Annotated in this window: 50 protein-coding genes (1 of these 50 running past the window's edge); 17 read left to right on the plus strand and 33 right to left on the minus strand. The window is 63.0% G+C overall.

Features of this window, described 5'->3' with window-relative positions:
- The 3 genes from LB557_RS28980 to LB557_RS28990 form a co-directional block, all read left to right on the plus strand.
- A partial coding sequence (locus tag LB557_RS28980) for a DUF5801 repeats-in-toxin domain-containing protein (RefSeq protein WP_224713140.1) occupies nt 1-2152 on the plus strand: 2152 nt, incomplete at its 5' end.
- A gap of 113 nt (nt 2153-2265) precedes the next feature.
- Nucleotides 2266-3981, plus strand: a complete 1716-nt coding sequence (locus LB557_RS28985) for a type I secretion system permease/ATPase (RefSeq protein WP_224644090.1) — start codon at nt 2266-2268, stop codon at nt 3979-3981.
- 3 nt (nt 3982-3984) lie between these two features.
- The gene (locus tag LB557_RS28990) at nt 3985-5511 is read left to right on the plus strand and encodes an HlyD family type I secretion periplasmic adaptor subunit (RefSeq protein ID WP_224587235.1); all 1527 of its coding nucleotides are present in this window, start codon (nt 3985-3987) and stop codon (nt 5509-5511) included.
- A 94-nt stretch (nt 5512-5605) separates the two neighbouring features.
- On the opposite strand, the gene LB557_RS28995 is transcribed toward LB557_RS28990, so the two are convergent.
- From LB557_RS28995 to LB557_RS29030, 8 genes are all read right to left on the minus strand, one after another.
- A complete protein-coding gene (locus LB557_RS28995) occupies nt 5606-5908 on the minus strand; it encodes a DUF982 domain-containing protein (RefSeq protein ID WP_015317826.1) in 303 nt (100 codons plus the stop codon).
- Nucleotides 5909-6025: 117 nt separating this feature from the next.
- Entirely contained in the window at nt 6026-7012 is a 987-nt protein-coding gene (locus LB557_RS29000; RefSeq protein WP_140664035.1) for an ABC transporter ATP-binding protein, read from the minus strand.
- A gap of 8 nt (nt 7013-7020) precedes the next feature.
- Nucleotides 7021-7980, minus strand: a complete 960-nt coding sequence (locus tag LB557_RS29005; protein WP_224644089.1) for an ABC transporter ATP-binding protein — start codon at nt 7978-7980, stop codon at nt 7021-7023.
- The gene (locus tag LB557_RS29010) at nt 7977-8948 is read right to left on the minus strand and encodes an ABC transporter permease (protein ID WP_140664041.1); all 972 of its coding nucleotides are present in this window, start codon (nt 8946-8948) and stop codon (nt 7977-7979) included. Before LB557_RS29010 ends, LB557_RS29005 begins: the two co-directional genes overlap by 4 nt.
- A complete protein-coding gene (locus LB557_RS29015; protein WP_015317822.1) occupies nt 8948-9964 on the minus strand; it encodes an ABC transporter permease in 1017 nt (338 codons plus the stop codon). Before LB557_RS29015 ends, LB557_RS29010 begins: the two co-directional genes overlap by 1 nt.
- Before the next feature lie 56 nt (nt 9965-10020).
- On the minus strand, nt 10021-11682 hold the full coding sequence (locus tag LB557_RS29020) for an ABC transporter substrate-binding protein (protein WP_140616442.1): 1662 nt from the start codon (nt 11680-11682) through the stop codon (nt 10021-10023).
- An 18-nt stretch (nt 11683-11700) separates the two neighbouring features.
- The gene (locus LB557_RS29025) at nt 11701-12606 is read right to left on the minus strand and encodes a proline iminopeptidase-family hydrolase (RefSeq protein WP_224644088.1); all 906 of its coding nucleotides are present in this window, start codon (nt 12604-12606) and stop codon (nt 11701-11703) included.
- Nucleotides 12607-12645: 39 nt separating this feature from the next.
- The gene (locus tag LB557_RS29030) at nt 12646-14160 is read right to left on the minus strand and encodes a leucyl aminopeptidase (RefSeq protein ID WP_224644087.1); all 1515 of its coding nucleotides are present in this window, start codon (nt 14158-14160) and stop codon (nt 12646-12648) included.
- Nucleotides 14161-14416: 256 nt separating this feature from the next.
- On the opposite strand from LB557_RS29030, the gene LB557_RS29035 reads away from it, so the two are divergent.
- Both LB557_RS29035 and LB557_RS29040 read left to right on the plus strand, forming a co-directional pair.
- Nucleotides 14417-15319: a LysR substrate-binding domain-containing protein gene (locus tag LB557_RS29035; protein WP_224597519.1), complete on the plus strand. Its 903-nt coding sequence runs from the start codon at nt 14417-14419 to the stop codon at nt 15317-15319.
- Between the two features lie 252 nt (nt 15320-15571).
- On the plus strand, nt 15572-17029 hold the full coding sequence (locus LB557_RS29040) for an NCS1 family nucleobase:cation symporter-1 (RefSeq protein WP_140616438.1): 1458 nt from the start codon (nt 15572-15574) through the stop codon (nt 17027-17029).
- A gap of 34 nt (nt 17030-17063) precedes the next feature.
- On the opposite strand, the gene LB557_RS29045 is transcribed toward LB557_RS29040, so the two are convergent.
- From LB557_RS29045 to tpiA, 5 genes are all read right to left on the minus strand, one after another.
- The gene (locus LB557_RS29045; RefSeq protein ID WP_140616436.1) at nt 17064-17603 is read right to left on the minus strand and encodes a DUF1697 domain-containing protein; all 540 of its coding nucleotides are present in this window, start codon (nt 17601-17603) and stop codon (nt 17064-17066) included.
- Between the two features lie 8 nt (nt 17604-17611).
- Nucleotides 17612-19249 (minus strand): CTP synthase, encoded by a 1638-nt coding sequence (locus LB557_RS29050; protein WP_083883046.1) that lies wholly within the window; start codon nt 19247-19249, stop codon nt 17612-17614.
- A 298-nt stretch (nt 19250-19547) separates the two neighbouring features.
- On the minus strand, nt 19548-20678 hold the full coding sequence (locus LB557_RS29055; RefSeq protein WP_140717995.1) for a L,D-transpeptidase: 1131 nt from the start codon (nt 20676-20678) through the stop codon (nt 19548-19550).
- A 209-nt stretch (nt 20679-20887) separates the two neighbouring features.
- Nucleotides 20888-21364, minus strand: coding sequence for a preprotein translocase subunit SecG (gene secG, locus LB557_RS29060; protein ID WP_224527652.1), 477 nt, complete (start codon nt 21362-21364; stop codon nt 20888-20890).
- Between the two features lie 167 nt (nt 21365-21531).
- A complete protein-coding gene (gene tpiA, locus LB557_RS29065) occupies nt 21532-22302 on the minus strand; it encodes a triose-phosphate isomerase (RefSeq protein ID WP_015317811.1) in 771 nt (256 codons plus the stop codon).
- A 143-nt stretch (nt 22303-22445) separates the two neighbouring features.
- Here tpiA and LB557_RS29070 point away from each other — a divergent pair, with 143 nt between their 5' ends.
- From LB557_RS29070 to glp, 5 genes are all read left to right on the plus strand, one after another.
- Entirely contained in the window at nt 22446-24338 is a 1893-nt protein-coding gene (locus LB557_RS29070; RefSeq protein WP_015317810.1) for a SurA N-terminal domain-containing protein, read from the plus strand.
- Nucleotides 24335-25345, plus strand: coding sequence for an anthranilate phosphoribosyltransferase (trpD, locus tag LB557_RS29075; protein ID WP_224644051.1), 1011 nt, complete (start codon nt 24335-24337; stop codon nt 25343-25345). Before LB557_RS29070 ends, trpD begins: the two co-directional genes overlap by 4 nt.
- A 3-nt stretch (nt 25346-25348) precedes the next feature.
- Nucleotides 25349-26194, plus strand: a complete 846-nt coding sequence (trpC, locus tag LB557_RS29080) for an indole-3-glycerol phosphate synthase TrpC (protein ID WP_224587253.1) — start codon at nt 25349-25351, stop codon at nt 26192-26194.
- Between the two features lie 66 nt (nt 26195-26260).
- Nucleotides 26261-26743 carry a cyclic pyranopterin monophosphate synthase MoaC gene (gene moaC, locus LB557_RS29085; protein ID WP_140824573.1) on the plus strand — a complete coding sequence of 161 codons (483 nt, stop codon included), beginning with the start codon at nt 26261-26263 and terminating at the stop codon, nt 26741-26743.
- A complete protein-coding gene (gene glp / locus LB557_RS29090) occupies nt 26743-27948 on the plus strand; it encodes a gephyrin-like molybdotransferase Glp (protein WP_224644050.1) in 1206 nt (401 codons plus the stop codon). The genes moaC and glp overlap by 1 nt, the downstream gene beginning before the upstream one ends.
- A 32-nt stretch (nt 27949-27980) precedes the next feature.
- On the opposite strand, the gene LB557_RS29095 is transcribed toward glp, so the two are convergent.
- Nucleotides 27981-28811, minus strand: a complete 831-nt coding sequence (locus LB557_RS29095; protein ID WP_224644049.1) for an alpha/beta hydrolase — start codon at nt 28809-28811, stop codon at nt 27981-27983.
- 309 nt (nt 28812-29120) lie between these two features.
- Between LB557_RS29095 and LB557_RS29100 the strand changes: the two genes are divergently transcribed.
- Nucleotides 29121-30746: an AMP-binding protein gene (locus tag LB557_RS29100; protein ID WP_015317804.1), complete on the plus strand. Its 1626-nt coding sequence runs from the start codon at nt 29121-29123 to the stop codon at nt 30744-30746.
- Complete coding sequence (gene kynA, locus LB557_RS29105; protein WP_140718007.1) at nt 30743-31579, plus strand: tryptophan 2,3-dioxygenase; 837 nt, start codon at nt 30743-30745, stop codon at nt 31577-31579. Before LB557_RS29100 ends, kynA begins: the two co-directional genes overlap by 4 nt.
- Before the next feature lie 63 nt (nt 31580-31642).
- Here kynA and kynU read toward each other — a convergent pair whose 3' ends face one another.
- Genes kynU through LB557_RS29125 form a run of 4 tightly spaced genes read right to left on the minus strand, consistent with a single transcriptional unit; the run spans nt 31643 to nt 35692 of the window.
- Entirely contained in the window at nt 31643-32890 is a 1248-nt protein-coding gene (kynU, locus tag LB557_RS29110) for a kynureninase (protein WP_224644053.1), read from the minus strand.
- Nucleotides 32891-32938: 48 nt separating this feature from the next.
- The gene (locus LB557_RS29115; RefSeq protein WP_224644048.1) at nt 32939-33862 is read right to left on the minus strand and encodes an ABC transporter permease; all 924 of its coding nucleotides are present in this window, start codon (nt 33860-33862) and stop codon (nt 32939-32941) included.
- Between the two features lie 5 nt (nt 33863-33867).
- Nucleotides 33868-34647, minus strand: a complete 780-nt coding sequence (locus LB557_RS29120) for an ABC transporter ATP-binding protein (RefSeq protein WP_140726986.1) — start codon at nt 34645-34647, stop codon at nt 33868-33870.
- 58 nt (nt 34648-34705) lie between these two features.
- Nucleotides 34706-35692, minus strand: a complete 987-nt coding sequence (locus tag LB557_RS29125) for an ABC transporter substrate-binding protein (RefSeq protein ID WP_015317799.1) — start codon at nt 35690-35692, stop codon at nt 34706-34708.
- 150 nt (nt 35693-35842) lie between these two features.
- On the opposite strand from LB557_RS29125, the gene LB557_RS29130 reads away from it, so the two are divergent.
- Together LB557_RS29130 and lexA are read left to right on the plus strand one after the other, a co-directional pair.
- Nucleotides 35843-36616: a GntR family transcriptional regulator gene (locus LB557_RS29130; RefSeq protein WP_015317798.1), complete on the plus strand. Its 774-nt coding sequence runs from the start codon at nt 35843-35845 to the stop codon at nt 36614-36616.
- Between the two features lie 410 nt (nt 36617-37026).
- The gene (lexA, locus tag LB557_RS29135; RefSeq protein ID WP_015317797.1) at nt 37027-37770 is read left to right on the plus strand and encodes a transcriptional repressor LexA; all 744 of its coding nucleotides are present in this window, start codon (nt 37027-37029) and stop codon (nt 37768-37770) included.
- On the opposite strand, the gene LB557_RS29140 is transcribed toward lexA, so the two are convergent.
- On the minus strand, nt 37764-40217 hold the full coding sequence (locus LB557_RS29140; RefSeq protein ID WP_224713141.1) for a ComEC/Rec2 family competence protein: 2454 nt from the start codon (nt 40215-40217) through the stop codon (nt 37764-37766). The two genes, lexA and LB557_RS29140, sit on opposite strands and share 7 nt — an antisense overlap.
- A gap of 103 nt (nt 40218-40320) precedes the next feature.
- Here LB557_RS29140 and gltX point away from each other — a divergent pair, with 103 nt between their 5' ends.
- On the plus strand, nt 40321-41745 hold the full coding sequence (gene gltX / locus LB557_RS29145; RefSeq protein ID WP_140718017.1) for a glutamate--tRNA ligase: 1425 nt from the start codon (nt 40321-40323) through the stop codon (nt 41743-41745).
- A gap of 183 nt (nt 41746-41928) precedes the next feature.
- Entirely contained in the window at nt 41929-43251 is a 1323-nt protein-coding gene (gene gltA, locus LB557_RS29150; protein WP_015317794.1) for a citrate synthase, read from the plus strand.
- 94 nt (nt 43252-43345) lie between these two features.
- Here gltA and lpxB read toward each other — a convergent pair whose 3' ends face one another.
- The 13 genes from lpxB to LB557_RS29215 all read right to left on the minus strand — a co-directional run bounded on the left by lpxB (nt 43346) and on the right by LB557_RS29215 (nt 56454).
- Nucleotides 43346-44524, minus strand: coding sequence for a lipid-A-disaccharide synthase (lpxB, locus tag LB557_RS29155; RefSeq protein ID WP_224644158.1), 1179 nt, complete (start codon nt 44522-44524; stop codon nt 43346-43348).
- Nucleotides 44517-45431, minus strand: coding sequence for an LpxI family protein (locus tag LB557_RS29160; RefSeq protein ID WP_224644159.1), 915 nt, complete (start codon nt 45429-45431; stop codon nt 44517-44519). The genes lpxB and LB557_RS29160 overlap by 8 nt, the downstream gene beginning before the upstream one ends.
- The gene (gene lpxA, locus LB557_RS29165) at nt 45403-46236 is read right to left on the minus strand and encodes an acyl-ACP--UDP-N-acetylglucosamine O-acyltransferase (protein WP_224644160.1); all 834 of its coding nucleotides are present in this window, start codon (nt 46234-46236) and stop codon (nt 45403-45405) included. The genes LB557_RS29160 and lpxA overlap by 29 nt, the downstream gene beginning before the upstream one ends.
- A gap of 13 nt (nt 46237-46249) precedes the next feature.
- On the minus strand, nt 46250-46717 hold the full coding sequence (gene fabZ / locus LB557_RS29170) for a 3-hydroxyacyl-ACP dehydratase FabZ (protein ID WP_015317790.1): 468 nt from the start codon (nt 46715-46717) through the stop codon (nt 46250-46252).
- Nucleotides 46710-47765 carry a UDP-3-O-(3-hydroxymyristoyl)glucosamine N-acyltransferase gene (gene lpxD / locus LB557_RS29175; protein ID WP_015317789.1) on the minus strand — a complete coding sequence of 352 codons (1056 nt, stop codon included), beginning with the start codon at nt 47763-47765 and terminating at the stop codon, nt 46710-46712. Before lpxD ends, fabZ begins: the two co-directional genes overlap by 8 nt.
- 73 nt (nt 47766-47838) lie before the next feature.
- On the minus strand, nt 47839-50214 hold the full coding sequence (gene bamA, locus LB557_RS29180) for an outer membrane protein assembly factor BamA (protein ID WP_140824581.1): 2376 nt from the start codon (nt 50212-50214) through the stop codon (nt 47839-47841).
- A 217-nt stretch (nt 50215-50431) separates the two neighbouring features.
- Nucleotides 50432-51574 carry an RIP metalloprotease RseP gene (gene rseP, locus LB557_RS29185; RefSeq protein WP_015317787.1) on the minus strand — a complete coding sequence of 381 codons (1143 nt, stop codon included), beginning with the start codon at nt 51572-51574 and terminating at the stop codon, nt 50432-50434.
- A gap of 94 nt (nt 51575-51668) precedes the next feature.
- Nucleotides 51669-52484, minus strand: coding sequence for a phosphatidate cytidylyltransferase (locus tag LB557_RS29190; protein ID WP_224644161.1), 816 nt, complete (start codon nt 52482-52484; stop codon nt 51669-51671).
- Nucleotides 52481-53215: an isoprenyl transferase gene (locus LB557_RS29195; RefSeq protein WP_140664120.1), complete on the minus strand. Its 735-nt coding sequence runs from the start codon at nt 53213-53215 to the stop codon at nt 52481-52483. Before LB557_RS29195 ends, LB557_RS29190 begins: the two co-directional genes overlap by 4 nt.
- A 32-nt stretch (nt 53216-53247) precedes the next feature.
- Nucleotides 53248-53802, minus strand: a complete 555-nt coding sequence (gene frr, locus LB557_RS29200) for a ribosome recycling factor (protein ID WP_015317784.1) — start codon at nt 53800-53802, stop codon at nt 53248-53250.
- Nucleotides 53803-53908: 106 nt separating this feature from the next.
- Nucleotides 53909-54631, minus strand: a complete 723-nt coding sequence (gene pyrH, locus LB557_RS29205; protein WP_140718033.1) for a UMP kinase — start codon at nt 54629-54631, stop codon at nt 53909-53911.
- A gap of 150 nt (nt 54632-54781) precedes the next feature.
- A complete protein-coding gene (locus tag LB557_RS29210; protein WP_224643786.1) occupies nt 54782-55891 on the minus strand; it encodes an aldo/keto reductase in 1110 nt (369 codons plus the stop codon).
- A gap of 35 nt (nt 55892-55926) precedes the next feature.
- Nucleotides 55927-56454 (minus strand): nuclear transport factor 2 family protein, encoded by a 528-nt coding sequence (locus tag LB557_RS29215; RefSeq protein ID WP_140726957.1) that lies wholly within the window; start codon nt 56452-56454, stop codon nt 55927-55929.
- A 117-nt stretch (nt 56455-56571) separates the two neighbouring features.
- Here LB557_RS29215 and LB557_RS29220 point away from each other — a divergent pair, with 117 nt between their 5' ends.
- Entirely contained in the window at nt 56572-57516 is a 945-nt protein-coding gene (locus tag LB557_RS29220) for a LysR family transcriptional regulator (protein ID WP_224643787.1), read from the plus strand.
- Nucleotides 57517-57520: 4 nt separating this feature from the next.
- Here LB557_RS29220 and tsf read toward each other — a convergent pair whose 3' ends face one another.
- Nucleotides 57521-57671, minus strand: the 3' end of a protein-coding gene (tsf, locus tag LB557_RS29225) for a translation elongation factor Ts (RefSeq protein ID WP_140664126.1). Its footprint extends 770 nt past the window's final position; only the last 151 of its 921 coding nucleotides appear in the window; the start codon falls outside the window, past its right edge; the stop codon is at nt 57521-57523.

Here is a 57671-nt window from a genome sequence, read left to right on the forward strand (position 1 = left end):
CGCCGACGGCGCCGGAGCGGTCACCTATGCGCTCGCCGTCACGGCCGGCTCGACCGGGTTGATCGACACTGCGACCAACCAGGAGGTCGTGCTGTCGGTCACTGCCGGCGGCGTCGTCGAGGGCCGCACCTCCGGCACCAGCGACCTCGTCTTCACGGTATCCGTCGACGCCAGCGGCAACGTCACCCTCGACCAGATACGTGCCTTGGTCCACTCGAACCCCAACGACCCCAATGACAATGCCACGCTTTCCGCCGACAACCTGGTCAAGCTCACCGCAACCGTTACCGACAAGGACGGCGACCACCAGTCGGCAACGCTCAACATCGGCCAGAACCTCAACTTCCACGATGACGGGCCGAGCATATCGACGACCGGCACCGAGCCGACGCTAACCGTCGACGAGTCGAGCCTCGGCAGCAACGCCGCCGATTTCGCGGCTGTCTTTACCCCGCATGCCGGTGCGGATGGCGGTGCCATGAGCTACACGCTCGACATCAATCAGGTCACCAACGTCAGCGGCCTGACAGACACCTTGAGCGGCCTGTCGATTCTGCTCTTCGTCGAAAGCGGCGAGGTGGTTGGCCGGGCCGGATCGGCCGCGGGCGCCGTGGTATTCACGGTGAGCGTGGCCGCCGACGGCAACGTGACCCTCGACCAGGAACGTGCGGTCATGCATTCGCCCGACTCCGGACCGGACCAGGCAACAACTTTGGCGGCTGATAATCTTGTCACTTTGACCGCCACCATCACCGATGGTGACGGCGATCAGGCCTCGGACCATGTCAATATCGGCACCAGCCTCATCTTCAAGGACGACGCGCCAACGATCACCGTGCCGTTCGACGGCGACCCGGGTACCGCGGGTATCCAGAACGAAAACCTGGCCAACACGCTGAATGCATCCGCCTCCGGAGCCTTCGGCTACGACATCGGCGCCGATGCGCACCCGGCTGCGTTCTACACCGGCGGCGGTTCCGACTTTGTCGATCAGAACGGCGCGCTTGCCGGCGTCCAGATCGGGCTGAGCGGCACGATCGTCGGCGGTGGCGGCGGCAATGTCCTCACCCCGGATGTGACGCTCGCATCGGAGACCGACACCAACGCAACATTCAACTTCAACTTCACCTACGACAAGGATTCGGCTGCCGGGCTCCAGACCGGCACGGCGGGCGGCACCCTCGTCTTCGACAAGGTCAACGACACTTACGCTATCACCCTGACCGACCCACTCGAAGGCTTCACTTTCGACGTGATTCACACCAGCCAACTCCTGTCCAAGGAGCCCTTGAGCAATGCAGGCCACCCTCCGATCGTGGTGGAGAAGTTGCAGGCGGATGACCCGGGCACGGCGGCCGACGAAGACTTTTACGTGCAGTTCACCGGCAACCTGATCGACAGAAGCCATCCGTTCAGCCTGACGAATAATGGAGAGGGGTCTTCCGGCGACTCCACGTTCAACTCGCTGCCGACGGCCGGTACCCACGATATGGTCAGCAACAGCAATGAAACCTGGGTTTCTGCCACCCAGAGCACTAACGGTGTCGCCGGCGACACGATCCAGAAAGGCGAACTGCTGACCCTGCGGTTCTTCGACAGCAGTGTCGGCATCCAGACCGAGGCTACCGATCCGACCGCGACGGCCGGCGCGATGGCCATCAAGTTCGACGGCATCGGCAACAGCGAAGACCTGATGCTAATCCTCGACCTGACCGACGGCACAAACGAGATCACACGGGCCGTGTATGTCTCGAACTCCGACATCTTCAAGAAGGGTCAGGTGCCGGCCCCTTACAATGGCGAGTTCACACTCGACAACAATGACGGCCTCGTGATCATCGAGCAGAACGACTACAACGCGGCCGGCGAACATTACTCGCTGCAAGGCGTTCAGATCATGCAGTCCGGCAACGGCATCACCGGCCAGGCAATCGACTTGAACGGAGCGACCGGCGCTAGCGGTGGGAGCAACACGACCGCCAGTCTGGTCAACTTCGACCCCGTCGACAACGACGTGCTGAAGATCACGGATATCGGCTTCACCTCGACCGTGACGCAGACGCCGGACGCTCACCTCGACTTCGCTTTCCAGGTGGCGGACGCGGACGCCGATCACACAGCGATGCAGCACATCCTTGTCGACATCGCCTGACACCAGACCCGACGGGGGCGGCATCAGCTGTCCCCGTTTCACACCGGCCGGGTGCCGGCAAGCATCGAAGTGGGGTATCCGTGATGCAGCCAAGACCGCAATTCCAGGAGGTAATGCATCTGGCACGCCACCAGGTCCCCGCCCTCCTCCTCTTCAGCCTGGTCTCCAATCTTCTCCTGCTCGCCAGCACCGTTTACATGCTGCAAATCTACGACCGGGTACTGTCGAGCGGTTCCATCGACACATTGTTCTGGCTCACATTGGCCGTTGTCGGCGCCATCGCCGTCTACGGCATGCTGGAACACGCCCGCCGTATGATGCTGGGGCATATCAGCCAATGGCTGGACGACCAGCTCAGCGTTCCGGTGATCGAACGCGCCATGGACGCGCGGCTCGCCGGCAGCAGCCTCGAAGCCGGCCTGAAGGACGTAGCGGACCTGCGCAGTTTCATCGCCGGCGACGGCATCCTGACCTTTCTCGACGCCCCATGGACACCGGTCTTCCTGGCGTTCATGTGGTTGCTGCATCCCGCGCTGGGCGTGGTCGGTCTTGCCGGCGCCGTGCTTTTGTTCTGTGCAGCGCTCGCCAATGATTTCCTCACCCGCCGCAAGAGCCAGGAGGCCGCGGCCGGACTGCGCCGCAGCCAGACCGCCGTAGGGCAGTTTATCGACGGCGCCGAGACATTGCGCTCGCTCGGCATGTCCGAGCCGGCGCTGCGGCGCTGGGAGGAAAACCAGCAGTCGCTGATGGATATCCAGACCCGGCTCCTGCGGCGCACCACCGTCATCGGCAGCTTGTCGCGTTCGCTTCGCCTAGCGCTCCAAGTGGCGGTGCTCGGGCTCGGCGCCTATCTCGTCCTGCGTCGCGAGCTGACGCCAGGCTCGATGATTGCGGCCTCGATCCTGCTCAGCCGCGCGTTGGCGCCGATCGAGCGCTCTATCGGCGCCTGGCGCGGCCTGGTCAGCGCGCGAACCGCGCGCCGCAATCTCACGAAGCTTTTCGCCGACACCAGATCGATGCAAACGGTTGGCGTCACATTGCCCCGCCCACAAGGCAGGCTGAAGCTCGAGAACCTGCATTACTGCGCGCCGGGAACGTCCCAGGCGCTTGTCAATGCCATAAGCTTCGGCGTTGAGCCGGGCCAGACCTGCGGTGTGATCGGCCAGTCCGGTTCCGGCAAGACCACGCTCTGTCGTCTTATCGTCGGCGCGCTGCGGCCTTCGCTCGGCCATGTCAGGCTGGATGGCGCGGAGGTGTGCAACTGGCCTTCGGACGAACTTGGCATGCATCTCGGCTATCTGCCACAGCAGGTCGAGCTGTTCCCCGGAACGATCGGCGAGAACATCGCGCGCCTGCGTGACGTCGACAGCGACGCGGTCATCGCCGCGGCGCAGCTTGCCGGCATCCATGATATGATCCTGCGGCTGCCGAACGGCTACCGGACCGAAGTGGGACCGCATGGCGCTCGCATTTCGCGCGGCCAGCGCCAGCGTATCGCGCTGGCCCGGGCACTGTTCGGCGATCCGCAGCTGATCGTTCTCGACGAACCGAACACCGGCCTGGACGGTGAAGGCGAAGTGGCGCTGTTCAACGTGCTCCAGCAACTGAAGGAGCGGGGCCGCACCGTCATTCTCGTCAGCCACCAGACCAATCTCCTGCGCACCGCCGATCATGTCGTCTTCCTCCATGACGGATCGGTTTCGATGTTCGGCACGCGCGACGAGGTGCTCGGCGCGCTCGGCGGACCGCCCAGGCGCATTCCGGTTCCGGCGGCCTTGCGGGAAAAGCTTGTTGCCAACGCGGCAGCGAAACTGAACGCAGCGGAGTGAGCCATGAGCGATCGATTTGGCGACTTCTCGACGACGCTGAACCGGCTGACGGACAGCTTGCACGAACTCACCGACAGGCTGACCGCCTCCGCCAACGACCTCAGCACAGCGGTATCGGTTTGGTTGGATGGGACCGACACGCCGTCTCGCATAATGTTGCTGGCGGTGGCTGGCGCGCTCTTCCTGCTCTTGATTGCGGGATTGCTCCGGCGACGCTCGCGCGCCTACCGTGCCAGCAGGCGCAATCTGAAGCTGCGGACGCGGCCGGCGCGAATGCTGGGCTACGCTTCGGCCATCCTTTTCGTAGGCGGCACCGCTGCTTGGTCAAGCGTCGCCCTGCTGGCGAGCGCTGTCGTTGCCAACGGCGTCGTCAGCCCCGAAGGTTATCGTAAGACCATCCAGCATCTGGAGGGCGGCATCATCGGCGCGATCCACGTTAAGGAGGGCGATAAAGTCAGCGTCGGCCAAGTGCTTATCAGCCTGAAGACGACCGATGCGCAAGGGCGATATGACGAGCTGGAGGGGCGCTATGTTCGCCTGCTGGCGACCGAGGCGCGACTTGTTTCGGAACTTGCCGGTCGGGACCGGATCACCTTCCCCAAGGAGCTGACCTCGATCGACAGCGAGAGCGCGCGAAAGGTGGTCGCCGAAGAACAGGCGCTGCTCGACAGCCGCCTCGCAACCCGCGAAGGCCGCACACAGATCCTCAACAAGCGCATCGCGCAGATCGAAGAGCAAAGCACGGGAGCGAGGGATGTCATGGCGGCCGAGGCCGAGCAACTCGGCCTGATCGACCAGGAGATCGCCTCCGCGCAGGAGATGTACAGGAAGGGCCTCGAACGCCTGCCGCGGATATTGGCGCTTCAGCGCTCCCAGGCCGACATTCGAGCCAACCAGGCATCGAACCGGGCGCAGATAGCGAAGAACGATCAGCAGATCGGCGAGACCCAGTTCCAACTCCTCAACCTGCGTCAGCAGGATAGCGAGAGCGCCAACGAGGATCTTGCCAAAGCGCGCACGGATCTCGCCGAATTGCGCAGCCAATTGCCTTCGCGCCAGGACGTGCTGGCGAGGACGGACATCGTCGCGCCAATCGCCGGAACGGTGATGAACCTGCGCGTAACAACGGAATCGGGCGTGATCTCCAGCGGTCAGGCGCTTCTCGACATCGTCCCGAACGAGGCCAATCTGATCATCGATTCCCGCATCAAGCCCACGGATATCGACGTGGTGCATCCGGACATGCCGGCCCGTGTGGTGCTTTCGGCCTATCCAACCAGACACCTGCCGCAAATCCATGGCCTGCTGACCTCGATTTCGGCTGACCGGCTGACGGACGAGAGAACCGGAGAGCCTTATTTCCTTGCCAAGGTCAAGATCGACGCGGCCGATCTCAGGGATCTGCATGACATCCATCTATCGCCCGGCATGCCGGCGGAAGTCATGATCCTGACCGGCGAGCACACGCTGCTGGACTATATGTTGGCGCCGGTTCGCGATTCGCTCAATCGTGGGTTCAGGGAGAATTGAGAAGCGATACCCACCGACCTGCCCCGAGGGTCAAGCATAACCTCCATCGCGCCCGTAAGGGGCGCGATCCACCAGAGGCAGAGGGGCGTGGCGGCTATCGCCGCAGCGCGTGTATGCTCGCCATGCTGTCGCTGCCCATCGGCAGTGCCATGTCATCGTCGAGAAGCCGCGTGATCCGGGCAAATCCGGTGAACGCCTTTCTGGCTTCCTCCGCCGACATCTGTCCCGACAGGGCAGCCGAGCAGCAATTCAGCGCGCACTGATAAACTGGCCCACGTCGTCCCGTCGGCCATTTACGCAAGAAAACCATCGCCTCGGCAACACTATCCACTTCTTCTACAGGATGCCCCTGCCCGCGCGATATCCGCACGGGCGCAAAGAAATGCAGGTAGTCCATTGTTTCCTCCCGGTCGATCGAGATGCGCTCGATCGAACATTATGAAACGCCCCGCCTGGCGATTTGTTCCATATGGAAACAGAATTTTTAAAAAATTCTGGATCGGAATGAGGTCGGCTATACCGTCGGGAAGTGGCAAGCCGCTTTGCGGCCGGATTGGTGCTCCCTCAGCTCCGGCCGTTCCGAACGGCAGCGCTCGACCGCGATTGGGCATCGGGGATGGAAACGGCAGCCGGATGGCGGATTGAGCGGGCTCGGTACGTCGCCTGTCAGGATGATACGCTTGCGCGTCCCAGTGGGCGTCGTCTGCACGACGGGAACGGCCGAGATCAGGGCCTGGCTGTAAGGGTGGGCCGGGGCTGAAAACACCTGTTCCGCCGGCCCTTCCTCGACGATCGAGCCGAGATACATGACCGCGATGCGGGTCGAGACCTGACGCACCACGGACAGGTCGTGGGCGATGAAGACATAGGTGAGGTCCAACTTCTCCTGGAGATCGGCAAGCAGGTTGACGATCTGCGCCTGTACGGACACGTCGAGCGCGGAGACCGGTTCATCGAGAACGACAAGATCGGGATTGAGGGCGATGGCGCGTGCAATGCCGACACGCTGGCGCTGCCCGCCCGAGAATTCATGGGGAAAGCGCATGACATGGTCCGGCAACAGTCCCACGAGGTCGAACAGTTCCGCGACGCGGCTGGCGATCTCGCGCGATGAAAGCCTGCCATGGATGCGCAGCGGTTCGGCCACCAGGTCCCCGACGCGCCGGCGCGGATTGAGCGAGGCCGACGGGTCCTGGAAGACCATTTGCAGGCGCCGCCGCAGCGGCCTCAGTTCAGACAGCGACTTCGATGTGATGTCGTCGCCTTCGAACAGGAGCTTGCCGTCCGAAATGTCGTAGAGCCTGACCAGGCATCGGGCCAGCGTGGACTTGCCGCATCCGGACTCGCCGACCAATCCAACGGTTTCGCCGCGCCGCACTGTCAGGGAGACATTGTCGACCGCGTGGACGGTTCGCCTGCCCTCCGCGGAAAAACGGCTGCCGATCGAGAAGCGTTTGCCGAGCCCGCGCGTTTCGAGGATTGGACGGTCTTTGTCGATCATCGGTCCGCTCATGTCTGCGCCACCCGGAAACAGGCCGCCGCGTGCGTGGCGGCGCCAAGCTCGGGCTTCTTGGTTAGGCAGGGCTCGTACCCGACAGGGCAACGCGGACCGAAGGCGCAGCCTTGCGGCAATCGCAGCAGCGATGGCGGTGACCCGGGAATGGCCGGCAGGCGGCGGGGTTTGACACCGGTCAGCGGCGGGATCGAACCAAGCAATGCACGGGTATAGGGGTGTCGCGGGTCGGCGAACAGCTCGGTGCGGCTGCCGCGTTCCACGATGCGGCCCGCATACATCACCATGACCCGGTCGGCGAGTTCGGAGACCACGCCCATGTCATGCGTGATGAAGACCACCGCCGATTTGTGCGTGGCGCGCAGCTTGCGCACCAGATCGAGAATGCCGGCCTGCACCGTGACGTCGAGCGCCGTGGTCGGCTCATCCGCCACCAGCAGCGCCGGGTTGCAGGACAGCGCCATCGCGATCACCGCCCGTTGGCGCATGCCGCCGGAGAGCTGGTGCGGATAGCGCGACATTGCTTCGTGCGGGTTGGGGAAATTCACCTCCGCCAGCAGTTCCTCCACCCGCTCCATGGCCTTGGATTTGGTGATGTTGCGATGCGCGCGGATCTGTTCGGCGATCTGCCAGCCGATGGTGTAGACCGGCGTCAGCGCCGTCATCGGATCCTGGAAGATCATTGCGATCTCGTTGCCCCGCAAGCGCCTCAGTTCGCGCGGCGGCAGTCCGACCAACTCGCGACCCTTGTAGCGGATCGAGCCTTCGATGATGGCGTTGGGATCGGTGATAAGCCCCATCACCGCAAGCAGCGACACTGTCTTGCCGGAGCCGGACTCGCCAACGACACCGAGAATTTCGCTTTCCGCGAGGTCGAAGGAAACGCCATCGATGGCCCTCACCAGGCCATCATCGGTCCGGAAGGATACACGGAGATCACGCACCGACAATATCATGATGTCCTCAGGCGCGGATCGAGAAGGATGTAGACGAAATCGACGACCGCGTTGGCGACCACCACGAACATGGAAGCGTACATCACCGTCGCCATGATCATTGGCAAATCGAGGTTCTGCAGCGCGTCATAGGTGAGCTTGCCGATGCCGTGCAGCCCGAACACCACTTCGGTCAGGAGGGCCGAGCCGCCCACCAGTGCGCCGAAGTCGAGACCGAACAAGGTGACGAAGGCGATGAGCGACGTGCGCAAGGCATGGCGCAGCAGGATGCGGGTCTCCGAAAGGCCCTTGGCGCGGGCCGTGCGGATATAGTCTTCCTGCAGGGATTCGATGATCGCCGCGCGCAAGACGCGGCCGTAGATGCCGATGTAGAGGATGGCGAGGGTGATCCAGGGTATGACCAGCGTCAGGAACCAGCCTTTCGGGTCGTCGGAAAAATTCTTGTAGCCAAGCGGCGGCACCCAGGAAAATGCCCAGCTGTCGTGATAGCGGCTCTGGGTGATCAGGTTCATCACCTCGCCCAGCCAGTAGACCGGCATGGAAATGCCGAGCAAGCCCAACGCCATCAGCAGCCTGTCCAGCCAACTGTCGCGTGTGGCGGCGGCGATGATGCCTATGCCGATGGAGACAACCACCCACAGGATCGCCGCCCCGAACACCAGCGAGAGCGTGACCGGGATCGAATCCAGCACCGCCGGCACCACCTTCCAGCCGCGATTGACGAAAGAAGTCAGATCGCCCGTGACGAAGATCTTCTCCATCATCGTCACGTACTGCACGTAGAGCGGCCGGTCGAAGCCGAAGCTGTGGCGTACCGCCTCGAGCACTTCGGGCGATGCATTGCGGCCGGCGATGCGGGCCGCGGGGTCGGCGCCGGGCGTGGCGAAGAAAATCAGGAAGACGATGACCGAGATGCCGAACATCACGAACAGCATCTGACCGAAACGGCGCAGGATGGCGTAGATCATCAGTCGCGCCCCAGCCGAACCTTCGAGCGCGGGTCGAGCGCGTCGCGCAGGCCGTCGCCGAAGACATTGAGGGTCATGACGGAAATCGCGATCGCCAGGCCTGGCACCAGCGCCACGAGTGGCCTGGTGTAAAGCAGCGCCTGCCCGTCCTGGATGATGGTTCCCCAGCTCGCCGCGGGCGGCTGGACGCCAATCGAGAGGAAGGAGAGCGCCGATTCAGTAAGCATGTTCAGCGCCATCATCAGCGGTATGAACACGATAAGGGTGGTGGTGATGTTGGGCAGGATGTCGCGCCACAATATCCGCCATCCCGGTACGCCCAGATTGATCGCGGCCAGCACGAACTCGCTGTGCCGCAGCGACAGAACCTGCCCCCGGATCGGACGCGCCACATAGGGTATATAGACGATACCGATGATGATGACCGGCAACCACAGGCTGCCGGACTCGATCTCGATCGGTCCGATCGAGATGCCTTGCGAAATTGTGACGATGGAAAGCGAAATCGCCAGGAGATAGATCGGAAATGCCCAGAGCACATCCAGCAAGCGCGACAGAACCGTGTCGGTAACGCCGCCGAAATACCCCGCGATCAATCCCGCCGCCGTGCCGAGGACCAGCGTGAAGATGGTCGCGGCCCCGGAGATCAGCAGCGAACTCAGCCCGCCATAGAGCATCCGGGCCATGACATCGCGCCCCTGGCTGTCGGCACCGAGGAAATAGTTGCCGACCCGCCAGGTCGGGCCGAGCGGCGTGTAGCCAAGCCCGAGCCCCTCTGTCGATTGTTCCATCACCGGAACGTCGGCACCGTCGATCTGAATGACGGCGTCGAGCGTCGAGGCGAAGGGGTCTGTTCCTGCCCATTTCGCGTAGAGAGGCGCACTGAGGCAGGCAAGGACGATGACGAGGAACACGGCCAGGGACGCCATGGCGGCCCTGTTTCTTGCCAGCTTCGCAAACGCGACGGCCCAGGGCCCTCGCGTTTTGCGCGGCACGGCAGCGACTTGGTACGACACGGACGTGCCCCTCCGCGGTTCGTTACTGCACCCAGGCCATTACTGTACCCAGGCCATTACTGTACCCACGACTGGGTGATCATCCAGTTGAACTGCCGGTTGAACTTGAAATTGCCCACGCGCTTGCTGACGAAGTCAAGCCGCTTCGGCGTAAAGAGGCCGACGGCCGGTGCCTTGTCCGTGACTTGCCTGTCGATTTCGGCCCACATTTTGTCGGCGGCTTTCTGGTCGGTCACACCGAGGTCCAATGCCTTCTGCATTTTGGCGTCGATATCCTTGTCGCAGAAGCCGGCGATGTTGATCGAAGCGTCCGAACCTTCACGGAAAGATGCGCAGCTGAACAGGATGTTCAGGAAGTCCGAAGCCGCGGGATAGTCCTTGTACCATTGGGTAACGGACATCTGCACTTTATTGTTGGTGTTCTGGATGTAGGTGAACTGGATGTTCGACGAGATCGGCTTGACGTCGGCGACATAGCCGATGGTGGTCAGCACGCTCTGCAGATAGACGCCGATGGAGCGGGAAATGGCCGTGTCCTCGACGATGATGGTCACCTTCTGGCCCTTGGTGCCCGATTCCTCGACGAGCTGCTTTGCCTTGTCGAGGTCAGGCGCCGACCACTTGGCGCCGGGGTTCTTGGTGAAGGGGCAGTAGTCTTCGTGGCCGGGGAAATCCGGAGGCAGGACCTGACACACCGGCGAGGCCAGCACCTTGCCGCCGAACAGCTTGACCAGCGTGTTGCGGTCGACCGCGTAGGCAACGGCCTGGCGCGCCTTTTCATTGTCGAACGGCGCCAGCCGGTTATTGAGCGGCGCATACCACCAGGCCGAGAGCGGCGAGATATGCAACTGGTCCATGGCCTTGGTACCGAGTTCGCCGAGACGATCGCTGGGCAGCGCGTCGAACATCCAGTCGGCTTCCCCGTTCTGGATCGCGGTGACGGCAGCTTCCTCGGAGAGGCCGAAATCATACTGGACGACATCAGGATAGCCGTCCGGCTGGGCGTCCTCGCTCCATTGCTTGAAATTGGGGTTGCGGGTCACCGTCATGCCCTTGTTGGGATCGAAGGCGGAGATCATGTAGGCGCCGGTGCTGGGGATGGGCTTGGAGCCCATGTCTTCCGCGGGCGTGTCCGCCGGCAGGACGACGGCATGCGGCAACGCAAGCTTGTAGAGGATCTCGGCGTCCGGCTTGGTGAGGTTCAACGTAATGGTGCCTGCCGCTTCGTCGCCGACAACGCCGCCTTCCAGCGTGCAGCTCTTGGTTTCGGCAAGGCATTTGTCGGCGCCGACGATGCCGGCATAGAAGGTGCCGGAGGTCGGTCCGGAGACCTTGAAGATGCGCTGGAAGGAAGCAACGACGTCCTTCACGCCGAGATCCTTGCCGTCGGAGAACTTGATGCCCTTGCGCAGTTTGAAGGTGAAGGTCTTGCCGTCATTGGTCACCTCGGGTAGCGCCTCGGCCAGATCGGGGACGATGGTGAAGCCGTCCATGCCCTCGGCCTTGCGGAAGGCGACCAGCCCGTCATAGATCGGCTGATACATCTGCCAGCCCTGGTCGGTGTAATTGATGTGCGGATCGAGCGTTCCGGCGGCCGAGCGGGCCAGCAGGCGAATAGTGCCGCCGCGATGTTCCTTGAGGTATTCGGCCTGTGCCGGAGCCAGCCACGAGCCGGCCAGCAATGCCGCGGCTGAGGCCGCCAAGAGCAGTTTCTTCATGTCGCAGTTCCCCTTTTTTCAGTTGTCGTTGTCGTCCAGGAAGTCTCCCACCACCCGCATGCATAGATCCTGCTCTTCGACATGCGGCATATGGCTGGAATGCTCGAATACCTGCCAGCGCGATCCCTCGATGCCGTCCTTGAACGGCTGCACGGTCGCGGGCGTGGCTTCGTCGTAACGGCCGGAAATGATCAGCGTCGGAACATCGACGGCGGGCAGCCGATCGATGATGCTCCAGTTCTTCAGCGTACCGATGACATGGAACTCGTTCGGCCCGTTCATGACGTTGTAAACGGTCGGATTGCGCACGACCTGGGCGAAGGTCTCGGTCACTTCGGCCGGGAACGGAACGATCCGGCAGACATGCCGCTCGTAGAACACCATCGTCGCTTGCTGGTAGTCCGGATGATCCGTCGTGCCAGCCTGTTCGTGCCGGGTCAGCGTCTCCTGTACGTCCATGGGCAGGTCGGCGCGCAGCCGGTTGGCCTCTTCTACCCAGAGCTTCATGGAAGCCGGTGAATTGGCGATGGTCAGCGACTTCAGGCCCTTCGGCCGCGTCACCCCATACTCGGCGCCCAACATGCCGCCCCAGCTCTGCCCGAGCACATGGAAGCCGCCGCGGATGCCGAGATGGTCGACAAGGTTTTCAAGCTCGTCGATGAACAGCCTGGGTGTCCAGAAATCGGCGCCTTTGTCCGGCAGCAAGGTGGAATTGCCGCAGCCCAGCTGGTCGTAGTGGATGACGGCGCGGCCTCTTCGGGCAAGAAGCTTGTAGGCATCGACGTAATTGTGGGCGGCGCCCGGCCCGCCATGCAGAATGACGATCGGAGCCTTGTCGGCATCGAGGCTACCGCTGACGCGATACCAGGTTTCGTAGTCGCCGAAATCGGCCCGCCCTTCCCTGGTGACGATCTCCGATGACATCCCGATCTCCTGAATGTTTGAAGGCATGCCGCTGGTCACCTAGTTTGCAACCCGGCTGGAGCGAACCCATTCTTCCAGCATCTGCACACCGAATGCGGTAGCGCCTTCCCGGCCCAGGGGCTGATCCTTCTCGGTCAGTTCCTTGCCGGCGATGTCGAGATGCACCCAGGGGCGGTCTTCCGTGAAGTGGCGCAGGAACGCCGCGGCGTAGGGAGCGTCACCGTCTTCCATGTCCTTGGCGTGATGTCGCAGGTCCGCGAACGGCGATTGCAGGCCCTCGTCATAAGCCCGGTCGAGCGGCAGCTGCCAGAACCGCTCGCCGACCATTTCTCCGGCCGCGATCATCCGCGAGGCGATGGCATCGTCGGTGCTGAAGAGACCGGCGAATACCGATCCAAGACCGCGCATCACCGAATAGGTCAAAGTGGCAAGGTCGACGATCACCGACGGATTGAAGCGCGAGGCGGTATAGTAGAGGCAGTCGGCCAGGATCAGCCGGCCTTCCGCATCCGTGTCGAACACTTCCACGGTTTGCCCGGAAGCTGTCGTGATGATGTCGCGCGGCTTGAGCGCGGTGCCTGACGGCATGTTCTCGGCAATGCCGAGCACGCCGACGGCGTGCACCGGACTGCCTTGCCGGGCCAGCGCGATCAGCAGGCCGACCACCGCGGCCGCACCGCCCATATCGGCCTTCATATCGAACATCTGCTCGCCGCGCTTTAGGCAGAGACCGCCGGAATCAAAACAGACACCCTTGCCGACGAACGCCAGCGGCTGCGCGGGGGCGCCCTTGCCGCGATAGCGCAGGACGGCGACTCGTGGCGGCCGTACCGAACCCGCCCCCACGGCCAGGATCGCGTTCATGCCGAATTCCCTGAGCTTCGCCGTATCGAGTATCTCGACGTCGATGCCGGCTTCGCGCAGAGGCTCCAGGTGATCGTGGAAATTGTCGGGATGGAGATGGTTCGGCGGCAGGTTGACCAGTGTGCGCGCATATTCGACGCCATCCGCGATGGCATTGATCCGCGCCAGCGCCGAATACAGCTCCGGACCGCCGGCCCCGACCAGCTGCACCCGCAGGGTCCGATCGGCCCCCGCCCCTTGGCGCCGGTTGCGCATGTCGAAACGATAGCGCCGCAGCCGCATGCCAAGCGCGACCCTTGCCAGGATTTCCGCTCCCGGCAGGCTTATGCCGGCAACGGGATCTAGGACCAGGGTGGCCGCGCATTCCCCTCTGCCTTCCAGATGCGCGGCAAGCAGGCCGCCAGCACGCGCCAAGGAGAGTGCGGTGACGGCCTCGGCCTTGCCCAGGGCTAGGACAATCACGCGCCGCGCCGATACCGCCTGAGGGGCGATGACATCGATACAGGCGCCGGATTCAGCCAAGGCAGCCGCATCGGCACAGGCCCGGGAGAGGATCCCGCCCATTTCGGTGTCCAGGGCCCTTGCCCGCGGGCCAAAGCCGGTTTGAGCGGCCTGCAAAATCACGACGACGGAGGTTTCAGCGGAAATCTCGTCCGCCGTTTCAAAGACCGGCACTGGCGATTGAGGCATGGGTAGGCGTTCTCCTCTTTGCGGGGCTTTGGCCGAGGCGCGGCTTGCAGTGCGCAAGGCTTCTCCCGCCACCGGTGGAAACCGGTCAAACCGGCCGTCACCTCTGGTTGGATCGTGCCGAAGTCCCCAAATTGTCGTTCTTGAGACGACTTAATTGCTCTTGCCTCTTGGGTATCCCCGAACGGGTCAGGCGATCAAACGCCAATTTTGTCCATATCGATTGACAAAAACTCAACTGGCAATTCATGATCGGCCGATGGCCCTACCCTCACTCAATGGCATGCGCGCTTTCGAGGCCGCCGCCCGTCTCGGCAGCGTCAAGGACGCAGCCGAAGAGCTGCATCTGACACCCTCGGCTATCAGCCGTCACATCCGCGCACTCGAACGGAATCTCGGCCAGGAGCTGTTCGAGCGCGGCTTTCGGCAGATAACGCCGACCATTCGGGGCTCTTATTACGCACGCAGCCTCTCCGAAGCATTCGAAGCCATCTGGCGGGCCACCGACGATGTCAGTCTCGCCGGGCCCCCAAGCCACGGCAGGACCCAGCGTGTCCGGGTTTTGTGCGTCCCTGCTGTCCTGAACCTTTGGCTGGCGGACCGGCTGCCGAATTTTCGCCGGCGGCATCCGTCCGTGGATCTGGAGATCTCGACATCGGGCAAGCGGGCCAATTTCGATTTGGCCATCGTCGACGAGTTCGTCTACAAGGCCGGCCCGGCTCTGACGCTGCTGATCCCGCTGGTCCTGACGCCGGTCTGTGCTCCTTCGCTGCTTGAAGGGCCGATGCCGCTGCGATCGCCCGCCGACTTGGTCAACCACCACCTGATCCACGAATGCGAGACCATGCGATGGAAGCGCTGGCTGGAGCAGGAAGGCGTGTTGGACACGACGCCGAAATCCAGCACGACGCTAGATGATTGTACGCTGATCATGCGCGAGGCGATCAATGGCGCTGGAATAGCGCTCGCCGACACGATGATGGCCCAGGATCTGCTGCAGCAGGGCAAACTGGTCGCCCCGTTCAGCGCCCGCCATACCTACCCGGCCGGCATCTACCTGCATCAGCGCCGCAGCATCGGCAACAAGCCGGGTACGGGCCTGTTTCAGGATTGGCTGCTTTCCGAAGTCGAGGACCACAAGCGGGTGATGGCCATCGCCTAGGCAGCCTTGCTTGCCGATAGGCGTCGGGAACGCGGGTTTGTCCAGCTTGGAAGCCGTGGATCGAGAATTCGAATCGACAGGCAGGCCTGTTTCAAAAGCGGCTCACCATCACGGGCTCTCGATAATCGCGGTTCGCATTGAATATCTTTAAGGCCAAAGCCGGCAAATCGATTGCTTGCCGGTTCCCCTGCGTCAGGCGTAACCTCTGCGGTCAACGCGTGAGGGCGCGTGCTGCAAGAAGGGGACATTGCAATGACGATACAAGGCGCATCGCCTGACTTGTATAATGAAGACCTCGCTCCTGCCAAGGTTCGAAACTGGGGACCGTTCTCGATCTTCAACGTCTGGACGTCGGACGTCCATAGCCTGTGGGGCTACTACCTCGCCGCCAGCCTGTTTCTGTTCTGTGGCGGCTTCGTCAATTTCATCATCGCCATCGGCATCGGTTCGCTGATCATATACGCACTGATGAACATGGTCGGTTATGCCGGTGTGAAGACCGGTGTGCCCTACCCCGTGCTCGCCCGCGCCTCCTTCGGCATCTGGGGCGCCAACATTCCGGCACTGGTGCGCGCCATCGTCGCCTGCTTCTGGTACGGCGCGCAGACAGCGGCCGCCTCAGGCGCCATCGTCGCATTGCTGATCCGCTCGCAATGGTTCGCCGATTTCAACGCCAATACCCATTTCCTTGGCCATTCCGGCCTGGAGGTGATCTGCTTCGTGATCATATGGGCACTGCAACTGCTGATCATCCAGCGCGGCATGGAAACGGTGCGCCGCTTCCAGGACTGGGCCGGCCCGGCGGTCTGGGTGATGATGCTGATCCTGGCCATCTATCTCTGCGTCAAATCAGGAACCTTCGCTTTCACCAGCGATATCCCAATGGATGTACTGCTGGAAAAGACCAAGGATGCGGGCGTCCCTGGTACTCCAGGGTCTTGGACCGCACTGTTTGCCGTGGCGGCGATCTGGGTGACGTACTTCTCGGCGCTCTATCTAAACTTCTGCGATTTCGCCCGTTATGCCCCCGACCAGGCATCGCTGCGCAAGGGCAATATCTGGGGCCTGCCGATCAACCTGATCCTGTTCTCGCTGGTCGCCGGCGTCACCACCATCGCCGCCTACGACGTCTACCATGAGGTGCTGCTGCACCCCGACCAGATCTCGGCCAAGTTCGACAGCTGGTTCCTGGCCGCGCTCGCGGCGCTCACCTTCGCGGTGGCGACGCTCGGCATCAATGTCGTGGCCAACTTCGTCTCGCCGGCCTTCGACTTTTCCAATGTCTTTCCCCGCCAGATCGACTTCAAGAAAGGCGGCTACATCGCGGCCGTCATCGCGCTGGTGCTCTATCCCTTCGCACCGTGGGAAGGCAGTGCGGCTTCCTTCGTCAACGTCATCGGCGCAACGATGGGGCCGATCTTCGGCGTGATGATGGTCGATTACTATCTGATCCGCAAAGGTGAAGTCGACGTCGAGGCGCTGTATCGCGAGGACGGCGAGTTCCGCTTCCAGGGTGGCTGGCACGTCAATGCGTTCATCGCCGCCGGCATTGGCGCCATCTTCTCGTCGATCCTGCCCAACTTCACCAACTGGCTGCCGTCCTGGTGGGGCGTCTATGGCTGGTTCTTCGGCGTGGCGATTGCCGGCGTCATCTACTACGTGCTGCGCACCGCGGCCGTGAGCGCCGGCGCCAAGGTGGCGAAAGCTTGATGAACCAGAGCGGGGCGGCCCGAGCCGCCCCGCTCTACCGCGCGACCATTTCGGCCAGCTTGCGCACGGTGTTCCAATTGCGCGAGGTGCCGACGCCCATGCGCTTGTGGTTGGCGGCGGCAAGCAGGCGCGAGCTAGGCCTCTCCCTTGAAAAGACGACCCAGATGTCTCCGCCGGCCAGAAGCACTTTCTCGTCCGCGGCGGCACAGGCCTGAAGCCCGGATATGGCGTCTTCGGCTACAGGTTTGCGCATTACGCGCACCGCCACCTGGTCGCCGGCTTCCACCGACTCGGTCGGGAATGGATTACCGCTTGCGAGTTTGCGCCAGTCTTCGGCGGCACGCACGATGATATCGACATGGCGGCCAAAGGCCTGTTCGAAGGCGGATTCCAGGCGTGTCTCAAGCGTGGTGATCGAGGTCTTTTCACTCTCGAAGACCAGGTTGCCGGTCGCCACCAAGGTGCGGACATTCTTTAGGCCGAGACTTTCCGCCATGGCCTTGAGGTCGGACATGACGACCCGCCGCCCCTCTCCCAGGACGATGCTGTAGAGAAGCGCGACATAGGTCCGCATGGGAGCGATCAGACCAGGCGGCTCTGCTCCACCGCCGCCTCGATGAAGCTGGCAAACAGCGGATGCGGATCGAGCGGCCGGCTCTTCAGTTCGGGGTGATATTGCACGCCGATGAACCAGGGATGGTCGGGGTATTCGACCGTCTCCGGCAGCACACCGTCGGGCGACATGCCTGCAAACACCAGCCCGCAATCCTCCAGGCGCTGCTTGTAGTCGATATTGACCTCGTAGCGGTGCCGGTGACGTTCGGAAATCTGGGTGTCGCCGTAGATGTCGGCGATCTTCGAACCCTTGGCGAGCTCGGCCTGATAGGCGCCGAGCCGCATGGTGCCGCCGAGATCGCCAGTCGCCCTGCGCTTTTCCAGCATGTTGCCTTTCAGCCATTCGGTCATCAAACCGACGACCGGCTCCTTGGTCGGGCCGAATTCGGTCGACGAGGCATGTTCGACACCGGCCAGCGATCGCGCCGCCTCGATGCACGCCATCTGCATGCCGAAGCAGATGCCGAAATACGGCACCTTGCGCTCGCGTGCGAATTTGGCCGCCAGGATCTTGCCTTCTGAGCCGCGTTCGCCGAAGCCGCCGGGCACCAATATGCCGTGCACCTTCTCCAGCCAAGGCGTCGGGTCTTCCTTTTCGAAGATTTCCGATTCGATCCAGTCGAGCTTGACCTTGACGTGATTGGCCAGCCCGCCATGCGAAAGCGCCTCGATCAGCGATTTGTAGGCATCCTTGAGGCCGGTATACTTGCCGACGATGGCGATGGTGACCTCGCCCTCCGGATTGTGGATGCGGTTGGAGACGGCCTGCCACGGCTCCATGCGCGGCTTGGGTGCCGGCTCGATGCCGAAGGCAGCGAGCACTTCCGAATCCAGACCTTCCTTGTGATAGGCCATCGGCACGTCGTAGATATGTGGCACGTCGAGCGCCTGGATGACGGCGCTTTCCCTGACATTGCAGAACAGCGACAGCTTGCGGCGCTCTTCCTTGGGGATGGCGCGGTCGGCGCGCACCAGAAGAATGTCGGGCGCGATGCCTATGCCGCGCAGTTCCTTGACCGAATGCTGGGTCGGCTTGGTCTTCAGTTCGCCCGCCGTCGGGATATAGGGCATCAGCGTCAGGTGGACATAGACGGCGTTGTTGCGCGGCAGATCGTTGCCGAGCTGGCGGATCGCCTCGAGGAACGGCATCGCCTCGATGTCGCCGACCGTGCCGCCGATCTCGCACAGCACGAAATCATAATCGTCATTGCCGTCGAGGACGAAGTTCTTGATCTCGTCGGTCACGTGCGGGATCACCTGCACGGTGGCGCCGAGATAATCGCCGCGCCGCTCGCGCTCGATGATGTTTTTGTAGATACGCCCGGTCGTGATGTTATCCTGCTGATTGGCGGACCGGCCGGTGAAGCGCTCGTAATGGCCAAGATCGAGGTCAGTTTCGGCGCCGTCATCAGTGACGAACACCTCGCCGTGCTGGTACGGCGACATCGTGCCGGGATCGACGTTCAGATAAGGGTCGAGTTTTTTGATGCGTGCGCGATAACCTCGCGCCTGCAGGAGAGCCCCAAGGGCCGCTGCGGCAATGCCTTTTCCAAGTGAGGAAACCACGCCGCCTGTGATGAATACATATCGCGCCATGGGAGTCATCGCTTAACGCGGCCGGATTGATTCCGCCAGAGAAAAAACCGCCGCGAAGGCTTTTTCCCAAAAAGGCGCTCGGACCATGATCCCGAAAAGTGGGATCCGGCTTTCGGACAGGCATCACGGCCAAAGGGTTTTGACCGGGGGTCTTACAGCAATTCCAGGAAAGGTGCGTAGCGGTTTTTCGTCCGGAATTGGCGTAAAAACAACGACTTAGAGCGGGTCGACCCTTCAAACGCTGAATCGCTCTAAGCAAAACAAAAGGGCCGGCTGAGCCGGCCCTTTCGGCATGATGACGGAAACGTCAGATGATGACGACTTTGGTGCCGATCCGGACGCGGCTGTATAGATCCATGACGTGCTCGTTCATCATGCGGAAGCAGCCATTGGACGCGCTGGTGCCGATCGACTGCGGCGCGATGGTCCCGTGGATACGCAGATGCGTGTCCTTCCTGCCATCATAGAGATAGATGGCGCGGGCGCCGAGCGGGTTCTGGCCGCCGCCTGCCATGCCGTCCTTGTACTGGCCGTAGTGCTTGGGCTCGCGCTTCTGCATGTCGAGCGTCGGGATCCAGCGCGGCCACTCCTGCTTGTCACCAACCGCGACCGTGCCCTTGAACTGCAGGCCTTCGCGGCCGACCGCGATGGCATAACGGCGTGCGGTGGTCGATGATTCGACGAGGTAGAGTCGGCGAGCGCTGGTGTCGATGACGATTGTGCCGGCGTCATAGCCGGTGAATTCCACGTCCTGAGGCACGAATTCCGGCTTCACCTTGAACGGCTTCTTGGCGTTCTTCTGGGCAAGCGCCGAGTCGAGCGCGCGTGTCTCGGGCAGATAGCTGATCGATGAGCCAGACGAGGTTCCACCGAACAGACCGGCGAACAGGCCGCCGCTTGACTGCTTCTGGCCGCCGACGACCTCGCTGCGCAGTTCGCCATTGTTGCCCGTCAAAGCGACATTCATCGCCTCGGCTGGGATCGGCTCGGCCGCCGGGATCGGGGTTACAGGTTCGATCGGTTCGATGATCTTGACGGTCTTCTTGGCCGGCTTGGCATCGGCCACTTCGGTTGCCGCCGCTTTCTGGCCCTTGCTGGCCAGGAACGCCTGCCGATCTGCGTCAGCCCTGGCCTTGGCCGCCTCGCGCATCGCCATTTTCCTGGCCTCGAGCGCCTTGGCCTTGGCATCCTCCTTGTCGGCAACGATCTTGGCCTCGATCTTCTTGATCTGGGCGAGATCCTCCGGCGTAGGGTTTTTCTTCTTCTTGAGAAGCTTCAACTGCGTCGCATCGCTTTTGGCCGCGACGGGGATGGCGTCGGTCTTTTCAAGCGACACCGACTGTTGTGCGGCCATGTTTGCCGGCATGGCGGCGGAGGCCGGGGAACTCATGCCGATTGCGGCGCAAAGTCCCAGGAAAATGAAGCTGCGAAGCTGCATGGCGAAGATCCGATCGTTCAATGCTTGTTGCCCACGGCGTCGCCCGGCGTCCCCCAAGGACGCCGAAAATGCCGCGTGCAATCTATAGTCGAATAAGCGCGTATGCCTCAAGCGCGAGACCGCGCCGCGGTCTGTCGAATCTTCGTGATTGCGCAGCATTTGCCGCGACTGTGTTCAAACGAACACAGATCGCGGTTTAGAACATAAGGTTATTGGTTCGGAACCTGAGGCGACGCCGGCGCGGTGTTGGTGGTTCCATTGGCCGCTGGCGGCGTGGTGCTGCCGGCGGGCGCGGTGGCCGGGGCCGTTGCCAGCGGTTTTGTCACGGCGTCGTTGCCGGACGGAGGCGTCGGCGTGGTATTGCCGGCGGGTGCCGGCGTGGCCGTACCCGGCAATTGGTTGAGCACACCCTTGCCGGCGCCATCCGAGGTCGCGGGAACCCGATCGAGAATGTCGATCGGCTTTTCGCCGTAGCGGGCAATGATCGACAAGGTCAGCGACGTCACAAAGAACGCTGCCGCCAGGATCGCCGTCGCCCGGGTCAATGCGTTGGCCGCGCCGCGCGCGGTCATGAAGCCCGATCCGCCACCAATGCCGAGACCGCCGCCTTCGGAGCGCTGCAGCAGCACCACGCCGACAAGGGCGAGCACGACCATGAGATGAATGACGATCAGTACGGTTTGCATAATTTATCCTGGCAAGGCCCTGCCCGGCCGCGGACACGGCCGGTGAATTGGAGGCGGCTCAATACAATGCTTTCACGGCATTTCCAAGCCCGTGGCCGGAATATGGGAAGCAACGCCCTCTTTGCAACGAATTTGAACGGGACGAGACCCGTCCATCCTCGTGAATCTCAGCCAGCAATGCTGCGATAGGCTTCGGCGATGCCCAGGAAATCAGCCGCTTTCAGGCTGGCACCGCCGACCAGCGCGCCGTCGACATTCCTGACGCCCAGCAGTTCAACGGCATTGGAAGGCTTGACCGAGCCACCGTACAGGATGCGCATCCTGGCGGCGGCGGCCCCAAGTTTTTCCGCCAGCTTTTCGCGGATATGCGCATGCGCCTCGGCCACATCGGCCGCGGTTGGCGTCAGGCCGGTGCCGATCGCCCAAACCGGCTCATAGGCAATGACGGTGTTCGATGGCGTGGCGCTTGGCGGCACCGAGCCGGCGACCTGGCGCGACAGCACCTCCAGCGTCGCTCCAGCCTCACGCTCCTGCCGCGTCTCGCCGATGCACACGATGGCCACGAGCCCGGCCCGCCAGGCGGCGGTGGCCTTGGCCTGGACCGTCGCATCGTCCTCGCCGCTTTGCTCGCGGCATTCGGAATGGCCGACAATGACATGGCTGGCGCCTGCGTCCTTCAGCATCTCCGCGGAGATACAGCCGGTATAGGCACCGCTTTCCTTGGGATGGCAGTCCTCGCCACCGGCATGGACCGGCGTGCGCGACAAAATCTCCGCGGCATGGGAAAGCAGCGTCGCGGGAACGCAGACCAGCGCTTCGGTCTCGGCGTCGAGCCCGCTCATGAAACCGTTGCCGATCATCCTGAGCTCGTTCAGCGAGGCGCTGGTGCCGTTCATTTTCCAGTTGCCGGCGACAAGCGGGCGAATTCCTGGTGTCATGGTGTGCTTCTCCGGGCGATATCAAGCTCTGGCCCTCACTACCAAAATCAGGCCACAAAGCAATCGACAGTGGGCAGGAAGGGCGCTATTGCGCTTGGTTCAGACTCGGCGCATGCGAAAATGCGCATAAATCGGAAGTAACCATGCTTGGTATATTGAGAAGCGCGGCGGGTACCTGGGTCGCGAAGACATTGCTTTCGCTGCTGGTGGTCAGTTTCGCCGCCTGGGGCATCTCCGGACGGCTGATGGGCGGCTTCGCGGGCCACGATTCGGTAATAACGGCCGGCGGCACCAAGGTATCGATCAACGAATACCGCCTCGCCTATGACCGCCAGCTCGCCGTCATGTCGCAGCAGTTTGGTCAGCGCCTCACGCATGAACAGGCAAAGGCGCTCGGCATCGACAACCAGGTGCTGGCGCAACTCGTTTCCGGTGCCGTCCTCGACGAGCAGGCACGCAAGCTCGGCCTCGGCCTTTCCAAGGATCGGCTGGCCGAACTCACCCGCGAAGACCCGGCTTTCAAGGGCCCTGGCGGTCAGTTCGACCGAAGGACATTCGACTACATGCTGCACCAGGTCGGCATGCGGCCCGAGGATTATCTGAAGAACCGTGCCCAGGTAGCGGTGCGCCAGCAGATCGTCGAGGCGGTCTCGGACGGCCTCAAGGCGCCGGACACGTTCTTCAAGGCGGTCGCGCTCTACCGCGGTGAAGACCGCACCGTCGACTATTTGACTTTGCCGAAGGCGCTGGTCGAGCCGATCGCGGCGCCGAGCGACAGCGTGCTTCAGGCCTATTTCGAGGCCAACAAGAAGAGCTACGCCGCACCTGAATACCGCAAATTCTCGTATGTTCGCCTCGAACCGGCGGACATAATGGATACGACCGCGGTCACCGACCAGCAGGTCAGTGACGACTACAACAAGAACAAGTCACGCTACACCACGCCCGAAATGCGCACCATCGAGCAGCTTGTGTTCAAGACACCGGATGCCGCCAAGGCGGCGCTCGATTCGCTCAAGGCCGGCGCTACCTTCGACAAGCTGGTGACCGCCGAGGGCAAGACCCCGGCCGACACGCTGCTTGGCACGCTCGCCAAGGACAAGATCGCCGACAAGGCGGTTGCCGATGCCGCCTTCGCGCTCAACGCCAACGAAGTCAGCCAGGTCGTGCAGGGCGCCTTCGGTCCGGTGCTGCTGCGCGTGACCGAGATCAAGCCCGAGGTGGTGAAGCCGCTCGCCGAAGTGTCGGACCAGATCCGCAAGGACCTGGCGCTGGGCGAGGCAAGCCGCATCCTTCTGGATGTGCACGACAATTATGAAGACACCCGCGCATCGGGCAGTTCGCTGGCCGATGCCGCCGCCAAATTGAAGCTTAAGGACATCACCATCGACGCCATCGATCGCAACGGCCTGAGGCCCGATGGCTCCATCGTCAAGGACCTGCCGGAATCGCCGGCGCTGATCAAGGCCGTCTTCGATGCGGAACCGAACACCGAAAACGAGGCGCTGACCACGGCGGACAACGGCTTCGTCTTCTATGAGGTCGGTTCGATCACACCGGCCCGCGACCGCACTCTTGATGAGGTGCGCCAAAAGGTTGTCGCCGACTGGACGGCGGCCGAGACCGCCAAGCGGCTCGCCGCCAAGGCGGACGAACTCGAGAAGCGCCTCAAGGCCGGCACCACGCTCGACGTCATCGCCGGCGAACTCAAGCTGGAGAAGCAGACCAAGCGCGGCTTGAAGCGCGAAGCCGACGATGCCGATTTCGGCAAGGAAGGCGCCGCCGTCATGTTCGGCGTCGGCGAAGGCGGCACCGGATTGATCCCCTCGCCCACCGGCGACGGCCAGATCCTGTTCAAGGTCGCCGAAGTGTTCGAACCGGCCGGCGCCGACGCCAGCTCGGTGCCGGACGACGCGCAGAAATCATTCACCTCCGGCATGTCCGACGACCTGCTCGACCAGTTGGTGGCGCAGTTGCAGACGCAGTACGACGTCCGCGTCGACCAGGCCGCCGTTGCCCAAGCCTCGACAAGATGAGCGCGCTGAAAACCCATATCGCCAAGGTCGCGACCGGCACCGCACTGTCCTTCGAGGAGGCCTGCGAGGCCTTCGACATCATCATGTCGGGCGATGCGACCCCAGGGCAGATCGGCGGCTTCCTGATGGCGTTGCGCGTACGCGGCGAGGCGGTGAGCGAGATTTCGGGCGCTGTCGCCACGATGCGCGCCAAGATGCTGCGCGTCGATGCTCCTGACGGCGCCATCGACATCGTCGGCACCGGTGGCGATAATTCGCATTCGGTCAACATCTCGACGGCTTCCGCCTTTGTCATTGCCGGCAGCGGCGTACCGGTCGCCAAGCACGGCAATCGCGGCCTGTCCTCACTGACCGGCGCGGCCGACGTGCTGATTGCCCTTGGCGTCAGGATCGACATCGCGCCGGAGCTAATCGGCAAGTGCATCCATGAAGCCGGCGTCGGCTTCATGTTCGCGCCGGCGCACCATCCGGCTATGAAGCATGTCGGTCCGGTTCGTGGCGAGCTTGGTACGCGCACCATCTTCAACCTGCTCGGCCCGCTTTCGAACCCGGCTGGCGTCAGGCGGCAGATGGTCGGCGTGTTCATGCCGGAATGGATCATGCCGGTGGCCGAAACGCTGAAGGCGCTCGGCACCGAGCATGCCTGGGTCGCCCACGGCGATGGTTATGACGAGATCACCACCACAGGCGAGACACAGGTAGCTGAACTGGTTGGCGGCGAAATCCGCAGCTTCACGCTGACCCCGGAAGAGGTTGGACTGAAGCGTCATACCAAGGATGAGTTGCGTGGCGGTGATGCCGCCTACAATGCCAAGGCCTTGCGCGGTATGCTAGGCGGGGCCGCCGGCGCCTATCGCGACACGGTTTTGATGAATGCCGGCGCCGGACTGGTGATTGCGGGCAAGGCGACGACGCTCGGTGATGGCATCGCCATTGCCGCACAGGCCATCGACAGCGGCCGGGCGCTGCAGGTGCTCGACCGCCTGGTCGAGATTTCGAACGGGTGAACCGTGTCTGACATTCTGCGCAAGATCGAAGCCTACAAGCGCGACGAGATCGCCGCCGCCAAGGCAAGCGTGCCGCTGGCAGAGATCAAGGCGCGCGCGAAGGACGCCGACGCGCCGCGCGGGTTCCTCGCCGCGCTCGAAGCGAAGCGCGGATCGGGTGGCTTCGCACTGATCGCCGAGATCAAGAAGGCAAGTCCGTCCAAAGGGTTGATCCGTGCCGATTTCGATCCGCCGAGCCTGGCCAGGGCCTATGAAAAAGGCGGCGCGGCCTGTCTTTCCGTGCTGACCGATGCGCCCTCCTTTCAGGGCGCACCGGAGTTTCTGGCCGAGGCGCGAGCGGCCGTGACGCTGCCCGCCCTGCGCAAGGATTTCCTGTTCGATCCTTACCAGGTCTACGAGGCGCGGGCCTGGGGCGCGGACGCCATTTTGATCATCATGGCCAGCGTCGATGATGCCATGGCCAGCCAACTCGAATCGACTGCGTTCGAGCTCGGCATGGACGCCCTGATCGAGGTGCACGATGAAGCCGAGACCGAGCGAGCGCTGAAACTGTCATCGCAATTGATCGGCATCAACAACCGCAATCTGCGGACATTCGAGACCAGCCTCGATACGTCGGAGCGGCTGCGGGCGATGGTGCCGGGGGGTCATTTGCTGGTCAGCGAAAGCGGCATTTTCTCGCATGACGATTGCCTTAGACTGCAAAGGATGGACATCGGGGCCTTCCTGGTGGGCGAGAGCTTGATGCGCCAACGGGACGTGACCGCTGCAACGCGCTCGCTGCTCACGGGCAAGGCGTCCGATGCGGGTCGAAAATCGGAATCGATTTTCGGAGAGCACGATGCATAGAGTCAAAGTGACAGAGCGCACTCTGTGCGTCCGAATGGACGCACGTCGCTCTATGGCGATTTGACGATGACAGGCGCTCTCACCCATCTTGGCGCACAGGGCGAGGCCAACATGGTCGATGTCGGCGACAAGAACGAGACGACGCGCACCGCGATCGCAGAGGGTTTCGTCTCGATGCAGCCAGAGACGTTGAAGACCATCCTCGCCGGCAATGCCAAGAAAGGCGATGTGCTGGGCACGGCGCGCATCGCCGGCATCATGGCAGCGAAGAAGACCCATGAGTTGATCCCGCTCTGCCACCCCCTGCTGCTGACCAAGGTTTCCGTCGACATAGAGCCTGACCATGCTCTGCCCGGCCTGAAGGTCACGGCCCTTGCGCGCGTCACCGGCAAGACCGGCGTCGAAATGGAAGCATTGACGGCAGCCTCGGTGGCCTGCCTGACCATTTACGACATGGCCAAGGCGGTTGACCGCGCCATGGTCATCTCCGGCATACGGCTGGTCGAAAAGACCGGCGGCAAGTCCGGCGACTACAAGGCAGGGCTCTGATGGCACTGGTTCCGGTCGCCGACGCGCTCGAGCGCCTGCTCGACGGCGCCGTCCCGCTGGCCGGCGAAAGCGTCCCGCTCATCGAGGCGATCGATCGTGTGCTGGCGGAACCGGTCATGGCGCTGCGCACCCAGCCGCCCTTCAACGCTTCGGCCATGGACGGCTATGCGGTGCGAGCCGCCGATGTCGCGTCGGTGCCGTCGAAACTCTCGGTGATCGGCATGGCGCCGGCCGGACGCGGCTTTGACGGCGCGGTCGGCCAGGCACAGGCAGTGCGTATCTTCACCGGCGCACCGCTGCCTGACGGCGCCGACACCATCGTCATCCAGGAAAACGTCCAGGATCTCGGCGGCGGCAACATCGAAGTGATCTCGCCCACCGCCGCGTGGCGTAACATTCGCCGCGTCGGCCTCGATTTTTCCAAGGGCGACGTGCTGTTGGAGACCGGGCGCGTGCTCGACCCGGCGGCACTGTCGCTGACGGCATCGGCCAATCATCCCCGAGTAGGCGTGGTGAAACGGCCGCTGGTCGCCATCATCGCCACCGGTGACGAGTTGTTGCCGCCCGGCAGCGAACTCGGGCCCGACCAGATTATCTCGTCCAACGCCTACGGCGTCGCCGCGGCGGCACAATCGGTCGGTGCCTGTGCGCTCGATCTCGGGATCGCCGCCGACCGCAAGGACGACATCGCCGGCCTGGTCAGGAAAGCGGTCGCGGCGGGTGCCGATGTCATCGTCACGCTGGGCGGCGCATCGGTCGGCGACCACGACCTGATCCATGACGTGCTGACCGGCGAAGGCATGACGCTCGGCTTCTGGAAGATCGCCATGCGTCCCGGCAAGCCGCTGATGTTCGGGCGCCTCGGCGATATCAGATGCATCGGCCTGCCCGGTAATCCGGTAGCAAGCCTGGTCTGCTCGCAATTATTCCTGAAGCCGCTTCTGGCAAGGCTGGGCGGTCGCGACCATCGTCAGGACATCCGCCCGGCACGGCTGGGCGCCGCAATGGCGGCCAATGACCTGCGCCAGGATTATGTGAGGGCGGTGGTCAGGGAGGATGACGGCGAACTGGTGGCGACGCCGTTCGGCATCCAGGATTCCTCGATGCTGAGGATGCTGGCCGATGCCAACGGACTGGTCGTTCGCGCGCCTTTTGCCCCTGCATCCGCTGCGGGCGACGCTTGCAGCGTTCTGATGTTACGCTGAAGTATTTCGTAATAACTTACTGATCACAGGGCTTATTCCGAGATCAAGGTCCGCGTCAATGCATGCGCCGGATCGGCCAAGCCATCCACTACATCGTAGTGATGCCGGTCGGGCTCGACCATGGCACTGGTGGTGGCGCCAAGCCCGGTCCAGATGTTGGCCAGCAACGCATTCTGTCGCAGGAACTCCGAACGCTCGCCGCCGCCGGCCCAGCAGGTGATGCGGACACCATCGGTTGGCCGCAGCAGTGCCGGGCTTTCCGTCAGCGCCTCATGCTCATCAATTTTCAGCACGGCGTTCATGCCGGTGCGCATCAGCGGGCGCAAATCATGCAAGCCGGAAATCGAAACGACGTGGCGTATGCGCCGCACGACATCGGTGGCGAGCGGGGTGCTTGTGGTCACCATGCGGCTGGCGAGATGTCCACCGGCCGAATGTCCGGTCAACATCAGCGGTCCCCCGACCATTGCCGCCGCTTTGCCGATCGCCGCCCCGATTTCGCTGACAATGCCGGCAATGCGGATGTCCGGGCACAGCGTGTAGGAAGGCATAGCCACCGCAAAGCCGTTGCCGACCGCGCCCTTGGCGAGATGCGACCATCCGCTTTTATCGGACTCCAGCCAGTAGCCGCCATGGATGAACACGACGAGCCCCCTGGGCGTGGCCTCCGGCAGGAAAAGATCGAACCGGTTGCGCGGCCGATCGCCATACGCGATGTCGAACCGTGCCCGGCCCTCCCCCGACAGTGCGTCACGGAACGCTTGCGCCGGTCCCGACCAGGCGGCCGGCCAACGGTCGCTGCCGGCAATATTCGCGCCGTTGGCATAGGCATTGTCCCAATCGGCAATGCGATGGTCGAGCATCGGCACCCTCCCCGAAACAGCGTCGTCTCAGTGCTAGCAATGGCCGCCACCATGCCGTGCGTCAAGGCTTTGGGGTGAAACATTTTAGGCTTGAAACAAATTTCGACTGGTGCGATCCTGTCTTCGGAACAGCCGACAAAATGGGAGATCCGCTGTGCCGTCCGAACCCGCCGATAGTCACCTTTCCGGTGACATGTCGACAAGGGTGTAGCCGGCCGCACGAGCCTACCGCGAGACAGGAATTCAGATCCACCGCCGCCGGCCACGTGCCTCGCGCGCTGGCCGGCGGCAGACAGGGACAGCGACGACATGCTTGGGCCTTCAGCGCATACCGACACGTTCACCCGCGATAATCTGCCGCCGCCCGAGCAATGGCCCGACTTCCTGCTCGACGGCTTCGACTATCCAGAACACCTCAATGCCGGTGTCGAATTGACCGACAGGCTCGTCGAGAAGGGCCTTGGTGACCACACCGCGCTGATCGGCAATGGCCGCCGCCGCACCTACAAGGAACTGTCCGACTGGACGAACCGGCTCGCCCATGCGCTGGTCGAGAACTACGGCGTCGAGCCGGGCAACCGGGTGCTGATCCGCTCCGCCAACAACCCGGCAATGGTCGCCTGCTGGCTGGCCGCCACCAAGGTCGGTGCTGTCGTCGTCAACACCATGCCGATGTTGCGCGCCGGTGAACTCACCAAGATCGTCGACAAGGCCGAGATCACGACCGCGCTCTGCGACACCAGGCTGATGGACGAGATGACCGCCTGCGCCAAGGACAGCGCGTTCCTGAAGCAGGTGATCGGCTTCGACGGCACCGCCAACCATGACGCCGAGCTCGACCGCGCCGCCCTCGACAAGCCGGTTACCTTCACCGCCGTCAGCACTGGCCGCGACGATGTCGCCCTGCTCGGCTTCACTTCGGGCACGACCGGCGTGCCGAAAGCGACGATGCATTTCCACCGCGACCTGCTGATCATCGCCGATGCCTACGCCCGTGAAGTCCTGCAGGTGACGCCCGACGACATCTTCGTCGGCTCGCCGCCGCTCGCCTTCACTTTCGGCCTTGGCGGGCTTGCCATCTTCCCCCTGCGCTTCGGCGCGGCGGCAACGCTTCTGGAACAGGCGACGCCACCCAACATGGTCCACATCATCGAGACCTACAAAGCGACCATTTCCTTCACCGCGCCGACCGCCTACCGGGCCATGCTGAAGGCCATGGACGAAGGCGCCGATCTGTCATCATTGCGCGTTGCCGTCTCGGCCGGCGAGACCTTGCCGGCCCCGGTCTTCGAAGAGTGGACGCGAAAGACCGGCAAGCCTATCCTTGACGGCATCGGCGCCACCGAAATGCTGCACATCTTCATCTCCAACCGCTTTGACGACAGGAAGCCCGCTTCGACGGGCAAGCCGGTGGGCGGTTACGAGGCGCGCATCGTTGACGAGGAGATGCGCGAGGTGCCGCGTGGCGAGACCGGACGGCTGGCGGTGCGCGGGCCGACCGGCTGCCGCTACATGGCCGATGACAGGCAGAAGGACTATGTGCGCGACGGCTGGAACCTCACCGGCGATACCTTTACGCAGGATGAGGACGGCTTCTTCCACTTCGCCGCGCGTTCCGACGACATGATCGTCAGCGCCGGCTACAACATCGCCGGACCCGAGGTCGAGGCGGCGCTGCTGTCGCATCCCGATGTCGCCGAATGCGCGGTCATCGGTGCCGAGGATGGCGAGCGCGGCCAGATCGTCGAGGCGCATGTCGTGCTGGTGCAAGGTGTCCCGCCAGACGCAATGACCGTCAAGCGCCTGCAGGACCACGTCAAGGCAGCCATCGCGCCCTACAAATATCCCCGATCGGTCAAATTCATCGCCGCTCTGCCGAAGACCCAGACCGGCAAGATCCAGCGGTTTCGGCTGCGCACGGAGAAGATCAATTGAGCGAGCCTTACGATCCGGCCTCTGAAGGCGCAGAGATGTCGTTCAAGGAGCGGATGTCCTACAGCGACTATCTGCACCTGGAGAAAGTGCTGGAGGCCCAGACACCGCTGTCCTCGGCGCATGACGAAATGCTGTTCATCATCCAGCACCAGACATCGGAATTGTGGATGAAACTCGCTTTGCACGAGATTGGCGCGGCGATCCGCTCGATCCGTGCCGACCGCCTCGAACCGAGCTTTAAGATGCTGTCGCGTGTCGCCCGCATTTTCGAGCAGTTGAACAATGCCTGGGACGTGCTGCGCACGATGACGCCCAGCGAATACACCGAGTTCCGCGACGCGCTCGGCCAGTCCTCGGGTTTCCAGTCCTGGCAGTATCGCGCCATCGAGTTCATGGCCGGTAACCGCAACCTCGCCATGCTCGGGCCGCACAAGCACCGGCCGGACCTCAGCCAGAAGCTGGAGGCGATCCTGGCCGAGCCGTCGCTCTACGATGAAGCGCTGCTGCTTCTGGCCCGCAATGGCTTCGACATCGGGGCGGACGCAAAGCGCACGGATTGGCGCGAGACGCGGACCGGGAACGAAGAAGTCCTGGTCGCCTGGCAGACGGTGTACCGCGATCCGCAGCGCTACTGGATGTTTTATGAACTGGCCGAGAAGCTGGTCGACTTCGAGGACTATTTCCGCCGCTGGCGCTTCAACCACGTCACCACCGTCGAGCGCATCATCGGCCTGAAGCGCGGCACCGGCGGCACGTCGGGCGCCTCCTATCTCAAGAAGATGCTCGAAGTCGTCCTGTTTCCGGAACTGTGGACGGTTCGCACCCGGCTCTGAACTCTCGTCTGACGCAATTCCTGTGGGAAACCGTGTCACACTTTTCCCGACTTCGCGCCGGCTTCAGGTCACTGCCGTCTTGACCGCGAAGCGTGCATCCTGCCAGGCGCCGGTGCGCAGGATATCTTCCAGCACCTCGACCGCCTGCCATACATCGGCGTAGCCGACATAGAGCGGGGTGAAGCCGAAGCGGATGGTCGACGGCGCACGGAAATCGCCGATCACGCCGCGCTCAATCAGGGCCCGCATCACCTGGTAGCCGTTGGGGTGGAGGAAGGACACCTGGCTGCCACGCTGATTGCTGTCGCGCGGGCTTTCCAGCTCCAGGCCGTAGGCGCCGCATCTGGTCTCGACGAGCTGGATGAACAGGTCGGTGAGCGCGATGCTCTTCTTGCGCACCGACGCCATGTCAACATCGTCCCAGATATCCAGCGCCCCCTTCAGCGCCCGCATCGACAACACCGGCTGCGTGCCGCACAGGAACCGACGGATACCGCTGCCGGCCGCATAACCCTGCTCGAAGGCGAAGGGTCGCGCATGGCCCCACCAACCGCTGAGTGGCTGCTGGACTTTGTCGTGATGACGCTCGGCGGCGTAGATGAAGGCTGGCGCGCCCGGGCCGCCATTGAGATATTTGTAGGTGCAGCCGATGGCGAAATCGGCATTGGCGCTGTCGAGCTCGACAGGCAGCGCGCCGGCGGTGTGGCAGAGATCCCAGACGATCAGTGCTCCGACCTGATGGGCCTTGCATGTCAGTGCCGCCATGTCGCGCAGCTGGCCGGACTTGTAGTTGACGTGGTTGACCAGGATGACCGCAACGCGCTCGTCGATCAGCTCCTCAATGGTCGGCGCATCAACGCCCTCAAGCCGCAACACCGTGCCGGGGCGCGTCGAGGCCACGCCTTCGGCCATGTAGAGATCGGTTGGAAAGCTGTCTCCCTCGGCGACGATGACCGAGCGGTCCGGCCGCATGCCGAGCGCGGCATGCAGCACCTTGTAGATGTTGATCGAGGTCGTATCGCAGACCACCGTCTGGCCGGTCGCCGCGCCTATCAGCCGCCCCAGTTGGTCGCCGAGCGCGACCGGCATGTCGAACCAGCCGGCGGTGTTCCAGGCACGGATCAGATCCTGCGCCCACTCCTGGGTCGCGGCTTTCCGCAGCTCGTCGAAGACGGCGGGTGCCGCGGCGCCGAGTGAATTGCCGTCGAGGTAGATCACGCCTTCCGGCAAGATGAACCGGTCGCGCATGGCACGCAGCGGGTCCGCCGCATCCATGGCATCGACGGCTGCGAGATCGAGCGTCGTAGGCATCATTTGTGACATTCCCTGGTTATTCACGCCTTGGTCATTCACGCCGGGTTACTCACGAATCGCTTCGCGAACCGGTGCGGACCCCCGGCTGCGCTTGAGGCTGGGCAAGGCAAGCATGGCCAGTACGAACAGGCCCGTGGCAAGCTTCAGGTCAGGCGGCGGCATGCCGGCCGCCAGGCAGAACGACACCAGCTGGTAGTAGATGATCGCGCCGGCGAAGGGCGCCAGCAATTGCCGCCACACTGTTTGCTTGCCGACGACGGCTTCGCCGATCATCAGCGCGGCAAGGCCGTTGATGAGAATTCCCAGGCCCATATTGACGTCGGCGAACCCTTGCGACTGCACCATCAGCGCACCGCTTGACGCCGAAAAAGCGCTGGCCAGCCCGACACCGCCTATGGTCGCGGCCCAGACATTGATGCCTTGCGCTTCGGCCATGTCAGGATTGGCGCCCACGGCGCGCACGGCGGTCCCCTTCTCGGTCCTGAAGAACATGTAGAGCAGCATGAAGGCGGCAAGCGCGAGAAGACCCGCGACGACGATCTTGCTGGCGGGGAAACCCGGCCGCGCGAACGGCACCCAGTCGAACACCGAGGGCGAACCAAAGACGGACAGGTTGGACTTGCCCATAATGCGAAGGTTGATGCTGTAGAGCATCGTCATCATCAGGATGCCCGCAAGCAGCGTGTGGATGCGGAAGCGCAGATGGATGAAGGCGGTGCAGCAGCCCGCCGCAAAGCCGGCGACAAGGGCGGCAGCGATGCCCATCAGCGGCGATGCGCCGGCGGCAAGGAGAACGCCGCAGACGCAGCCGCCCAGCGGAAAGGCGCCTTCGCTGGTGAGATCGGGAAAATTCAGCATGCGAAACGGGATCATGATCCCGAGCACGACAAAGGCCAGGATCAGGCTTTGCGCCAGGGTGACCGGCATGATCGCGACGAAGCTGGTGAGAACGTCCCCAACAAAACCCATGATGATCAGCTCGCCAGCAACATGCGATCGGTCTTGACGGAGAAATGGCCGATCAGATCGATAACCGTGACCCTCGCCTTCTCCTGCCCGGCGACTTCCAGGAGCACCCGGCCCGCATCGAGCATGATCACCCGGCTGCCATGGTCGACGGCGTGTTGCATGTTGTGGGTCACCATCAAAGTCGTCAGTTTCAGCGCGTTGACGGCGCGAACCGTCGCTTGCATGACGATTTCGGCCGTGCGCGGGTCGAGGGCCGCGGTATGCTCGTCGAGCAGCAGCAAGTCCGGCGACCCACCGACCGCCATGATCAGCGACAAGGATTGCCGCTGCCCGCCCGAGAGCAGGTCGACGCGCGTGTCGAGACGATTTTCCAGACCGAGACCCAGTATCGACAGTCGTTCCCTGTAGGACGCAAGCCGGGTGGTGTTCAGCCCCGGGCGCAAGGTGCGCTTTTGGCTACGCAAATCGGCCAGCAGCATGTTTTCCGCAACCGTCATGCTGGCGGCGGTGCCGCGCATCGGGTCCTGGAACACGCGCGCCAGTTTCGCGGCGCGCTTGTGCACCGGCATTGCAGTCACGTCGGCGCCGTTGATCAGGATCTGGCCGGAATCGAGGATCAGGGCGCCGGAAATGGCGTTGAGCATGCTGCTCTTGCCGGCCCCATTGGAGCCGATGACGATGCCGAACTCTCCGGTGGCCAAGGACAGGCTGAGACCGTCCAGCGCGACCTTCTCGTCGGCCTGGCCCTTGTAGAACACTTTGCGCGCGGATCGAATCTCGAGCATCGTTTCTCCCTGACCTCGGGATGACGGCGCCGACGCCGTCACCCCGGCAGTTCCGATGTTAGTCGACGATGCAGCCGCAATCGGCCATTGAAGCCGGTATCTCGATGCCGAACGCGGCCATCGCCTTGCGCGAGATCGTTGCCATGTGGTCCTTGTAGGCCGGGCGCGACGGCGCGATCGTCTTGGGATCCTTGCCCTTGAGGATCTCGGCGGCGATGTTGCCGGCGTTGACGCCGACCTGCGTGTAATTGACCGCGAAGCTCGCCGGCACGGTACCGTTACGGACCGCACTGTCATCGGAGTTGACGACCGGGATACCGGCCTGGCGGGCGGCCGCGGAGACAGCGGCGATCGCCGGCTGGATCAGGTTCGAGGCCGGGCCGTAGATCACGTCGGCCTTGCCGGCGAGCGAAGCGATGCGTTGCTGGATGTCATTGACGTTGTCTATGCCGACCTCCACCACCTCGAAGCCCGCGGCCGGTGCCGCCGCCTTGATCTTTTCGACCAAGGCAACGTCATTGGCCTCACCGGGATTATAAGGCACGCCGAAGCGCTTGGCGTTCGGCAGCAGCTTCTTGGTGAAGGCCATCACCGCGGCGACGTCCTGCAGATCGCTGGCGCCGGTCATGCCTTCGTCTCCGGCGTCCCATGACGGCACCAGCTTGGCCGCCACCGGATCGGTGACCGCGGCAAAAACGATCGGAATGCCGGAACCGGCGAGCGCTTTCTTGGCGATCTGTGAGACCGGCGTGGTGATGGTGTAGATCAGCTTGGGCTGCTCGGCCTGCAGCTTGGCGATCATCTGCGGCACCAGCGACGCATCGAAATTGGTGTGGCTCTCCGTGTAGACGACGTCCTTGCCCTCGACGAAGCCGTTATCCGTCAGCGCCTTCTTGAAGCCGGCTATGGCGGCGTTCAATTGCGGATGCTCGCCGAAATTGGCAATGCCGATACGGATCTGATCGGCCGCGGCACTGCCGGCACTGACCATCAATGCGCCTGCCAGGGCCAAGCCCGACAACCAAGCGGATTTCGACTTCAACATCATTTCCTCCCAGATTTGATCAGGGCCGCTTGGAAACGCGGCTACTACGGCGATCATGGTGAGTCCGCCGGTCTGTGTCAAACATTATATATAATTGTTGCTGTGACGCACTATCATATATACTTTTCGCCAGACGACGGATTGATCACCATGCTGAATGAAACGAGTTCCACAAAAACGGAAGCCGCCTATCAGCTGTTGCGGCGCGACATCCTGACCACGCGCCTCATGCCCGGCGCCCCGCTCAAACTGAGTGCGCTGCGCGGCACCTATGGCGTCGGCTGGACACCGTTGCGCGAAGCCCTGTCGCGGCTCGAGGCCGAACGCCTGGTCACCGCGATCAGCAATCGTGGTTTTGCCGTGGCTCCGGTGTCGCGGGCCGAGCTGGAGGATCTGGCACGCGCCAGGATGGTGGTCGAGATACCCCTGTTCCTCGAATCGATGGAAAAAGGCGGCAGGGAGTGGGAGGATGCCGTGGTCACCGCCCACTACCGGCTCTCGCGTTGCAAGACAGCGGTCGACGATCCCTCGGACGCGGCCGTCGACAGATGGGACGAGAACCACGAGGCTTTCCATGCGGCGCTGCTGAGCGCCGCCACATGCGACTGGCTGTTGCGGTTCCGCTCGACGATCTCGGATCAGCTGCGCCGGCATCATCGCTTTCTTGGTCTGGCGCCGACACTGCGGGCCGCGGCCGGCCTCAAGGATGGCTATGAAGAGGCAATCGAAGCGCTACGCGAAGCGATTGCGATCGAACACCATACCGCGATCATGGAAGCGGCGCTCGACCGTGACGTCGAGCGGGCCAAGGCGCTGATGACGGCGCATATCGGCTACACACTGCACGTCTATGTCCACAGCGAAGACAGCGGCGCTACCAGATACGCCGCTCGCGCCGGCAGCTTGAAGGCGGGTTCGGGATAACTTCAGCGCTTCCGCCACGCCTATTCGAACGCGCTGGCCGGAGTGCGCCGAACGCCCCGATCCATGGCCGCCCGAAGCTACCAATCGTTGGCATTTTGGTTTCGTTTCGTTCCGCGAATAATGGCTCCGCGAATTATACGTCCCTCCGAGGAGAAGCCTTCCAACTAACTGATGCCAAAGCCTCGTCGGCGGATGGGCCACAGGCCATTAACCAAAACGATTTCAATGCGCCTGCCGACGGCGGAAAGGACTGGTTGCCGCCCGCCGTCGCGGGCAAAAAACTTCAGACCCCTTAACAAATTCATTAAACTTTAAACGGTTGCAGAACACAACTGGAACAGATAGTGTTTGTTCTGGGTTTGTTTTTTCGATTCTGGTTCAACCTTTCGTTCAATGTCTTGGGGGCCGCCATGCTGACACGCAAGCAACATGAACTGCTGATGTTCATCCACGAACGGCTCAAGGAAAGCGGGATACCGCCTTCCTTCGACGAGATGAAGGAAGCACTCGATCTTGCCTCCAAGTCGGGGATCCATCGCCTGATCACGGCCCTGGAGGAGCGCGGCTTCATTCGCCGGCTACCCAATCGGGCGCGCGCGCTGGAAGTGCTGCGGCTGCCGGACTCGATCGCGCCGGGCCTCAATGCGGCAAAGAAGTTCTCGCCAAGCGTCATCCAAGGCAGCCTTGGCCAAGGCAGTCTCGGACGCCAGATCAGGCCGGCCGCTGCGCCTTCGCGCCTGCCCGCGGCCGGCAACGACGACGACGCGGTTTCAGCCGTGTCCATCCCGGTCATGGGCCGTATCGCCGCCGGTGTGCCGATCGATGCCATCCAGCATCAGACGCATTCGATCTCGGTGCCGCCGGACATGATCATGGGCGGCGAGCACTATGCGTTGGAGGTCAAGGGCGACTCGATGATCGAGGCTGGTATCTTCGATGGAGACACGGTCATTATCCGCAATGCCGACACGGCAAGCCCGGGCGAAATTATCGTGGCACTGGTCGACGAAGAGGAAGCGACACTGAAGCGGTTCCGCCGCAAAGGCGCTTCGATCGCGCTCGAGGCCGCCAATCCAGCCTACGAAACGCGCATTTTCGGGCCGGACAGGGTCAAGGTACAAGGCAAGCTGGTCGGGTTGATCAGGCGCTACTGAACCGGCTTGTTATCGGGCTTGTCGGGTTTTTTGTACGGCGGCAGCCCCCTCGCCTCGCGTGAGAATTTTCGCTGTTCGTGCCAGGGCCGGTATGGTCCGTCGACGGCAAATGCGATCGCGGCCCGGGTCGTGGCCGACTGGGGATTGAAGAAGACGGCAGCGCTTCCCCTGCGGGCGAGCTGCCGTTTGGTGACGACGAGAACCAGTGGATTGTGGCAGGCGTCATAGGCGGTTGCGTCATTGACGATGATCAGGTCGGCGAAAGCGCAGGCTTTCCAGGTGGTCTTGCGGTCCTCGACATAGGCAATGATCGCGCCGGAAGGGTGCCTGGCAAGGCACAGGCCTTCGCGGCAGTAGAAGGGCGATCCCGGCGGCAGGTCGGTGGGACTGGCAACATCGAATTGCCTGTCTGTCGTGTCGAACATTTCCGGTTTGACGATTGTTTCGGAGATCAGGGCGCGTTTCCAGTTGTCGGTTGCGAATTCGTTGGGACGTTCCCGGTTGACGGCCAGTTCGCCATTGCCGATCGGCAGCGCGACCAGCCGCGCATCTTCCGAGATCAGCACATCGGGCGCGCGTGTGTGCGACACAGTCAACAGGCCGGCGAGCGCGAATGGCAGCGCCGCGAGCCGCAGCCATGTCGTCGCCATCGTCGCGATAACCAGCGCGACGGTGACCAGCAGCACGGATTGCTGCGAAATCAGCCCGACTCCATCGACCGGAGAGCGCTCCGATATCCACGCCGACACGGCGATCATTGCTGTCAGGCCCTTGCCCATGAGGTAGAGAGCCGGCCAATCCAGTCCGAATGGCATCAACAGCGCGCTGGCGACGGCCAGGAACATCACGACCGACACGATAGGCATCACGGCCAGATTGGCGAACAGGCTGAGCGGCGATACCCGCTGGAAATGCCAGATGGCAAACAGTGCCGTGGCGCTGCCGGCGATAATGGACGTCATGGCCAATCCTCCTGTCGCCAGCAGGAATTTTCGCGTCAGGAACCCCGCCAGGGATCGCTTTGGCGGCGGTGGCCGCGTCTTTCCCGCACGGTGATCGGCCCAGCCGGCATAAGCGCCAACCAGGGCCGCGGTCGCGGCGAACGACATCTGAAAGCTCGGGCCGACGACCTCGTGAGGCGAGACCAGGATCACGGCGATCGCCGAGATCGCCAGATTGCGCATGGTCAGCGCAGCGCGATCGAAGAAGACGGCAATCAGCATCACCGCCAGCATGATGAAGCTGCGTTCGGCCGCAACGACGACACCGGAAATGATGAGATAGGCCGCGATCGAGAACAGTGCGGCGGCGGCCGCGTATTTCTTCACCGGCCGGCGCGCGGAAAAGTCTGGAAACAGCGCGAAGGCACCACGCAGCAGACCCATGATGGTGCCGGCCACAAGCGCCATATGCAGTCCCGAAATAGAGATGATGTGATAGATGCCGGTACGCCGCATCGCTTCATTGATTTCATCGGGTATGCCGGCGCGCACGCCGACGATCAGCGCCGCCGCGATCTCGCCTTCAGCGCCGCCGACGCTGCCCCTGATGTGGTCGGCGATGGCTTCGCGGGCATTTTCGATGCCTGAAAAAAGGCGAGCCGATAGCGGCATCTCACCGTCGTCGGCGGAAACAACCGTTGGATTGCCGAGAAAGAAGCCGCTGCCGCCGATGCCGGCGAAATAGCTGTCGAAAGAGAAGTCGTAGCTGTCCGGCCGCACCGGGCCGGTCGGCGGCAACAGTTTGGCGTAGCCTGTGATGAGCGAGCCGGCGGTCATTCCCTGCGGTATCTTGCGTGCGGAAAGCCGGACCCTTTCCGGCGCATGGCGCAGTTTTGGCCGGGCGGTCGAAATCACGTCCATGGTCAGCCGGATGCGGCCGCTCTCCATCTCCTCGATCGAGACCACGCGGCCGGTCAGTTGCGTGGAGATTTCCGAACCCAGCATCCGGGTTCCGGCTCGCCATGTTTCGACCTTCGCCGCGAGCAGGCCCAGCGCGCACAACAGCACTGCCATGAAACACAGATGGGTTTTCGACCAGGAGCGCGAGACGAAGGCACAGACCGCCATCAGCACCACGACCGCGACGGGTTTTGCAAAGTCGGGCTCGGATGCCAGCGAGAAATAGGCGATCGCCCCAACGGCCAGACAGACCGGCACCAGCAGGAACGCGATGCCCCGGTCGAGTTCGAGCTCCGCCGCCTTGGCCACGCCATGGCGCACGCGAGGCAAGGATACCAGGCCGACTTGCCGGCGCACGCGCGCGATCCTGCCCGCGGCAGGAGCCGGCGCCGGCTCCTGCCCACCTGCCTGCAGCGACCTGGTTTCGGGCGCAGCCACGAGCGGAGATGGCAGTGGGATCGTCGCAGGCGCCGCAAACAGGGATCGCTCGCTGACGCCGATAGCGGCATCCTCGCCCCGATCCGAGCCCCGGCCTCGTCCAGTCATCGGGTCTGCCCCTTGCACCCTCGACGTCCTATGCTACATGAACGCGCAACGCGCGAAAGTCCGCACGCTCCGCACCCAGCTTCAGACGTTTTCCGAGAGTTCCATGCCCGACAAGGTCATCACCCGTTTTGCCCCCTCGCCGACCGGCTATCTGCACATCGGCGGCGCGCGCACGGCGCTCTTCAACTGGCTCTATGCAAAGCATACCGGCGGCACGATGCTGCTGCGCATCGAGGACACCGATCGCGAGCGTTCGACCGATGCGGCCACATCGGCCATTCTCGATGGCCTGACCTGGCTTGGCCTTTCGTGGGACGGTGACGCGGTCTCCCAATTCGAGCGCGCGCCGCGCCATCGCGAGGTGGCCGAGGAGCTGGTGCGCCTGGGCAAGGCCTATTACAGCTACGAGACTTCAGCCGAGCTCGAGGCAATGCGCGAAGCTGCACGCGCCAAGGGCCTACCGCCACGCTATAACGGCCATTGGCGTGACCGCGACCCGTCGGAGGCGCCGTCCGGCGTCAGGGGCGCCATCCGCATCAAGGCACCGGCCGAGGGCGAGACGGTGGTGCAGGACCGGGTCCAGGGAGACGTGCGCTTCCCCAACAAGGATCTCGACGACTTCATCATCCTGCGTTCGGACGGCAACCCGACCTACATGCATGCCGTCGTCGTCGACGATCACGACATGGGCGTCACCCACATCATCCGTGGCGACGATCACCTGACCAACGCCGCCCGCCAGACCGTGATCTACAACGCCATGGGCTGGGACGTGCCGTCGATGTCGCATATCCCGCTGATCCACGGCGCCGACGGCGCCAAGCTGTCGAAGCGCCATGGCGCGCTCGGCGTCGAAGCCTATCGCGCCATGGGCTATCTGCCGGAGGCGCTGCTCAATTATCTTGCGCGGCTCGGCTGGAGCCATGGCGACGACGAGATCATGTCGATCGAGGACATGGTCTCGTGGTTCGACATTGGCGACGTCAACAAGGGCGCGGCGCGCTTCGATTTCGCCAAGCTGGAAGCGATCAACGGCGCGCATATGCGCCGTATGGCCGACACCGAGCTGTTCGATATCTTTATCGCCACCTTGCCCTATCTGGAGGGCGGCCCGGCGATGGCGGCGCGGCTCAACGAGAAGAACAAGGCGCAGCTGCTGGCAGCACTTCCGGGCCTGAAGGAGCGCGCCAAGACGCTGGTCGAGCTTGTCGACGGCGCCGCCTTCCTGTTTGCCGCGCGGCCGCTGCCGATCGACGACAAGGCGGCACTCCTGCTCAATGACGACGCGCGCAAGATCCTGCGTGGCGCTCACGAAGCTTTGAAGTCGCTGTCAGGCGACTGGACAGCGGCCACGGCCGAGGCCGCGATCCGCGACTTTGCGCTGGCTGGCGGGCACAAGCTTGGCGCCGTGGCCCAGCCGTTGCGGGCTGCGTTGACCGGCAAGAGCACGTCACCGGGCGTATTCGACGTGCTTGCCGTTCTGGGGCGTGAGGAAAGCCTGGCGCGCGTAGCGGATCAAATCGATTAGGAGCAAACTGGCCCAAGAAGATTGGCATTGAAAGGCGGGTTTCGCAGTGCAACATTAGGCCTTGGCCCAATCTGGCACGCACCTCCTAGAATGCGGTGGCGAATACGCGCATTGCGGTGATTTCGACGTGTCGCTCTGCGGAATTTGCCTTTGCCGGCATGAGGAAACAAGAAGGAGTTTGCAATGACCGAAGCTGCGAAAAAACTGGATGTGGGCGGCCAAGAGGCCACGGCAACGCTGGAATTCGCCGGCAAGACTCACGAATTCAAGGTGCGAAGCGGCTCGGTCGGACCTGACGTCATCGACATCGCCTCGCTCTACAGCACCACCGGCGCCTTCACCTATGACCCCGGTTTTACCTCGACGGCAAGCTGCGAGTCGGAGATCACCTTCATCGATGGCGACGCCGGCATCCTCCTGCATCGGGGCTATCCGATCGACCAGCTGGCCGAACATGGCGACTTCCTCGAAGTCTGTTACCTCCTGCTCTACGGCGAATTGCCGACCAAGGCGCAGAAGGACGATTTCGACTACCGCGTAACGCGCCACACAATGGTGCACGAGCAGATGTCGCGCTTTTTCACCGGCTTCCGCCGCGACGCGCACCCGATGGCGGTGATGTGCGGCGTGGTTGGCGCGCTGTCGGCCTTCTATCATGACTCGACCGACATCTCCGACCCGTACCAGCGCATGGTTGCCTCCATGCGCCTGATCGCCAAAATGCCGACGATCGCGGCCATGGCCTACAAGTACCACATCGGCCAGCCCTTTATTTATCCCAAGAACGATCTCGGTTTCGCGGCAAACTTCCTGCACATGTGCTTTGCCGTGCCGTGCGAGGAGTACAAGATCAACCCGGTGCTGGCGCGTGCCATGGAGCGTATCTTCATCCTGCATGCCGATCATGAGCAGAACGCTTCGACCTCGACCGTTCGCCTCGCCGGCTCCTCGGGTGCCAACCCGTTCGCCTGCATCGCCGCCGGCATTGCTTGCCTGTGGGGCCCGGCCCATGGCGGCGCCAACGAAGCGGCGCTCAACATGCTGGGCGAGATCGGCCATGTCGATCACATCCCGGAATTCATCGCTCGCGCCAAGGACAAGAACGATCCATTCCGCCTGATGGGCTTTGGCCACCGCGTCTACAAGAACTACGATCCGCGTGCCAAGATCATGCAGAAGACCGCGCACGAGGTTCTGGGCGAACTCGGCATCAAGGACGATCCGCTGCTCGACATCGCGATGGAACTGGAAAAGATCGCGCTGACCGATCCCTATTTCATCGAGAAGAAACTCTACCCGAACGTCGACTTCTATTCCGGCATCACGCTGAAGGCGCTGGGCTTCCCCACCACCATGTTCACCGTGCTGTTCGCGGTCGCCCGCACGGTCGGCTGGATAGCCCAGTGGAAGGAAATGATCGAGGACCCACGCCAGAAGATCGGCCGTCCGCGCCAGCTCTATACCGGCGCGCCGGAGCGCGACTACGTGCCGATCGCCAAGCGCTGAGACAAGTGAGTAGTGAGTAGTGGTTAGTGAGTAGTCAGGTTAGAGAGTTTTCTAACTCACTACTCACTACTTACTACTTACTACTCACTACTCACTACTGCCTACTCACTCTCTTGATACACCCCATCACCACCTGCGCCGCGATCTCACCGGACGGTTTGTCCGTTGCCATGCGCCGTGAAATCTCGGCGAACCCGTCTTTCTGCCAGGCGCGCATGCCACTGTCGGCCAACAGTGCTTCCAGCTGGCGTGCCAGATTGTTCGGCCTGACGTATTCGTCGTAGAACTCCGGGATCAGTGCGCGATCCGAGATCAGGTTGGGCAGCAGCGCCGACCAGACGGAAACGAAATACCGCGCCACGGCGCGTGCGACAGGGTCGAGCCGGTAGCAAGAGATCATCGGCACGCCGGACAGTGCCAGTTCCAGGGAGACGGTGCCGGACGCGATCAACGCCGCGTCGGCCTTGCCGAAGGCCTGCCATTTGCGCTCCGGCTCCAGGATAATCTCGGGTTTTTCATCCCAGCGCGTGACCGCGGATCGTACGGTGTCCGCGACATGCGGCACCGTCGGCAACATCAGCCGAAGCCGATGCCCGCGTGCCCGCAGCATCGACACGGTCTCGCCGAACGGCTCGAGCAGCCGTCGCACCTCGCCGCGCCGCGAGCCGGGCAGGACAAGCAGCGTCTTCACGCGGTCTGGTGAAAGATCACGCGGCTGGGCCTGCGCCCTGGCGGCCGACAGCACGCCGGGATCATGCGTCAGGCGATGGCCGACATAGGTGCCGGGCGGGCCACCCAGCCGATCGAGCTCCTTCACTTCGAACGGCAGGATGCACAGGATGTGATCGACATACGACTTCATCGCCACCGCCCTGCCCGGCCGCCATGCCCAGACGCTCGGGCAGACATAGTGGACGATCGGGATCGTCGGGTTGGCGGCGCGCACCTTTTTGGCGACGCGCAGCGAAAAATCGGGGCTGTCGATGGTGACGAGGCAGTCCGGCTTGGCATCCGCAACCAGCCCCGCCAGCTGACCGATCCGCCGCATCAGGCGCGGCAGGTCACGCAGGACGGCGCTGAACCCCATCAGCGCGACCTCGCTGGCGTCGAACGGCGAAACCAGCCCAAGCGCCTGCAGGTGGCGGCCACCGAGGCCGACGAGCTGCACCTCGCGTCCTGTTATTTGGCGCAGCGACTGGACAATGTCGGCGCCAAGCAGGTCGCCTGACTCCTCGCCCGCGACGATCGCGATCTTCAGCGCCCTGTCAGCCATGACCTGACTCCGTTGCGGCCAGACCGACAATGAACAGCCCAAGGTCATTGGCACGCGAGAGGGTTGCGGGACCTTCGAGGATCAGGGAGCGTCCCGCCTCGACGGCAATGCCGGCAAGCCCGGCCGCATGCGCTGCTTCTACCGTCTGGGGCCCCATGGAAGGAAGATCCGCGCGCAGCTCCTGGCCAGGCTTGGCGCATTTGACCAGCACGCCGCGCGTCTTGCCGGCGATACGGCCGTGGCCGCGCAGCAGCCTGGCGCGGTCCAGCAATCCGGCCGTGCCCTCGATACCTTCAAGCGCAATGGTCCGGCCACCGACCGCGATCGCCGCCTGGCCGATATCCAGCGCCCCGATGGCCTTTGCCGCGGCAAAACCTGCATCGATGTCGCGCCAGTCCGACTTCCGAGGCGTGGCCCTGGTCAACACCCCTTCGGCGGCGACAAGGTTCGGCACGATCTCGTGGGCGCCCACGACCTTTATCCCCCGGGCCTCGAGCCCGCGCGCCACCACCTTGAGCAGTCCATCGTCGCCGCGCGCCAACGCCATGACGACGACGGGTATCACAGCGAGCAGGCTGAGGCTTGGACGCATCTGTGTCAGCCTTGGCCTGCGCTTTATCTCGCCGGCAAGCACCAGATGCGTAATCCGGTTACGCTTGAGCAGCGGAATGAGCGATCCTATCGCCTCCAGGGCAAGGGCCTCATGCTCGTAACGGCACAATTCAGCCAGGCGGTCGGCCTCACCGTCCATGAGCACGACGAAGGGCGGATGACCCTGTCCGGCCAAACCGGCAGCGACTTCGACCGGAAGGCTGCCGCCGCCGGCGATGATGCCGACCCTGGCACCAGGCGGGAGATCAAGACCAGCCGCGGCTGTCTCAGCCTTCGTCATCGGCATCGTCGCCATCGCCGCCCTTGAGCGATGGCACCGCATAGTGCCGCTTGCCGCGACTGGTGATGAAGTCGATGATCTTCATCGCTGTCGGCGACGAGGCGAACTCCACCTTGGCGAACTCGATGTTCTCGCCGACGGTGCGGGAGCGGTCGAAGATCGTCTTGTAGGCCTTGCGCAGCAGATGGATTTCGGAACGCGGCAGACCGGCGCGCTTGAGCCCGATAATGTTCAAGCCGCGCAGGCTGGCGCGGTTACCGACCGCGATGGCATAGGGAATGACATCACCGACAAAAGCCGAGCACCCGCCAAGAAAGGCGTTGTCACCCACGCGCACGAATTGATGGACGGCGCTGAGGCCGCCAATATAGACGTTGTTGCCGATCTCGCAGTGGCCGCCCAATGTCGCCCCATTGGCGAAGGTGGCGTTGTTGCCGACGGCACAGTCATGGGCGATATGGGCGTAGGCGAGGAAATTGCCATTGTCGCCGACCGTGGTTTCGCCACGGCTGGTGTCGGTGCCGACATGCATGGTCACGCCTTCGCGGATGGTGCAGTTGGCGCCGATGACCAGCGTCGTGCGGCCGCCCTTGTGCTTGGTGTTTTGCGGCGGTGCGCCCAGTGTCGCCATCGGATAGACCTTGGTCGACGCTCCGATAGTGGTCGCGCCCATCACCGAGACATGGCTGACCAGTTCGACCCCGTCGCCGATCACGGCATCGGCGCTGAGATGGCAGAACGGCCCAATGCGCACACCCTGGCCGATCTGGGCGCCTTCTTCCACGACGGAGGAAGGATGGATTGACGTCTTGATTTTCATAGGCACTCGATCGTCAGTCGCCGGTGACCATCATGGCTGAAATCTCGGCCTCGGCCGCCTTGGTACCTTCGACCAGGGCTTCACAGGCGAATTTGAGCAGGTTGCCGCGCTTCTTGATTTTCTTGACATGGATCTTCAACTGGTCGCCGGGGACGACCGGTTTGCGGAATTTGGCGTTGTCGATGGTCAGAAAATAGACCAGCGATGGCTTCGATGCCCCGAGGCTGCGGATGCAGATTGCTCCGGCCGTCTGGGCCATGGCCTCGACGATCAGCACGCCCGGCATCACCGGCTGCTCCGGGAAATGCCCCTGAAAATGCGGCTCGTTTATGGTCACGTTCTTGATGCCGATGGCGGAGTCGTCGCCGTCGATGTCCACGATGCGGTCGATCATCAGGAAGGGATAACGGTGCGGCAGGAGCTTCATCAGCCCCAATATGTCGACCGCTTCCAGCGTTGTCGCCGCCACCATGTCAGCCATTGTCCTTGCCCTGCTTGCGTGCCCTGGCCATTGTGCGCAACATGGCTATCTCTCGCATGGCTTCCGCCATCGGCTGCGCCGGATAGCCACCCCAGATCTCGCCGGCGGGAACATTGCTCATAAATCCACTTCTGGCTGCAAGCTTGGCACCTGTACCAATCGTCAGATGATCCGCAAGCCCGACACCGCCGCCCATGGTGACATTGTCACCCACCACCACGGAACCGGAAATACCCGACAGCCCGGCCACTATACAATTGCGGCCGATGCGGACGTTATGGGCGATCTGAACGAGATTGTCGATCTTGGTGCCTTGCCCGATGATCGTATCGGACATGGCGCCACGATCGACGGTGGAATTGGAGCCGATCTCGACATCGTCCTGGATGACGACGCGTCCGATCTGTGGAACACGTTCCGGCCCCTTGGCGCCGCCGACAAAGCCAAAGCCGTCCTGGCCGATCCTGGCGCCACCATGGATGATGACCCGATTGCCGATCAGAGCGTACTGGATACTGGCGCCCGGCCCGACATAACCGTCACGGCCAATCTGGCAGGACTGTCCGATGACGGCGTTGGGCGCAATGACTGTGCCGCTGCCGATCGAGACACCAGGCCCGATGACCGCGCCGGCCTCGATGATAGCCCCGGCTTCGACATGCGCCGTCGGATCGACATGGGCATGGGGCGAAACACCGGTTTCACTGGTCATTGGCCCCGGCGTGGCGGCTGTCGGGAACAGCAGGCGCCCAACCAGCGCGAAAGCCTGCTGCGGCCGTGGATGAGTCAAGACAGCGACGCTGGAAGGCGCCTTGTTTGCGAATTCGGCCGTGCACAGGACCGCCGCCGCCCGCAGCGACGGCATCAGCGCGGAATTACGCCTGCCGTCGACGAAGACAAGCGCATTGGCGCCGCCTTCATTGGCCGGCGCCAGCGCTTCGATCAAAACGTCGGATTGGCCGGAATCGACAAGCACCGAGCCGGTCAGATTCGCGACTTCGGCCGCCGTATACCGGCGTGATGGCGCGAAGAACACCGGATCGGTCATTCCAGAAGCTATATCCAGCTAGGTCGGAACATTTCTCCCGGATCCAAAACCCGGGAGCATCGTTGGCCGCCGATCAGAAGCGGGTCGATATGCCGAAGTTGAATTCCTGCACGTCGTCGCTCGCTTCCTTCTTGACCGGGATTGCATAGTCGATACGGATCGGGCCGAACGGAGACGCCCACATCAGGCCGAGACCAACCGAGGCGCGCACCTTCATGCCGGTAGAATCTGGATCGACCAAGCCAGTGGCGATCTTGCTGCCATAGAGCGTTGCCGCATCAGCGAACACCGCGCCCCGCAAGCCGAAGCTCTCAGGCACGACCGGCAGCGGGAATTGCGCCTCCGCCGAAGCGTTGAAATAGGTCGTTCCACCCAGATGGTCACCGCTGGTGTCGTTAGCAACCGGGCCGATGCCACCATAGGCAAAGCCGCGGATCATGCGATCGGTGCTCTGGAAGTGATCGAAGATGCGCAGATCGCCGTCGCTGCCGTAGCCCTCGACATGTCCTGCGCCACCCGAAAGGAGGCCGACAAGGTCAAGCTGCTCGGACAGCGTCTGGTAGATGCTGCCGCGCCCGGTGATCTTCACGAACTTGGCATCGCCACCGAGACCGGCGACCTCCACTGTCGTGTTGGCATAGATACCCTCATGCGGGTTCTTCATGTCATCGATGGTATTGTAGACCAGCCCAAGGCTGACCGAGGACTTGATCCATGGGCTCTGCTCGATGCCATCCAGAATGGCCTGGGAAATGTTGCAGTTGCCGTCGGGATCGACAGGAGTGGGATCGCAACCGTCGTCGACCTTATATTTCTCCTGCGAGATGTTGTACGCCAACTGGGTCGTGATGCTGTTGGTGATTGGCAACCCGAAGCGGATCGTCGCGCCGGTGGTATCGCTGTCGTAATTGTTGTTGTATTCCCGCGTCGACTTGAAGATGTCGAAGCCGGCGGCGATACGCCGCCCGAGGAAGTAGGGCTCGGTGAAGGACAGGCTGTAGTCGCGCGAGTTCTTGCCGCCACCGGCCGACACTTTGATGAACTGGCCGCGGCCGAGGAAGTTGCGCTCGGTGATCGATCCTTCGACGGACGGTCCAGCCGAATCGCCGCCGGTCGAATAGCCGGCGCCCACCGAGAATTCACCCGTCGACTTCTCGACCACGTCGACCACCAGCACGACCTGGTCAGGGGCCGAGCCGGGCACGGTCGAAATGTCGACTTTGTCAAAATAATTCAGGTCTTCCAGGCGTTTCTTCGCGCGCTGGATGAGCACCTGGTTGAACGCATCGCCTTCGCTGACATCGAATTCGCGACGGATGACATAGTCACGCGTGCGGTCGTTGCCGCGGATCTCGATGCGCTCGACATAGGCCTTGGTGCCCTGGTCGACGGTGTAGACCACCGAGATCGTGTGGTTCTCGAAGTTGCGGTCGCCGCGCGGTGTCACCTGGGCAAAAGCATAGCCCGAACCAGCCACCTTCTCCGTCAGCGCAATGATGGAGTCTTCGACGTTCTTGGCGTTGTAGACATCGCCCTTGCGGGTTTCGACCACCGATTCCAGCGACTTGGAGTCGACTTCCGGGATCGTGCTTTCGACGCTGATATCGCCAAAATTGTAGCGCTCGCCTTCCTGGACGGTGATGGTGACCGTGTATTTGTTGGTCGCATTGTCGAGCTCGCCGACGGCGGACACGACCTGGAAGTCGGCATAACCGTGATTGTAATAGAAGCGGCGCAGCAGCTCCTGGTCGGCGCGCAGCTTGTCTTCGTCGTAGACGTCGTCGCGCAGGATGAACGAGACCCAGGACGAGCGCTTGGTGTTGATCACATCAGACAGGCGGCGGCTGGAATAGGCGCTGTTGCCGACGAAATTGATTGCCGCGATCTGCGTGCGATCGCCTTCGGTGATGTGGAAGACCACGTTGACGCGGTTGTCGCCGAGCTCCATGATCTGCGCGGTCACGCCGGCATCGTCACGGCCGATGCGCCTGTAGGCGGCCTTGACCGCCTCGACATCCGAATCCAGCGTAGCCTGAGAGAACGTGCCGCGCGGCTTCAGCTGAACCGCTGCCTGAAGCGCATTGTCCTTGAGCTTCTTGTTGCCCTGGAACAGCACCTGGTTGACGACCTTGTATTCCGAAACCTTGACCACCAGGGTCGAGCCGACCTGGTTGATCTGGACATCCGAGAACAGGCCGGTGCCGAACAGCGCCTTGACCGCGCTATCGACATCGGAGCTGGAGAAGGCCTTGCCGGGCTTGATGGTGATGTAGTTGCGGATGGTATCGGCGTCGACACGCTGGTTGCCGCTCACCTCCACCCGGCTTACGACCGCGGCTTCGGCCGCCGATGTGGCAACGAACTGCACTGCGAGCGCACCTGGTACGACCAGAGCGGCGGACAGTGCCGCCGCTGACGCGGCGTTTAGAAACTTGGATGCTGCCTTCATCGGGCTTAATAACCTTTTCTCGTAGTCCCCACGGCGAGAAAACCGGACGTGCGGTCATTTCCCCTACCGTATTAACCGGATTTTCCCTACACGCAAGGCTTCTGGTTAATTTGTATTTACTTAACCCTGTTGCGTGGCTTTCGCGTCACTCATATCCCCGTGCATGGTAAACGGCGTCTCAACATCCGCCATGCTCAGGCCAAATTCCTTCATGATTTCAGCACCCAAAGAGATCGTTCCAGAACACGAACCCCATGAAGCACAGCACCAGAAGCAGACCGGCCCGATAGGCCATTTCCATCATCCGTTCCGACACCGGCCGGCGGATGACGGCCTCCACCCCGTAGAACAACAGATGGCCGCCGTCGAGGGGGGGAATCGGCAAAAGGTTTAGAATGCCTATCCCAACGGACAGCAGCGCGACGAGCTGCACCAGCCATTCAAAACCGAGTTTGGCCGCCTTGCCGGCCATGTCGGCGATCTTGACCGGGCCACCCAACTGGCACTTGTCCTCGCGCCCGACGGCGAAGCGCTGCAGGAACTGTCCGGTGCGCTCGATGACGTGGCCGGTTTCCTCAACGGCCGCCGCAACGGCTCCGACCGGGGTGTAGGTGATGAGGCGGGGCTGGCCGAGTTCCTTGTTGTTGACGACGCCGATCACGGCGACCTTGACCTTGTTGCCGAGCGCGTCCTCCTGCTCCATCAGCTGCGGCGACGCGGTCACCGTGACCTCCTTGCCGCCGCGCAGCATGACGAAGGTGATGGTGTCGCCGGCGCGGCCCGAGACCAGCCGCTGCACGTCGCCGAAGGTTTCGACCTTGCTGCCGTCAACGCTGACGAATCGGTCGCCTGGCAAGATGCCGGCCTTGGCCGCGGGACTGTCTGTTGTAACCTCCGCCACCATGGGCTCCGCGACATAACGCCCATAGGCGGCAAACAGCACGGAAAAGACGACGATCGTCAGCAGGAAGTTGAACAGCGGCCCGGCCACCACCGTTGCCGCGCGCTTCCAGATCGCCTGGGTGTGGAAGGCAACCTTGCGTTCCTCGTCGGTCAGCGTTTCGAGTTCTTCCGATGTCGGCTGGCTGGAGGTGGCGTTCATGTCGCCGACAAACTTGACATAGCCGCCAAGCGGTATGGCGCAAAGCTTCCAGCGCGTACCATGCCTGTCGTTGAAGCCGATGAGCTCCGGACCGAAGCCGATTGAGAAGGCCCTGACCCCGATGCCGCACCAGCGGCCGACGAGATAGTGGCCCATCTCGTGAACGAACACCACGACGGTCAGAACGAAGAGAAACGGCACGAGCGTGCCGAGAAAGAGGCCTTCCGTGCTGAAAATCGCGTGAAGAATCTCGTTCAATTCAGGCCCTCAAGTTCTTCCGCGTCGCTGCGTGACTGTGACATCAATACAGGCGAATCCAAGGCGCCCGCGCCAGATCGTGGAATGACACCGTTCAAATGGGAAACAGCCCCTGTGCCGGATGCTCGGCGCCCGCCGCGATCCAGCCGATGACGTATAGGGCAAGAGCGGCCGCGACAAGCCCGTCGACACGGTCCATGACGCCGCCATGCCCAGGGATGAGCACGCCAGAATCCTTGCGGCCGTGCCGCCGCTTGACCCAGGATTCGAAGAGGTCGCCGGCCTGGGCGACGATCGACAGCACCAGCGCCACAATACCCAGCAACGCCAGGTTGCCGGCGCCGGCGAAGGCGGCAAGCAGAAGCCCTGCCACGACACCACCGACCGCCCCGCCGAGGGCGCCGCTGCGGGTCTTGCCGGGCGAGATCGAAGGCGCCAGTTTGGGCCCGCCGACGGCACGCCCGACGAAATAGGCAAAAATGTCGGTTGCCCAGACGACCGCGAACAGGAACAGGATGGCGACGAGGCCCGAATGGTCGCCGTCGCGCAGCAGGGCAAGCGACAGGCCCGACATGCAGGCATAGGCAAGGCCGCTGGCGTCCCACTGGCCGATCTTGCGAACTCCAGCGGTGATCGCCGCTGTCGCAACCAGAATCACGACGAGCGGCAGCAGCCACCGTGCGGGCAGGCCGGCAACCAGGGCGCCGACGAAAATGACCATCAGCGCTTCCGGGAGAAAACCAAGCCCGTCGGCCGCGGCGGGCCGCGACATGCGTGTCCACTCGTAAAAGATCATTGCCGCCATGACGGCGCACAGCAGCCGGAACGGCAGGCCGCCGAGCCAGGTCAGGCCGAGGGCCACAATGGCCAGCACGACAGCCGACATGACGCGCAGCTGAAGGTTGCTCATCCCGCGGCCGGCCGCGAAGCAACGTCCTGCGGGCCCAGTCCGCCGAAGCGGCGCTCGCGGCCGGCATATTCGCGCAAGGCCTCGGCGAAATGCTCGCGGTTGAAGTCCGGCCAGTAGCACGGCAGGAAGACGAGTTCGCTGTAGGCGGCCTGCCACAACAGGAAGTTGGACAGGCGCAGTTCGCCGCTGGTGCGGATGACCAGCTCCGGATCGGGAATGCCTTGCGTGTCGAGAGAGCCGGCAAAGCTTTCAGCCGATATAGCCTCGCTGTCCATTTCGCCGCGGGCCACGGCCGCCGCAAGCTTGCGCGCCGTGCGGACGATCTCGTCGCGCCCGCCGTAATTGAAGGCGATCACCAGCGTCAGCGAGGTGTTGTGGATCGTCAGCGATTCGGCCTCGTCGAGCAGCCCCCTGATGTCCGCCTGCAGCCCTGTGCGGTCGCCGATGATCCTGACCCGTACGCCGCTCTGGTGCAGCTCGGCAAGGTCGCGACGGATGAACAGCTTCAACAGACCCATAAGGTCGCTGACCTCGGACTTCGGCCGCGACCAGTTCTCCGACGAGAAAGCGTAGACGGTCAGGAAGGAGATGCCGAGACCCGGGGCGGCGCGCACCGCCTTGCGCAGCGCCTCGACGCCGGCGCGATGACCGGCGAGCCTCGGCATACCGCGCGCCTTGGCCCAGCGTCCATTTCCATCCATGATGATCGCGACATGCGCGGGCGTTGTCATGATCTCGCTTTCGGGTCAGCCAAGGGCCAACCCTAAACCTGCATGATTTCAGCTTCCTTGTCGGAAAGCAGATGATCGATGGTGCTGATGGTTTCGTCGGTAAGTTTCTGGACCTGGTCGGAACGCTTGCGCTGATCGTCCTCGCTGATGTCGCCGTCCTTCTCCGCCTTCTTCAGGAAATCCATGCCGTCGCGGCGCACATGGCGCGCGGCGACACGGGCGTTCTCTGCGTAGCCGTGCGAGATCTTGACCAGTTCCTTGCGGCGCTGTTCGTTGAGCTCCGGCAGCGGAATCCTCAGATTGGTGCCATCGACGATCGGGTTGAAGCCCAGATTGGATTCCCGGATCGCGCGGTCGACCGCGCCGACCATCGATTTGTCCCAGACCGAGACCGAGATCATGCGCGGCTCCGGCACCGAAACGTTGGCCACCTGGTTGATCGGCATGGTGGTGCCATAGGCCTGCACCTGGATCGCATCGAGCAGATTGCTGGAGGCGCGACCGGTCCGCAGCGAAGCCAGGTCATGCTTGAACGCGGCGATGGCCCCATCCATGCGCCGCTTCAGATCGTCGTACTCACCACTCATCTTAGTCTCCTCGACCCGTCTGCCGCGGGTTCACTGCTTCGGGGCAAGCCCCGTGTTCGAGCCTGATGTTCGAAAGCCGGTTTCCCCGTCCAGGGATCGGCCCCGATCATTCGTCCGCGACGACCGTGCAGCGGCCGCCGCCCCTTAGAATATCGCCGAAACCACCCTTTTCGTGGATCGAATAGACGATTATCGGAATGTTGTTTTCGCGCGCAAGTGCAATCGCAGCGGTATCCATGATGGAAAGGCCGCGATTTATGACTTCGGCGTGGCTGATGCGCTCGAAACGCGCCGCACTCGGGTCCTTTTTCGGGTCGGCCGAATAGACGCCGTCGACCTGGGTACCCTTGAACAGCGCGTCGGCGCCGATTTCGGCCGCGCGAAGTGCCGCCGCCGAATCAGTGGTGAAGAACGGATTGCCGGTGCCGCCGGCGAAGATCACCACCTTGCCCTGGTTCATGTAGGCGGTCGCCTGGCGCTGCGAAAAACTCTCGCAAAGCTCGGGCATGGCAATTGCGGATAGCACGACGGCATCGACACCGATCTTGTTCAGCGACGTGCGCAACGCCAGCGAATTGATGACCGTGGCAAGCATGCCCATGTGATCGCCGGTAACGCGGTCGCCTCCCTTGGAGGCGACCGCCACGCCGCGAAAGATATTGCCGCCGCCGATAACGACACCCACCTCGATGCCCAGCGCACGGGCCTCGGCAATGTCGCCGGCGATGCGGTCGACGACCGAGACGTCGATGCCGAAATGCTGTTCGCCCATCAACGCTTCGCCCGAAGCTTTCAGCAGAACACGTCGGTAGCGGGGCTTGACCGTCATCTGGTTCCTCGAAATTCCGGCGTGGCAAGCTCTGAAGGCGAAAACGCCCCCTGCTTCGCCCGGCGGTGCTGTCATGACGGGTTGACCGGATACACGAAGGGCGCGGCGATGTCACGCCGCGCCCTTGTGCAAAATTCCAGGCTTTCTGGATCAGTTGCTGCTGATGGCAACCGCCTCGCCTTCGACCACGACCGGCAATGCGTAGCCTGACGGCTTGTCGCCGGTCACGACACCGCCCGCGACACGGACCTGGATCTCGGGACCGAAATAAGAATGCGGGAACGGTGCCGGCGTGCCGCTCACCTTGTCCAGGCGCTGGCGAAGCGCGGGCGGTATGGAGAAATCGAGCGCCGCAAGATTATCCTGCAGCTGCGAAAGCCGCGTTGCTCCGAGAATGACGGTGGCAACTCCTGGCTGAGTCGCCACCCAGTTCAGCGCGACCTGAGCCATGCCGCGGCCGAGTTCGGCGGCGACTTTCTCCAGCTCCGCCACCACAGCCCAGTTGTGCTCGCTGAATTTCTGGAAGCCTGGGTGGGTGGTGTTGCGGAAGCCGTCGAGCCGGCCGGCATTGCCCGCCTGCGCCGGGCGGTATTTGCCACTTAGCAGTCCGCTTGCCAGCGGGCTCCAGACCATGATGCCGGCGCCATGGCGTGTCCCGAACGGCACGAATTCATGCTCGATGGCACGCTCCGCCAGGGAGTATTCAAGCTGCAACGCCGAGATCGGCTCATAGCCGCGCAGTTCGGCGATCGCCTGCGCCCGCCCGGCATACCAGGCCGGCACGTCGGACAGGCCGATCTGACGTATCTTGCCTGCCCGAACCAGATCGTCGAGCGTACGCAGCACTTCTTCGGCCGGCGTCAGCCTGTCCCAGATATGCATGAGATAGAGATCGATATAGTCGGTACCCAGCCGCTTCAGCGATGCGTCGACGGCACGCATGATGTTCTTGCGGCCATTGCCGCCGGCGTTCGGATTGCCGGGGTTCGAGTTCATGGTGAATTTGGTGGCGATCACCGCCTTGTCGCGCAAGCCCCGCTCGGCTACGAATTCACCGAGCCAGGTCTCGGCCGTGCCGCCGGTGTAAAGGTCGGCGGTGTCGAAGAAATTGCCCCCGGCCTCGACATAGGCGTCGAACATCGCGCGCGCCGTATCCCGGTCCGCGCCCCAGCCCCATTCCGTCCCGAAAGTCATCGTGCCCAGTGCCAGCCGGCTGACGCGCAGCCCGCTGTTGCCGAGTGTGTAGTAGCTCATCGTCATTGTCTTTTCCGATCTTGGTCCGGTTGATGCGGGCGTCATTGGCCAGGTGTCGCCTTGACCCAGGGATTGCCGCGCTCATGCGTCATGCGGAAGGTGAAGCCATCGACCTTCCAGCCAGCCGCGGAGCGCGTGAGGTGATGCTCATACGTGCCCCAGACCTCCCAGAGCGGGTCGCCATTGCCCTCCATCCGGTTCCAGGCGTAGCCGTTCGACAGAACGGTCGCCGTGTCCGCTTCAAGGACGACCTGGTGATTGGTGCGCAGATGCAGGCTGGTCTTGCTGCCTTTGAGATTGCCGGCCCAGGCGCCGATCAGATCGTCGGAGGCGATGTTGGCCGCGGGCTGCCCGGACAGGCTGCTGAAGTCGGCGGTGACCCTATCCGCGAAATAGCTGCGCGCGCGTTTCCAGTCCTGCGCGTCGACCGCGCGGTCGATGGCATCGGCGATGCGGATGACGGCGCGGTCATCGGCAAGCGCCTGCCAGCCCATCGGTTCGGCCCCGCCGGCGTCGAGCGGCGCCAAGGCAAGCCCTGCGGCGAAGGTAGCGTGTTTCAAGGCGTTCATGTCTCTTCTCCTCGATACCATCAGCCCGATCGCCGATGTGTTGGCGACAATGTGGACCTCTGCCTCGGCGTCGATAAGATTGCATTGTCCGCAAAGACTATGCGATACTGTTCATGAATGGACCGGGATCTGCTCAGCCATCTGCCTGTCATCATTGCGGTCGCCCGGCGCGGCGGTTTTGCCCTTGCCGCGGCCGAACTGGGGATGAGCCCTTCGGCGGTCAGCCATGCAGTGCGCCTCGTCGAGGAGCGGATCGGCCAGCCGCTGTTTGCGCGCACGACGCGCAGCGTTTCGCTCACCGAGGCGGGCAAGGCGCTGGTGGAAACGGCGGCCCCTGCCCTTCAGGATATCGCCGAGCGGATGGATCGTATCCGCAGCGTCAAGGGTAGGCCGTCCGGGCTGCTCAGGATCAACGCCTCCAACATTGCAATGCCGTTGGCGGTGACGCCGGTCGTGGCGGCGATGGCAGAGCGATATCCCGACATCACGGTCGAGATTTTTGCCGATCAAGGGTTGGTCGACATCGTCGGCGAAGGTTTTGACGCCGGCATCCGGCTTGGCGAGATGATCGCCCAGGACATGGTGGCCATCCGGCTGACGCAGCCCTTCAAAGCCGTTATCGTCGCCTCGCCCGCCTATATCGGGCGACATGGCCGTCCGCGCAGCGTGGCCGATCTCGCGAACCACAATTGCATCGGATACCGTCTCGTTCGCTCCGGTGCCCTCTATCGCTGGGATTTGACCTGGGACCGCAAGGACGTGGTCATGGAAACCAGCGGTACGGCCATCGTGACGGACTCGCTTGCGGCAATGGATCTGGCTCTCGCCGGAGTGGGCCTTGCCTACATGTTCGAGCCGCTGGCGCGCGCCGATCTCGCGGCCGGTCGCCTGGTGCAGGTTCTGCCGCAATCAGCGATCGAGGAACCCGGCCTTTTCCTCTACTTTCCGCGTCGCGCGGCGATGGCGCCCAAACTCAGGGCCTTTATCGACACCGCGAACGAAATCGGCCGGGCATCCCAGCGGATGTCCGGCCGAAAAAACACAGGCGAAATGGACCGGTAAGAAGCTACTTCTTGACCGCCGCCGCGACTTCCGCGGCGAAATCCGTCTCTTCCTTCTCGATGCCCTCGCCAAGGGCGAAGCGCAAATAGGCCGTGATCTTGGCCGGCGCGCCGATTTCCTTTTCGGCATCCTGCAGCGCCTTCTCGACGGTGATG

The organism is Mesorhizobium sp. BR115XR7A, from assembly GCF_020165315.1.
In the GTDB taxonomy this organism is placed as follows: Bacteria; Pseudomonadota; Alphaproteobacteria; order Rhizobiales; family Rhizobiaceae; genus Mesorhizobium; species Mesorhizobium australicum.

What these genes read in the sequence shown, in the direction of transcription:
- LB557_RS28985 (WP_224644090.1), top strand. Translation starts at nt 2,266, where the DNA reads ATGCATCTGGCACGCCACCAGGTCCCCGCCCTCCTCCTCTTCAGCCTG.
- LB557_RS28990 (WP_224587235.1), top strand. Translation starts at nt 3,985, where the DNA reads ATGAGCGATCGATTTGGCGACTTCTCGACGACGCTGAACCGGCTGACG.
- LB557_RS28995 (WP_015317826.1), bottom strand. Translation starts at nt 5,908, where the DNA reads ATGGACTACCTGCATTTCTTTGCGCCCGTGCGGATATCGCGCGGGCAG.
- LB557_RS29000 (WP_140664035.1), bottom strand. Translation starts at nt 7,012, where the DNA reads ATGATCGACAAAGACCGTCCAATCCTCGAAACGCGCGGGCTCGGCAAA.
- LB557_RS29005 (WP_224644089.1), bottom strand. Translation starts at nt 7,980, where the DNA reads ATGATATTGTCGGTGCGTGATCTCCGTGTATCCTTCCGGACCGATGAT.
- LB557_RS29010 (WP_140664041.1), bottom strand. Translation starts at nt 8,948, where the DNA reads ATGATCTACGCCATCCTGCGCCGTTTCGGTCAGATGCTGTTCGTGATG.
- LB557_RS29020 (WP_140616442.1), bottom strand. Translation starts at nt 11,682, where the DNA reads ATGAAGAAACTGCTCTTGGCGGCCTCAGCCGCGGCATTGCTGGCCGGC.
- LB557_RS29025 (WP_224644088.1), bottom strand. Translation starts at nt 12,606, where the DNA reads ATGTCATCGGAGATCGTCACCAGGGAAGGGCGGGCCGATTTCGGCGAC.
- LB557_RS29030 (WP_224644087.1), bottom strand. Translation starts at nt 14,160, where the DNA reads ATGCCTCAATCGCCAGTGCCGGTCTTTGAAACGGCGGACGAGATTTCC.
- LB557_RS29035 (WP_224597519.1), top strand. Translation starts at nt 14,417, where the DNA reads ATGGCCCTACCCTCACTCAATGGCATGCGCGCTTTCGAGGCCGCCGCC.
- LB557_RS29040 (WP_140616438.1), top strand. Translation starts at nt 15,572, where the DNA reads ATGACGATACAAGGCGCATCGCCTGACTTGTATAATGAAGACCTCGCT.
- LB557_RS29045 (WP_140616436.1), bottom strand. Translation starts at nt 17,603, where the DNA reads ATGCGGACCTATGTCGCGCTTCTCTACAGCATCGTCCTGGGAGAGGGG.
- LB557_RS29050 (WP_083883046.1), bottom strand. Translation starts at nt 19,249, where the DNA reads ATGACTCCCATGGCGCGATATGTATTCATCACAGGCGGCGTGGTTTCC.
- LB557_RS29055 (WP_140717995.1), bottom strand. Translation starts at nt 20,678, where the DNA reads ATGCAGCTTCGCAGCTTCATTTTCCTGGGACTTTGCGCCGCAATCGGC.
- secG (WP_224527652.1), bottom strand. Translation starts at nt 21,364, where the DNA reads ATGCAAACCGTACTGATCGTCATTCATCTCATGGTCGTGCTCGCCCTT.
- tpiA (WP_015317811.1), bottom strand. Translation starts at nt 22,302, where the DNA reads ATGACACCAGGAATTCGCCCGCTTGTCGCCGGCAACTGGAAAATGAAC.
- LB557_RS29070 (WP_015317810.1), top strand. Translation starts at nt 22,446, where the DNA reads ATGCTTGGTATATTGAGAAGCGCGGCGGGTACCTGGGTCGCGAAGACA.
- trpD (WP_224644051.1), top strand. Translation starts at nt 24,335, where the DNA reads ATGAGCGCGCTGAAAACCCATATCGCCAAGGTCGCGACCGGCACCGCA.
- moaC (WP_140824573.1), top strand. Translation starts at nt 26,261, where the DNA reads ATGACAGGCGCTCTCACCCATCTTGGCGCACAGGGCGAGGCCAACATG.
- glp (WP_224644050.1), top strand. Translation starts at nt 26,743, where the DNA reads ATGGCACTGGTTCCGGTCGCCGACGCGCTCGAGCGCCTGCTCGACGGC.
- LB557_RS29095 (WP_224644049.1), bottom strand. Translation starts at nt 28,811, where the DNA reads ATGCTCGACCATCGCATTGCCGATTGGGACAATGCCTATGCCAACGGC.
- LB557_RS29100 (WP_015317804.1), top strand. Translation starts at nt 29,121, where the DNA reads ATGCTTGGGCCTTCAGCGCATACCGACACGTTCACCCGCGATAATCTG.
- kynU (WP_224644053.1), bottom strand. Translation starts at nt 32,890, where the DNA reads ATGCCTACGACGCTCGATCTCGCAGCCGTCGATGCCATGGATGCGGCG.
- LB557_RS29115 (WP_224644048.1), bottom strand. Translation starts at nt 33,862, where the DNA reads ATGGGTTTTGTTGGGGACGTTCTCACCAGCTTCGTCGCGATCATGCCG.
- LB557_RS29120 (WP_140726986.1), bottom strand. Translation starts at nt 34,647, where the DNA reads ATGCTCGAGATTCGATCCGCGCGCAAAGTGTTCTACAAGGGCCAGGCC.
- LB557_RS29125 (WP_015317799.1), bottom strand. Translation starts at nt 35,692, where the DNA reads ATGTTGAAGTCGAAATCCGCTTGGTTGTCGGGCTTGGCCCTGGCAGGC.
- LB557_RS29130 (WP_015317798.1), top strand. Translation starts at nt 35,843, where the DNA reads ATGCTGAATGAAACGAGTTCCACAAAAACGGAAGCCGCCTATCAGCTG.
- lexA (WP_015317797.1), top strand. Translation starts at nt 37,027, where the DNA reads ATGCTGACACGCAAGCAACATGAACTGCTGATGTTCATCCACGAACGG.
- LB557_RS29140 (WP_224713141.1), bottom strand. Translation starts at nt 40,217, where the DNA reads ATGACTGGACGAGGCCGGGGCTCGGATCGGGGCGAGGATGCCGCTATC.
- gltX (WP_140718017.1), top strand. Translation starts at nt 40,321, where the DNA reads ATGCCCGACAAGGTCATCACCCGTTTTGCCCCCTCGCCGACCGGCTAT.
- gltA (WP_015317794.1), top strand. Translation starts at nt 41,929, where the DNA reads ATGACCGAAGCTGCGAAAAAACTGGATGTGGGCGGCCAAGAGGCCACG.
- lpxB (WP_224644158.1), bottom strand. Translation starts at nt 44,524, where the DNA reads ATGGCTGACAGGGCGCTGAAGATCGCGATCGTCGCGGGCGAGGAGTCA.
- LB557_RS29160 (WP_224644159.1), bottom strand. Translation starts at nt 45,431, where the DNA reads ATGGCGACGATGCCGATGACGAAGGCTGAGACAGCCGCGGCTGGTCTT.
- lpxA (WP_224644160.1), bottom strand. Translation starts at nt 46,236, where the DNA reads ATGAAAATCAAGACGTCAATCCATCCTTCCTCCGTCGTGGAAGAAGGC.
- fabZ (WP_015317790.1), bottom strand. Translation starts at nt 46,717, where the DNA reads ATGGCTGACATGGTGGCGGCGACAACGCTGGAAGCGGTCGACATATTG.
- lpxD (WP_015317789.1), bottom strand. Translation starts at nt 47,765, where the DNA reads ATGACCGATCCGGTGTTCTTCGCGCCATCACGCCGGTATACGGCGGCC.
- bamA (WP_140824581.1), bottom strand. Translation starts at nt 50,214, where the DNA reads ATGAAGGCAGCATCCAAGTTTCTAAACGCCGCGTCAGCGGCGGCACTG.
- LB557_RS29190 (WP_224644161.1), bottom strand. Translation starts at nt 52,484, where the DNA reads ATGAGCAACCTTCAGCTGCGCGTCATGTCGGCTGTCGTGCTGGCCATT.
- LB557_RS29195 (WP_140664120.1), bottom strand. Translation starts at nt 53,215, where the DNA reads ATGACAACGCCCGCGCATGTCGCGATCATCATGGATGGAAATGGACGC.
- frr (WP_015317784.1), bottom strand. Translation starts at nt 53,802, where the DNA reads ATGAGTGGTGAGTACGACGATCTGAAGCGGCGCATGGATGGGGCCATC.
- pyrH (WP_140718033.1), bottom strand. Translation starts at nt 54,631, where the DNA reads ATGACGGTCAAGCCCCGCTACCGACGTGTTCTGCTGAAAGCTTCGGGC.
- LB557_RS29210 (WP_224643786.1), bottom strand. Translation starts at nt 55,891, where the DNA reads ATGACGATGAGCTACTACACACTCGGCAACAGCGGGCTGCGCGTCAGC.
- LB557_RS29215 (WP_140726957.1), bottom strand. Translation starts at nt 56,454, where the DNA reads ATGAACGCCTTGAAACACGCTACCTTCGCCGCAGGGCTTGCCTTGGCG.
- LB557_RS29220 (WP_224643787.1), top strand. Translation starts at nt 56,572, where the DNA reads ATGGACCGGGATCTGCTCAGCCATCTGCCTGTCATCATTGCGGTCGCC.